Raw genomic sequence first — 43614 nt, 5'->3', positions numbered from 1 at the left:
TTACGCTGGCCTGAAGGCCAAGGGCAAAGCGAGCAAGGTGGCGCTCGTGGCGGTCATGCGCAAAATGCTGGTGATCCTAAACGCCCGTAAGCGGGACGCCGAGGTGGCCCTCGGCTGCCCCTGACAAGACAGTTGCTACTGGGTGCTGCTTCTGCCTTTGACGTTGGGTCCGCCTTTTAGCGAGCCGAGCATCGCAGGGGAATCAGGGGCGTAGAGGCGCCGGTGTCTGAGCGCAGCGAGTTCGGCGCCGTCCCCTGATTCGCCGAGAAGCGCAGGGAACCGTCGCGTAGCGACGGCTCGCGCTCTGGCGGCGTGTTTCTTTGGTTACTTTCTTTGCACGAGCAAAGAAAGTGACACCTCTCCACGGTCGCGGAAATGATCCGCCGGGCAGCGCCCGGCGCTACCCGTGCGTCGGCGCACGCCGCTACAGCCACCCCTTCTGCCGCGCCAGCCGGTACGCCTCGATCCGGTTGGCCACGCCCAGCTTGCCGATGCACTCGGACAGGTAATTGCGCACCGTACCGTGCGACAAGCCCAGCTGCTCGGCGATCTCGCTGGCGGTACGGCCCTCGCCCGCCAGCCGCAGCACACGGCGCTCGCGGTCGGTCAGCGGATCGGCCTGTGACCATGCATCCAGCGCCAGCTGCGGGTCGATCGCACGGATGCCCTGCTTCACCTTGCGCAGTGCATCGGCCAGGTTCTCGGCCGGTGCATCCTTCAGCAGGTAGCCCAGCACGCCGGCTTCCAGCGCGCGGCGCAGGAAGCCGGCGCGGGCGAAGGTGGTCACGATCACCACCTTGATCGGCAGCTCGTGGCGCGCGATGCGCTGGGCAAGCTCCAGCCCGGACAGGCCGGGCATCTCGATGTCGGTCACCAAGATGTCCGGCTGCAACTGCTGCAGCATGCGCCACGCGGTTTCGCCGTCGGCGGCGCTGCCCAGCACTTCGATATCCGGCTCCAGGCCCAGCAGCGCCGACAGTGCGCCGCGTACCATCGCCTGGTCCTCGGCCAGCAGGATGCGGATCATGCGGCACCGTCCTGTGCCAGCGACGGCGGCGTTCCCGGCGGCAACGGTGTGGTCGCGGCAGCCAGTGGCACGCGCACGGTCAGTCGCGTGCCCTCGCCCCTTGCGGACTGTACCTGCAGGCTGCCCCCCAGGGCGGCCACGCGTTCGCGCATGCCGCTCAGCCCGTTGCCCTCGGCCTGCACACCGCCACGGCCATCGTCGCGGATCTGCATCGCCAGCATGCGTCCCTCCAGCATGAACTCCACCCGTGCCTGTGTCGCCTGTGCATGGCGCACGATATTGGTTGCGGCCTCGCGCAGCACCAGCGCCAGACCGCGTTCGACATCCACCGGCATCGCCGGTGGTGGTGCGTATTGAAGGTGGACCTGCTGGCATTCCAGCAGCAGCCGCGCCGACGCCAGCTCACCGGCCAGGTCGCTGGCGCGGATGCCGGTGACCGCGCTGCGGACCTGTGCCAGCGCTTCGCGGGCGATGGCCTCGGCCTCGCCGATCTCCAGCCGCGCGCGCGCGTCGCCGCGGTCGTGCAGCTTGCGTGCCAGCTCCAGCTTCAACGTGATCAGCGACAGGGTGTGGCCGAGCAGGTCATGCAGGTCGCGGCCGATGCGTTCGCGCTCGGCCGTGGCCGCCAGCCGCCGCACCTCGTCCTGCGACAGCTGCAGTGCCGCATCCTTCTGCTGGTTGAGCGCTTCCACGTTCACGACCAGCCCCACGATATAGGACACGGCCGGGATCCAGACCAGGCTCTGCCATGGGTACTGGAACAGCAGCGCGAGGCTGCAGAACAGCAGATTCAGGCCAGTGAGCTGCAGCAGATACTGCCACCAGCCACCGCGTCCGCTCACCCGCAGCAGCACGCAGCCGAACACGAAGTAGGTCAGCCCGGACGGGTACCAGGGCAGCAGCACCAGCGACATCGCGATCAGGCCCAGTGCATAGCGCGGAGCGTGATGGCGCGGCGCCACCATCACCTTGGCGTACAGCAGCAGGAACACCGGATAGCTGGCCAGCGTCAGCAGCAGCCAGCGCAGGGTGAAGCCGTGGCCAAGCAAGGGCGTCAGGAAGATCCACACCGACCACAGCAGGTGGATTGCCTCGCTCCAGGGCGATTTTCCCCGGCGCAGCGTATCGGCCACCGCCGAGTCCGGCGCGGGGCGCAGCAGCGAGGCAAGCCATGTCGAGGGCACGGGCGGTTCCAGGCGGGGACGATCGCCGCCGATCATGCCAGTTCAGCTGCCTGCGCGCAGGCGCCGGTGCCGGCCGGGCGGCACCGGCGCAACCGGGCGCAGATCACGGTACGCTTGGCGGCGCCGCTGCGGCGGGCCGGCAATGGGGCGATCGGATCCATGGGCAGTACCGGTAGCGGGAACGTTGCCATCCTGTACCGCCGTGGTCACATTTCGCAGTTGCCGCCGTCAGTGTCATCGGGTGACAGCTGTCACTGCCGTCATCGCTGTGCCTGCCGTCATGCTGTGCCGCACGCTCCACCGCCGGAACCGCCGCCGTCCGCCCTTCCGGCCACACCCGCCCGAACGCCTGTGATGGAACGAATGAACGCTTCTGCCGAGCTGTTGAAGGAACTCCGTATCGACCGCAAGTCGCCGCCGCCGGCCTCCGGGGGCAATGGTGGTGGCCGCCGCTGGCTGTGGATCGCGATCATCGTGGTCGTGCTGCTGCTTGCTGCCGCAGTGGCCTTCGTGTTCGGCCGCGCGCCGGCCGTGGAGGTGGAAACCGCGCCGGCGGTGGCCATCCAGCAGGGCAGCGCCAGCAGCTCGGTGCTCGACGCCAGTGGCTACGTGGTCGCCCGGCGCATGGCCACGGTATCGGCCAAGATCACCGGCAAGGTGCGCGAGGTGATGATCGAAGAAGGCATGCGGGTCGAGGCTGGCCAGGTGATGGCGACGCTGGACCCGATCGATGCCGACGCGCAGCGCAGCCTGTACGCCTCGCAGCTGCAGGCCGCACGCAGCCAGGTCGCCGGGCTGCAGGCGCAGCAGAGGCAGGCCGCCGCCGAAGCCAGCCGCCTGCAGGCGCTGGTCGGCCAGCAGCTGGTGTCACGCTCGCAGTACGACCAGGCCGTGGCCCAGCGCGACAGCCTGCGCGCGCAGCTGGATACCGCGCAGCGCAACGTCAAGGTCGCCCAGGACCAGCTGGCCATCGCCGACCTTGGCGTGGACAACAACGTGGTACGCGCGCCGTTCTCCGGCGTGGTCACCGCCAAGGCGGCGCAGCCGGGTGAAATCGTCTCGCCGCTGTCGGCGGGCGGTGGTTTCACCCGCACCGGCATCGGCACCATCGTCGACATGGACTCGCTGGAGATCGAAGTCGAGGTCGGCGAGGCCTTCATCGGCCGCGTGCAGCCGAAGATGCCGGTGGAAGCCATCCTCAACGCCTACCCGGAATGGAAGATTCCCGGCGAGGTGATCGCCATCATCCCCACCGCCGACCGCGGCAAGGCCACGGTGAAGGTCCGCGTGGCGCTGAAGGTGAAGGACCCGCGCATCGTGCCGGAGATGGGCGTGCGCGTCAGCTTCCTGGAACAGGCGCAGCCGCAGGCCGCGGCCAAGCCGCAGGGCGTGCGCGTGCCGGGCGGCGCCGTGGTGCAGCGCGACGGCGCCTCGGTGGCGTTCGTGCTGGGTGACGAGAACCGCGTGCAGCAGCGCACGGTCGAGGCTGGCCAGGCGATGGGCAAGGACCGCCAGATCCTCAAGGGCGTGAGCGCCGGCGAATCGGTGGTGGTGAACCCGCCGGACACCCTGCGCGATGGCGCCAAGGTGCAACAGAAACAAGCGCAGTAACGGCCTGGCGCCCGTGGGCGCCGCCGGCAGCACCGCTCGACGCTCGCCCGCGGCCATCGCGGGTGCGCTTCCCCGTTTCCCGCCTTCCGTGGAGAACCACCCATGTCGACCCTGGTTTCACTGCGCAACATCACCAAGACCTACCAGCGTGGCCCCGAGAAAGTGCAGGTGCTGCACGGCATCGACCTGGACATCGCCAGCGGCGACTTCGTCGCGCTGATGGGCCCGTCCGGCTCGGGCAAGACCACCCTGCTCAACCTGATCGGCGGCCTGGACAACCCCAGTGGCGGCGAGATCAGCATCGAGGGCGAGCGCATCGACCAGATGAGCGGCGGCCAGCTGTCGACCTGGCGCAGCCACCATGTCGGCTTCGTGTTCCAGTTCTACAACCTGATGCCGATGCTGACCGCGCAGAAGAACGTGGAACTGCCGCTGCTGCTGACCCACCTCAATGCCGCTCAGCGCCGCCGCAATGCCGAGATCGCGCTGACCCTGGTCGGCCTGGCCGACCGCCGCAGCCACCGCCCGAATGAGCTGTCCGGCGGCCAGCAGCAGCGCGTGGCGATCGCCCGCGCGATCGTCTCCGACCCGACCTTCCTGATCTGCGACGAACCCACCGGCGACCTCGACCGCCAGTCCGCCGAGGAGATCCTCGGCCTGCTGCAGCAGCTCAACCGCGAGCACGGCAAGACCATTATCATGGTCACCCATGACCCGAAGGCTGCCGAGTACGCCACCCACACGGTGCACCTGGACAAGGGCGAGCTGGCCGACGCGCCGCTGGCCCACTGACGGAGGGCACGGCGATGAAATACTTCTCGTTGGTGTGGGCACAGCTGTTCCGCAGCCGCACCCGTACCCTGCTGACCCTGCTTTCGGTGGTGGCCGCGTTCCTGCTGTTCGGCATGCTCGATTCAGTGCGCGTGGCGTTCTCGTCCGGTGGCAGCGTGGAAGGGGCCAACCGCCTGGTGGTCGCTTCTCGGCTGTCGATCACCCAGTCGCTGCCGATCCGCCTGGAAACCCAGGTGCGCCAGGTCGCCGGCGTGCGCGACGTGGCCTATGGCATGTGGTTCGGCGGCATCTACCAGGACCCGAAGAACTTCTTCCCGAATTTCTCGGTGTCGCCCAACTACTTCGACGTCTACCGCGAACTGCAGATCGACCCGGCGCAGCTGGAAGACTGGAAGCAGACCCGTACCGGCGCCATCGTGGGCGAGACCCTGGCCAAGCAGTTCGGCTGGAAGATCGGCGATACCATCCCGCTGCAGGCCACGATCTTCCCGCGCGGCGGCAGCAACGACTGGCCGTTGGTGCTGAAGGGCATCTACCGCTCCAAGGACCGTGCGCTGGCCGCCAACGAAGAGCGCCAGCTGATGATGAACTGGAAGTACTTCGATGAATCCAACGACTACATCAAGAACCAGGTGAGCTGGTACACGGTGACGCTGGACAACCCGGACCACTCTTCGCGGGTGGCTCAGGCCATCGATGCGATCTCGGCCAACTCCGACCACGAGACCAAGACCCAGACCGAATCGGCGTTCCAGCAGGCCTTCGTCAAGCAGTTCGCGGACATCGGCATGATCGTCACGTCGATCATGGGCGCGGTGTTCTTCACCCTGCTGCTGCTGACCGGCAACACCATGGCGCAGGCGGTGCGCGAGCGCGTGCCGGAGCTGGCCACGCTGAAGACGCTGGGCTTCAAGGACAGCACCGTGCTGACCCTGGTGATGGTGGAGTCGGTGCTGTTGATCGGCCTGGGCGGCCTGATCGGCATGGGCCTGGCCGCGCTGATCCTGCCGGCGATCGGGCCGAAGAGCATGGGCATGCTGCCGCCGCACGTACCGACGCCGACCTGGCTGATGGGGCTGGGCCTGATCGTGGTGATCGGCATCATCGTCGGCCTGTTGCCGGCGCTGCGTGCCAAGCGCCTGAAGATCGTCGACGCACTGGCCGGCCGCTGAGGAGGACACCGACATGTTCAAGAGCAAACTCAAGAAGTGGCTGGGCAACGGCGTGACGGTGCTGCTGCTGGCGGTCGGCCTGGTGCTGTGGATCGGCCTGCCGTGGATCGGCGTGCTGGCCGTGGCCGTGCTGGTGGCGCTGTGGCTGCTGCTGACCCGCGGTGGACGGCTGGCGCTGGCCGCCACCCGCATCGGCGTGGCCAGCCTGCCGCAGCGCTGGGGCGCGTCCTCGGTGATCGTGGTCGGCATCGCCGGCGTGGTCGGCGTACTGGTGGCGATGCTGGCGATGGGCGAAGGCTTCCAGGCCACGCTCAACAACACCGGCGATGACACCACCGCCATCGTGCTGCGCGGGGGCTCGCAGGCCGAGACCAACTCGGTGATCACCCGCGAGCAGGTGCCGATGCTGTCCACCCTGCCCGGCATCAGCCGCGATGCGCAGGGCCGGCCGTTGCTGTCGCCCGAATTGTCGCAGGTGGTCAATCTGGTGTCGAAGTCCGATGGCACCGACGTCAACGCGCAGTTCCGCGGCGTCGGCCCGCAGGCGTGGGCGGTGCATGACAAGGTCAAGATCGTTGAGGGCCGCAAGTTCGCCACTGGCCTGCGCGAGATCGTGGTCGGCCAGGGCGCCAAGGGCCAGTTCCGCGACATGGAGGTCGGCAGGACGCTGACGCTGGGCAATCAGACCTGGACCGTGGTCGGCACATTCGCCACCGGCGATGCGCATGATTCGGAACTGTGGACCGACGCCGATACGCTGGCCACCACCTACCAGCGCAGCGCCTGGCAGTCGATCAGCGTGCGCACCGAGGGCAAGGCTGGCTTCGAGCAGTTCAAGGCCGCCGTCGCCGCCGACCCGCGCCTGAAACTGGACGTGGAAACCACCCGCGTCTACTACAGCAAGCAGGGCGGCGGGCTGACCAAGCTGATCGACATCCTCGGCAAGGTGATCGGCACGATCATGGCGGTGGGTGCGGTGTTCGGCGCGCTCAACACCATGTATGCGGCCGTGGCCACGCGCGCCCGCGAAATCGCCACCATGCGTGCGATCGGCTTCCGCGGCCTGCCGGTGGTGACGGCAGTGATGCTGGAGACGATGCTGCTGGCGCTGCTCGGTGGCCTGCTCGGCTGTGCGGTGGCGTGGCTGCTGTTCAACGGCTACAGCGTGTCCACCATCGGCAGCAACTTCAGCGCAGTGGTGTTCAAGTTCCACGTGTCGCCGGAACTGCTGTGGACCGGCCTGAAATGGGCACTGGGCATCGGCCTGGTCGGCGGCCTGTTCCCGGCACTGCGCGCGGCACGTTTGCCGATCACCACGGCGCTGCGCGAAACCTGAGCCCCCGGCTTCCCAGCGGCACACCCGCAAGGACGGAGCGAAGGCTCCGTCCTTTTTTCTGTCATGCGTCTGTGGATTGTTGGACGCGATTCATCTTGGCGGCACGCTGCCGGACCATCGCCCATGGAAACCCTCTAGAATCGCGCGCCCATCATCTGTATCCGCGTTCCCACCACGGTCATCTCTCTCCTGGCCATGGCTGGAAGCAGAACGGCGCCTTTCGGGGCGCCGTTCTTTTTGCGCGAAGGCGGGGTCAGAGCCCTCCACGTTGCGGAGGGATCCGACCCCGTAGCTGCGCCTGCGCTACCGCTTGGCGCGCATCGTGCGGATGTTGTCGCCGACGAACAGGATCAGGCCGGCCCAGATCGCGGCAAAGCCGATCGCCTTGGCGCTATCGAACGCTTCGTGAAAGAAGAATACGCCCAGCAGCAGCTGCAGGCTCGGTGCGATGTACTGGAGGATGCCGACCAGTGACAGCGGAATGCGCTTCACACCGTAGGCAAAGCCGATCAATGGAACAGCAGTCACTACGCCACCGAAGATCAGCAGCAGGTCGTTGCGCCAGCCCCAGCCATGGAAGAACGCGCCGCCATGGCCGTTCTCGGCCCAGATCGCAAAGGCCAGCGCCGGCAGGAACAGGTACATGCTCTCCACGCCCAGCCCCGCCACCGGGTCGACCGAGACCAGCTTGCGCAGCAGCCCATACAGGCCGAACGAACAGGCCAGGCCCAACGCGATCCACGGCGGCGTGCCGGCGTCGATGGTCAGCCACGCCACGCCCACCGCCGCCATCGCCACCGCCACCCACTGCAGGCGGCGCAGCCGCTCCTTCAGTACCAGCACGCCCAGCAGCACGTTCACCAGCGGGTTGATGAAATAGCCCAGGCTGGTCTCGATCACATGGCCGGCGTTGACCGCCCAGATGTACAGGCCCCAGTTGAACGCGATGGTCAGGCTCGAAACCAGCAGGATCGGCAGCGCGCGCGGCTGCGCGGCGATCTTCCGCCACCAGCCCAGGCGTGCGCTGAGCAGCAGCCAGCCCAGCACCAGCACCGTGCTCCAGATGATGCGGTGGGCGATGATCTGGAACGACGGCACCTCATTGAGCAGGTGCCAGTACACCGGCACCAGGCCCCAGATGACGAAGGTGGAGGCCGTGACCAGCAGGCCCCGGCGCTGTTCTTTCTCGTCCATGCTCATTTCTTGCGCGTCCTTGCCATCGTCAGTACCACCACACCCAGGAGAATCACCGCCATCGCCAGCAGGTCGCGCCAGCCGAAGCGCTCACCGTTGAGCAGCGCGCCCAGCAGCACCGCGATCACCGGATTGACGTACGCATAGCTGCCGGCCAGCGCCGGGCGCACGTTCTGCAGCAGCCACACGTAGGCGGTGAACGCGACGATGGAGCCGAACACGCACAGGTAGGCCATCGCCAGCAGGCCACCGGTATCGGGCAGCGTGGTCGGGCGCTCGCCGACCGCCAGGCCGATCAGCACCAGCAGCACGCCACCGCAGATCATCTGCCCGGCCGCCGTCATGAACGGGCCCGGCAGGTCCAGCCCGCGTGCCCACACCGAACCGAAGGCCCAGCCGATCGGCGCGATCAGCAGCAGCACCAGCCCGGTCGGCGAGGCGGTCAGGCTGCTGCCTGCATTGAGCCAGACCACACCGAGGAAGCCGATGGCAATGCCCAGCCATTCACCGCGGCTGGCGTGCTGGCCGCGCAACGCCGAGAACAGTGCCATCCACAGCGGCACCGAGGCCACCGCGGTGGCGGCCAGGCCCGAGGACACCTCACGCTCGGCCAGCACCACCATGCCGTTGCCCAGCACCAGCATGGTCACGCCCATGATGACCAGGTTGCGCCACTGCCGCAGGGTCGGGTTGGGCAGCTTCCAGAACAGGCGCAGCGCCAGGAACATCAGGCCGCCCGCAACGATGAAGCGGCTGCCGGACACCATCGTCAGCGGCAGCGCGCCGCCATGCAGGGCCTTGGCGATGCCCAGGTAGGTCGAACCCCACACCACATAGACCAGCAGCAGCGCCAGCGCGACAAGGCCACCCCGGGGGGCAGCCGCAGACGAAGAGGGGGGAGCCGACATGACACACCAGGGAGCCGGGGGAAGGCGGATTCTAGGACGTTTTGAGTATGGTCCGGCACCCCGTACGGTGGCACGCTGTCATCCATCCATGCACCCTGCGCTGGTCTGCTACCCCGTGTTGACGGCCGATGCAGTACCAAGAAGGCTGCCCGGTCGCGCCGTCCCGATGACCGTGCGCCGTTTTCCCTGCGCACGGACGCGCCGCATCGAGGATTTCCACCCAGATGAGCACCACGTCCCAACCCGCCGTCCCCGCCAACGACCGCGCCGCCCTGCGCCGGTCGATCTCCAACACACTCAAAGGCTCCGCCGGCAACCTGGTGGAGTGGTACGACGTCTACGTGTACTCGGTGTTCGCCGTGTACTTCGAATCGCAGTTCTTCTCGCCGGACGACAAGAACTCCACGATGTACGTGTGGGCGATCTTCGCAGCGACCTTCCTGATGCGCCCGATCGGCGCCTGGTTCTTCGGCCGCTTCGCCGACCGTCACGGCCGCCGCCTGGCGCTGACCGTCTCGGTCACGCTGATGGCGCTGTGTTCGTTCCTGATCGCCGTCACCCCCACCGCCGCCAGCATCGGCATCTGGGCGGCCGTGATCCTGCTGTTCGCGCGCCTGCTGCAGGGCTTCGCCACCGGTGGCGAGTACGGCGCCAGCGCCACCTACATGTCCGAGGCTGCCATTCCCGGCCGACGCGGCTTCCTGTCCTCCTTCCACTACGTCACCCTGGTCGGCGGCCATGTGCTGGCCCAGCTGACCCTGCTGCTGATGCTGACCTTCTGGGGCAAGCAGGAGATCTCCGAGTGGGGCTGGCGCATCGCCTTCGGCATCGGCGGCATCGCCGCGGTGGTGGTGTTCTGGCTGCGCCGGGGCATGGACGAGTCGCTGTCGGAGTCGTCGATCGAGGCCGCTCGCGAGGGCAAGGCGCAGAAGTCCGGCTCCATGTACGAACTGTTCGTGCACCAGTGGCGGCCGCTGCTGCTGTGCTTCCTGATCACCGCCGGCGGCACCGTGGCCTTCTACACCTACTCGGTGAACGGCCCGAAGATGATCCAGAGTGCCTTCGCCGGCAACGATCCGATGACCGGCACCCTGATCAACCTGGGCGTGCTGGCGTTCCTGATGGTGCTGCAGCCGGTCGGTGGCTGGCTGTCGGACATCATCGGCCGCAAGACCCTGCTGGTGTTCTTCGGCGTCGGCGGCGTGCTGTACAGCTGGTACCTGATCACCCAGCTGCCGCACCAGCATGACGCCACCCTGGCCTTCCTGACCCTGGCGCTGGCCTTTGTCATCCTCACCGGCTACACCTCGATCAACGCGGTGGTGAAGGCCGAGCTGTTCCCCACCCACGTGCGTGCACTGGGCGTGGGCCTGGGCTATGCGCTGGCCAACTCGCTGTTCGGCGGCACCGCCCCGCTGCTGTACCAGGGCGCGCTGAAGACCGGCCACGTCGACTGGTTCGCAATCTACGTGACTGCCACGATCGCGGTATCGTTGGTGGTCTATGTGTTCTTCCTCACCAACAAGGGCCCGAACTGGCTCGACGGCACCCGCAAGTAAGCGCGCTGCCGTGATCGCGGCCACCGGTGCACTGCCGGTGGCCGCGGCTTCTCCCGCCGTTCCGTTGATGTGGATCGCGGCGACGCTGGTCGCAGCCACGGCACTGGCCTGGCTGCTGCGCCGCCCCAGCGCACAGGCCACGTGGCCACGCATCGGTTTCGGGATTGCCCTGCTGGTGTTCTGCGTCGCGCTGGCGCTGCAGCTGGCAGTGGACCTGGGCAGCGGCCACAGCTCGCTGCAGTTGCGCCTGCATCGCGGCGTCAACGGCGGATCGCTGGTCGGCCTGCGTACGATGGTGGCGTGCTATCTGGCAGCGCTCGCCGCCAGTGGCTGGGGCGCCTGGAAGCTGCTGCGCCGGCGCTGACGAACACCCGATCGTGCCAGCCGCTGGCCGGCAACGCCACCTTCTTTCGGTAGTGCCGGCCGCTGGCCGGCAACGCCACCTTCTTTCGGTAGTGCCGGCCGCTGGCCGGCAACCTCATGAACCTCCGGGAAGAGCAGCGAGTTGCCGGCCAGCGGCCGGCACTACCTCAGCGGCGAGCCGCTTCGCTCTTGTCACGCGCGCTGCGGAACTCCGATTCCTTTTCCCACGTGGGCCAGCGGCGGCTGTTGGCCAGCTCCGCACCCAGGTCGTAGACCAGCAGGGTGTCGGCGGCGTGGCCGCTCGGGTCCCAGCTCGGCGTCCAGGCATCGCAGGCCTGGTGGTAGCAGTCGGCGAAGTACTTCTCGCGCAGCGCGCGGCCGGCTTCAACCCCACCGTCCAGCTTGTCCAGGCCCGGGCCGATGGTGATCGCCGGCACGCCCAGGCGGGCGAAGGCGAAGTGGTCGGCGCGGTAGAAGAAGCCGGCTTCCAGGTTCGGGTCCGGGCTGTAGCTGCGGCCGCGGGCCTTGGCCACGCGTTCCAGGTCGCCTTCCAGCGACACCCGGCCCTTGCCCCACGACGCGATGTCGCGGGTCGGGCCATCCGGACTGAACATCTCGATGTTCAGCACCGCGGCGGTCTTGTCCAGCGGCGCCAGCGGGTGCGCAGCATAGTAGCTGGCTCCCAGCAGGCCCTTCTCCTCAGCGGTCAGCGCCACGAAGTACAGCGTGCGCTGCGGCTGCGGGCCGGCGGCGAACACACGGCCCAGCTCCAGCACCGTGGCCACGCCGGTGGCGTTGTCGATCGCACCGCGGCGGATGCGGTCCCCCTTGGCGTCGGGCTGGCCGATGCCGAAGGCATCCCAGTGCGCGGAGAAGATCACCGCCTCGTCGCCATGCTCGCCACCGGGCAGCTTGGCCACCACGTTGCGGGTGACCACCTGCTCGCGCTTCAGCGCGAAATCCACGCTCAGCTTTGCGTTGTCCAGTGCCACCGGGCGGAAGTCGGCGCGCATCGCCTTGCGCTTCTCCGCGTCGAAGTCGAGGCCGGCGTCGGCGAAGATCGCCTCAGCCAGCTCGCGCTGCATCCAGCCACGCAGCGGCGTGTGCTGCGCCATCGCTTCGGCCTGGCCGCGCTCGATGTCGAACAGCGGCGAGGTCCCCGAGCTCTTCACCGTGGCCCAGCCATACGCGGCCGGCGCGGTCTCGTGCACGATCAGCACGCCTTCGGCGCCACGGCGTGCGGCTTCCTCGAACTTATAGGTCCAGCGGCCGTAGTAGGTCACCGCCTTGCCGTCGAACGCGCCCGGCGCATCGGCCTCGAAATCAGCATCGTTGATCAGCACCACGGCGATCTTGCCGTGCAGGTCCACGTCCTTGTAGTCGTTCCAGTGGCGTTCCGGCGCATCGATGCCGTAGCCGACGAACACCAGCGGTGCCTCCTTGATCTGCACGCGCTTGCGCGGCTGCAGGCTCTGCAGGGTCACGTCCACGCCGTTGGTCAGCGCGCGGCGGCCCTGCTTCAGCGCCAGGCTGGCCTTGGCCGGGCCGTCCAGCTGCGCGCGCACCAACGGGACCGGCTGCACCCAGCTGCCATCCACGCCGCCCGGTTGCAGCCCGTAGCTGCGGAACTGCTCGATCAGGTACTGCACCGTGCGCTCTTCGCCCTCGGTGGCCGGCGCGCGGCCCTCGAATTCATCCGACGCCAGCACCTGCACATGGCGAGACAGCGCCTGCGGATCGATGCCGCCACCTGGCAGGTCATTGGCCGCATGGGCCAGGCCACCGACAAACAGGCAGGACGACAGCAGCAACACGCGCATCGGATTCACGGCAATACCACGGCTAGCTTGGAAGTCACCAGAGTGTAACGTGGACGTGACATCACGGCGCAGCGTTGGCCCGCCTCATCCACGCATGGCCGGGCTCTACGGGCGGATGCGGTCCAGCCAGCAGGCCAGGCCCTGCGCATTGAGTTCGATGTCCATCGCCAGCACCGCAGTCACCGCCGCATCGTCCAGCGCACAACCATGCAGCTGTGCGCGTTCCAGGTACAGCGCCTGCAGTGCCGCCAGCAGGCAGCGGTGGCGGTCAGGCCGGCCATCGCACTGGCGGCCGATGGCCGCCATCGCATCGATCTGCTCGAACAGGTCCTCGGCCAGTTTCTCCACCTGCTGCACCCGCCCGTAGTGGGTCAGGTACATCGCCTGCGGCGCGTAGCCCAGCATGCGCCGGATCGAGGCCTTCATCGCCTCCGGGTCGAACTGCACCGGCGAGGAGGTGGGGAAGATGAAAGCGCCCTGCGCGCTGTCCAGCTCGCGGTAGGAGATGCCAAACGTATCGCCGGTGAACCAGCTGCGGCTGCGCGCATCCCATACGCAGTAGTGGTGCAGCGCGTGCCCCGGCGTGTGCAGCAGCACCAGCTCGCGGCCGGCCAGGTCGATGCGGTGGCCGTCTTCGGCCACCACCACCCGCTGTTCGGGAATCGGTTCGATGCGGCCATAGCTGCGCGCGATCTCTTCGGCGCCATACACCGCCGTGGCACCGGCGATCAGCCGGGTCGGGTCGATCATGTGCGGAGCACCGCGCGGGTGCAGCACCGCTTTCGCGTTCGGCAGCTGCTGCATCAGCAGGCCCGCACCGCCGGCGTGGTCCAGGTGCACGTGCGTGAGCAGCAGCCAGTCCACCGCATCCACGCCCAGGCCGGCGTCGGCCAGCGCCTGCAGCATGGCCGGCACCGACAGGCCGGTGCCGCAGTCGACGAACGCGGCGCGGCCGTTTTCAACGATCAGGTAGGCCGCGTCGAAGTCGGGGCGCTGGAAGCCGGTATCGATGGTGTGGATGCTGGGGTCGGCGGTCATCGGCACGCACCTGGCAGGGTCGGGAACAGACACCCATGGTAGGCGCGCGGGTGGCCCGGGTTCGATGCGGCTTTGGTCGGGTAATGCCGGCCGCTGGCCGGCAACGGGGTAGCCCATTGACTGCCGTTGCCGGCCAGCGGCCGGCACTACCGGTGCAGCCAGCGCGGCCGCAACAGCAGGGCCAGCACCAGCACCGCCAGGAACGCGCCGTAGGCGTACAGCACCGCCAGCACCTGCGGCCAGATCGGGCCGGCACCGGGTTGCACCACGCCGATACGGTAGCCCCACAGCATCGACACGATGCTCAGCGCGAAAGCCAGTACCAAGGTAGTACCGTCGAACAGGCGCCGCCGCACGCTGCGCGGCTGGCGCGGGAACAGCCAGTACAGGCCGCCCAGCAGCAGGAACCAGGGCAGGAACAGCAGCAGCGACAACCAGGCCATCGCAGACTCCATGTCATCGCGCCGGCGGCGCGCGGACATCATGCCATGACCTTCGTTGGCGGGTAGTGCCGGCCGCTGGCCGGCATTTCCTATGCAAATACCGTGGTAGTGCCGGGCGCTGGCCGGCGTTTCCCATACAATTGCCGGCCAGCGGCCGGCACGACCTTTAGTCTTCGCGCAGCACGGCCAGCGCGGCCAGCACCGCGTCCACCTCGGCGTCCAGCTTGAACAGCTCGCTCTGCAGCTGGTCGCCCTGCTCGGCCTGCTTGATCACGGCAATCAGCTGGCCGGCATCACGCGGCGAATCGAAGCCTTCGCTCTGGATCAGCAGCGTGCCGTCGCCGGCGGTCAGCTTGAAGTAGAACCGGCCGTCCTTCTCACGGTACTGCTTGAACTGCGGCGGCGCCACCCGGGCCACGCCGGCATCTTCGCTGGCGATGTCGCCCGCCGTGGACAGGTCGCGCAGGCCCACGGCGTGGCGCAGTTCTTCCAGCAGCGGTGCCGCCAACTGCTCGCGCAGCTGCTGGCCACGGCGCTTGAGCAGCGCTTCGATCTTCTCCGGCTCGGCCATCAGCGCGTTGTAGCGCTCGCGCAGCGGCGACAGTTCGCTGTCGATGCGCTCGAACAGCTGCTGCTTCGCATCGCCCCAGCTGATGCCCGCAGCGAACGCCTTGGCGAATTCCGCGGTCTGTTCCGGCGTGGCGAACGCCTGGTACATCTGGAACAGCGCCGAGCCTTCGGTGTCCTTCGGCTCACCCGGCGCGCGCGAGTCGGTCAGGATCGAGAACACCAGCTTCTTCAGCTCCTCGCGCGGCACGAACAGCGGAATGGTGTTGTGGTAGCTCTTGCTCATCTTGCGGCCATCCAGGCCGGCCAGCGTCGCCACCTGCTCGTCGATCACCACGTCCGGCAGCGGGAAGTACTCCTTGCCATACACGTGGTTGAAGCGCTGGGCGAAATCCCGCGCCATCTCGATGTGCTGGATCTGGTCACGGCCCACCGGTACCTGGTTGGCCTTGAAGATCAGGATGTCGGCAGCCATCAGCACCGGGTACATGAACAGGCCGGCGCTGACGCCTGCGTCCTCGTCCAGGCCTTCCTCGCGGTTCTTGTCCACCGCCGCCTTGTAGGCATGCGCGCGGTTGAGGATGCCCTTGCTGGCGATGGCGGTCAGGAACCACATCAGCTCCGTCGTCTCGCGGATGTCGCTCTGGCGGTAGAACCACACGTGCTCCGGGTCCAGGCCGCAGGCCAGCCAGCTGGCTGCGATCTCCAGGGTCGCGCGCTGGGTGCGCTGCGGGTCCTGCGACTTGATCAGGCTGTGCAGGTCGGCCAGGAAGAAGAAGCTCTCGATCCCCGGCGCGCGGCTGGCCGCGATGGCCGGACGGATGGCGCCAACGTAGTTGCCCAGGTGGGGCGTGCCGGAGGGGGTGATGCCGGTAAGGACTCGGGTCGTCATGACTGCGTGGGGAAACCTTCGATGAACGGGGCCAGTTTACCGTGCCGGCGGCCAACCCCGTCAGGGCCGGCGGCGCGTTCATTCACCCAACCCCGCTGGAGACGCCCGATGAAACGCCTGCTGCCCCTGCTGCTGATCCTGCCCCTGGCCGGCTTCCGCCCGGCACCGCCGCCGCCGGCCTACGAGGGCGGCCCGGTGCGCATGACCCTGGTCGACCGCGACCGCGGCACCGAACTGCGCAGCTACCCCGCCGACGGCCAGCGCTGGGTAGCCGGCGAGCGCGGCCACCGCTACGCCGTGCGGCTGTACAACGACAGCCCGCGCCGAGTGCTGGTGGTGCTGTCGGTGGACGGCATCAACGCCATCTCCGGCGAGGATGCCGATCCCTCGCAGACCGGCTACGTGCTCAATCCCGGCCAGCGCGCCGACATCACCGGCTGGCGCAAGAGCCAGGACGAAGTTGCGCAGTTCGTATTCAGCAGCCCCAGCGGCAGCTATGCCAGCCGCACCGGCCGCCCGGACAACATCGGCGTGGTCGGCGTGGCGGTGTTCGAAGAGGCACGTCGCTGGCGCCCCGACCCCATCCTGCGCCGTGGCCTGCCATTGCCGGCGCCGGCCGCTCAGGCCGAAGCGGCCGCCGATGCCAGTGCCAGCCGCATCGACGGCCATGCCAGCAGATCGCAGGCCCCGGCGCTGGGTACCGGCCACGGTGCGCGCGAACAGTCCTCGGTGCGCGACACCGACTTCGAGCGCGCCAGCCGCAGCCCGGCCCAGGTGCTGCAGCTGCGCTACGACAGCGCCCGCAACCTGCGTGCGCGCGGCATCCTGGTGGACTCGCCCTCGCGCCTGCCGCGCGAACCGCAGGCCTTCCCCAACCGCTACGTCCCGGACCCGCCGGCGCGCTGATCGCCCGGCCCAGACAGCACAACGCCCGCAACCTGATGGTGCGGGCGTCGTGCTGTGGGGGTAAGCGGTCAGCGCTTACTTGTAGTCCGGATAGTCCTTGCTCACTGCGTCCTGGAACTCACGGACTTCCTTCTCAGCGCGGTCCTTGGCCCAGCCATAACGTTCCTGCAGGCGGCCGGCCAGATACTCGGCATTGCCTTCGGCCACGTCGAAGTCGTCGTTGGTCAGATCGCCCCACTTGGCCTGCGCCTTGCCCTTCAGCTGCGACCACTTGCCGGAAATGATGTCTTTGTTCATTGCTGGGAGTCCTTGGTTGCAACGGCGTTCTTACCGTGGTTGCAGCTTCCCGCAGTGGCTGTTGAGCAGCGGTCAACCCGCAATGAAATGCATGCTCACCTGCTTGAATGGTTCACTCCGCTTCGACACTCGTGCAGCGGACGCCGCGCAGAAAAAAAGGCCGGGGAAATCCCCGGCCTTCTCGTTTTCCAACCCGCGCCGGGCTCACTTGCCCTTGGCGGCGTCCTCAACCTTTTCACCGGCCTTCTGCACGTCCTTGCCGGCACCGGCAACGGTATTGCAACCGGCCAGCAGGGCCACCGAGAACATCGACAACAGCATCAGGGCAACTACGCGCTTCATGGGCTTCTCCTTGGGTTCGCCGCTACACCGCTTCATTCGCGGATGGGGTTCTGTCGCTCGGCGGGAGGGCGCACTGCCACCACCGCCGCGTGACGTGCAATCTGGCGGCAGCGGCGTGGAGCGGGTGTGAACGGACCAGCGATCCGTTCAGCCCAGGCCCTCAGTCGCGCATCAGGGTGGACTTGCCGAACAGGCTTTCGACCAGGTCCACGGCCAGTTCGGCGGTGGCATTCTGCTTGTCCAGCAAGGGGTTGAGCTCGACGATGTCCAGCGATCCCATCCGCCCGGTGTCGGCGATCATCTCCATCACCAGCTGCGCCTCGCGGTAGTTCACCCCGCCCGGCACCGTGGTGCCCACGCCCGGTGCGATGCTGGGGTCGAGGAAGTCGACGTCGAAGCTGACATGCAGGTGGGTGTTCTCATCGATGCCGGCCAGCGCCGCTTCCACCGCGCGCTTCATGCCGTTTTCGTCGATGTAGCGCATGTCGTACACATCGACCTTGTGGGTCTTGATCAGGCGCTTTTCCTCCGGGTCCACCGAGCGGATGCCGATCTGGTGCATCTGCGCCGGGGTGATCGCCGGGGCGCTGCCGCCCAGGTGGGTCAGCGCCTCCGGGCCGAGCCCGCACAGGCAGGCCACCGGCATGCCGTGGATGTTGCCCGACGGGGTGACATCGCTGGTATTGAAGTCCGAATGCGCATCCAGCCACAGCACGCGCAGGTTCTTCCCCTGCTCGCGGCACCACCGCGCGACGGCGGTGATCGAACCGATGCCCAGGCAGTGGTCGCCGCCGAGCATGATGGGCATGCGGCCGGCCTGCAGTTCGGCGTAGCTGGCTTCCATCAATGCGTGGTTCCAGGCCACCACCTCATCAAGGTGGCGGTAGCCTTGCACCGGCGCAGTCCACGGGTTGCGCGGGCCATCCAGGTTGCCCACGTCACGGACGTCCACACCGCGCGCCTCCAGCGCCTCCGGCAGGCCCGCCACGCGCAGCGCCTCCGGCCCCAGCCGTGCACCGCGATGGCCCGCACCGACATCGGTGGGAACACCAATCAGGGATACGGAAATGGGATGAGCCATGGGTGCCTCCTGCGGTGCGGAAAAAGAAGCACAGTCTAGCCAGAGCTGTGTGACACCACTCGCGGCGGTGCAGCAGGGCATGGGCCAGATCGCCGCGGCCTGGCAGCCGTATCCGGTCAGGCATTCCAGCGCTGGGTCGTCAGGAATTGGACCTTCCGCGATCCACCTCACATCCCGGTCGGATTCGCCTCTTACGCTAGGCTGCCGTTGTCTCCACCCTGCGCAGGCACCCTGAAGGTGCCGCCTCACTTCCTCGATCAAGGAGCACCACGCGCATGAAGCATGCACTCAATGGACTCGCGGTACTGGCAATTGCCCTGGGCGGACTGATTCCGGCAGCGGCCAGTGCCTCCTCGCAACGCATCACGCATACGGTGACCACCGACGCGTATCCCATGCAGACGGCGGGCGCACGCGAAGTGCTCGACTGGGTGGCGCAGCGGGTAAAGCCGACGTTCGCCCCGCAGGGCTACGGCAACGTACAGGTGGAACGGCGGGCGTTCTCCGTAGGGCGCGCGTCTGCACGCGCGGACGGATCGATTCCGGGAAAGCTGCCGGAGCAGGGCATTCCCGGTGAGATCTACCGGGTGGAGAACCTGCTTCCCGATGGCTCCATCCAGACGTGGGAATTCACCTGGGTGGAACCCTCATCCGGCCATGGCGGCGGCTGGGATGTCACCGGGTACTCCTACAAGAAGGGCAATGACCCGGTGAATCAGCAATAGCGGGACAGGGGCAATGCGTGCTGCGTTGCCCCGTTCCGGACATACGCCAACGCCAAATGTGCCGTTGCGCGTCAACCGCCGCGGTGGCGAACCGGCGTCAGGCTTTGTACCTGGCCGCTGTTGCGCATCATGCACAGGAAACGGCCATCGGGATAATCGATGATCAGTTCCTGTTAATCGCTGCCCACCGGCATATGGGTGACCAGTGCGCCCTGAGCGCCCTTGCGCATATTGCAGGCGCCCAGCGCGGTATCGCCCGCCGGCGCCGGGGTGGTCACCGAAGACACGTTGCGGAACACCGCGCGGCATCCACCATTGACCCACACCGAGTGCCGCGACAGGCCCCAGTTCTTGCCTTCCTCGCAGCGGGTGCGGCTGAGCTGGCGCACGATTTCCACATTGCCGCGAGTATTCAGATCGCACGACACCTGCTGCTCGTCAGTGGATTCGCATGTGACTTCGCGCGGTAGCGCGGCATCGCCACCGGCGGCGTCGTGAGATTGCGCGCCACTTGCGGCGGGCGCGGGTGTGCCGCGAGTACTGACCTGGCAGATGCCATTGGCGCCGCCACGGCTGGTATAGCTGATCTGCGGCGTGCCGTCATCGCTGCGGCTGATCGACAACGTGATGCCGCTATTGGCATCGCGTGCTTCGACGTAGCGGTCGTTGAAGCGCTTGAGCGCCGCCTCGCGGCCCTGCACGTAGACCGGACCGCCTTCGTCGGCGTGCACGTCGATGCCGCCCGGGCAGCTGGCGTTGAAGAACGGCACCGCGGCCATGGCTGGGGCCACGAAAGCGGTGGACAACAGTAAGGCGGCGAGCGGCAGGGCGTGGCGACGCATGATCGGATCCCTAAGGGGCCCGGGGTGGGCCTGTGGCGGCAGTATGCGATGGGCAGTGGCGGACTTTCCGTGAGGGATAGCAAGAACCGGTGGCGCGCGTGGGGATTCAGGTCTGCTAGGGTGTCCTTGGAGGCCTGCCGGGGCGGTTAAGCCAGCTTTACGTCGTGAGCCGCGATGGGCGGTGCGACAGCGATGGCACAGCCGGATGTATCGTGGGCTGCGGCACCGCACGAACTGTCGTTTCTGGCTTTGCACTGCTCGAAACAGGCCAAACGCGATAATTCATTTTTCCTTTCAGATCGCCCGATGCCATCGAAACAAACGACTGGCAGGCGGGGATTTCGCCTGCGCATGATGAATCGCCGCCTTCAGCGAGGTGGCCGGGATTTCCAACCCGAAGACTGAAAGCTGTATACGCTTGCCAGCCGGCGTCGTCCTTCCCAGGTGCGACGCCGGCTGGCAATCCGTTCGCCGATCGACGGCGGGCGGTGCGTGGGGGCCTCGTGCCCACCGGCTCATTCAGTCCCGGGATTGGAAACCACGTATCGCCCGCCACCCTTCTCCGGTGGCATCTCTGTTCCTGCCGAGGATGCCCGCATGTCCAGACCCTACCACCCGTACCTGACCGCCACCCTCGGCGAGGCCGCCCTGCGCCTGCCGCCCGAACTGGCGCAGCCATTGGAAGCCGCTTTCGCCGCTGCGAACGAAGCGCCTGCGTCCATCAACCTGCCCAGCTGCCTGCAGCGCATCCGCGCCGGTGATGCCGCCGATGGACAGCCGTGGGCGGGGCCCGCCAGCACACCCGGCCAGGCGGTGGCCGCCGCCCGCCGGGATCGCGCTGCGGTGGGTTTGGTGTCGCTGTTGGAGCTGTACCACGCCGCCGAGCGCGTGCGCGTGGACGGGGAAGAGAAGGACGATATCGGCGATGGCACGCGCGAAGGGCTGATGCTGGCCTGCCGGGGGCTGGCGGAGTATGTAGCGTTGCAGGTGGGCGGGGCTCAATAATGCGCAACGTTGGCATCCCCAACGCACAGGTTCAACACGTCGCAACCCCGGCCAACGAATCAGGCAGACCCGCTGCTGGGATGAGCACACCCTACCTAAACCTGAAACCTGTCCTCGTTGAACTGCGGCTGGACGAAGTGGATTCGCGCGGCGGCGCTGTTGCCGAGATGATCGCCTCCACCGCACGCCCCATGGCGCTCTCGATAAGCCCTGAACTCATGTGGTACAGCTTCGCCTTGAATGACAGAGCCATCACCCGCATCATGCCTGGAACGAGGGCACACTGCACAATCTCCTTCATCAACCATGACGGTGCGAAAGAGGCATTTCCCTGTGGCACGGTGGCTGCCTTCGGAGACGGATCGTCAACAAGAGGGTTGATCCGCATCATTCGGATTGATTGAGGCTGATCGCACCGGACTTCTTGGAGCGACGGAAGTGGAGCTCAGCGCCTTGATGCCTCACACGGCACTGGCATGCAGGCGCACACCCAAGGCACGGGTCACCTTCAGGATGGTGGCGAAATCGGGGCTGCGTTCGCCGGACAGTGCGCGGTAAAGACTCTCGCGCGACAGGCCCGCCGCGCGCGCAACCTTGCTCATACCCTGAGCGCGCGCGATGTCGCCGAGCGCCTTGGCGATGAACGCGGAATCGCCGTCGCTTTCGTCGATGCAGGCGTCGAGATAGGCGGCCATTTCTTCGGGTGTCCGAAGATGTTCGGCCACATCAAATGCTTTGAGTTCGACTTTTTTCTTAGTGGCCATGATGGAACAGCTCCAGTACTTCGGTATTGATTCGTTTCGACTACAGCCGGTTCGACGCTCACAGGGCACGCGCAATCTCCCTGGCCTTTTCGATATCGCGTTGCTGTGAGCTTTTGTCACCTCCGACCAAAAGAATCAGCAACTGCCTGCCCCGCTGGGTGTAGTACAGGCGGTAGCCCGGCCCTGCATCGATACGCAGTTCGGAAATACCGTCCCCCAGATAGCGGTGATCACCCGGATGGCCTTCGGCGAGCCGACCGATGCGGGCCAGGATGCGAGCGCGTGCAGTTACGTCCTTGAGAGCGTCAATCCATGTCGCGAACTGACGGGTACGCTGGATCTTCATGGAGGACTGTAGCCTAAAGGCTACAGTCTTTCAACTATCGGATTGCCCGCATGGAGGTGTGCTCGGCCTTCCGTCTGATGTTCCCTCCCTCGCAGCTGACGCCCCGTTTTTTAAACTGGAAAGTGGAACCGGGTGCGTTTTCAGTAGCTCATTTTTCACGGGAACCCGATCCGTACTCACAAAACGCTGTGCTAGATTCAAGAGCGTGACATTGGCGCGAGAGATGCTTTCATGGATGCGTGGGTCGAGGAATGCGATTCTTCATCAAAACGCGGACGTCGGCGCCGCCTCTGGATCGCAGCGCGCCGTCGCCTCGCGATCGTTATTCCGGCGCTTGTGCTGGCAGCATGTTCGAGCGCCGCGACGTCGCCCCCATCAGATCATGTGAATCAAAGACAGACCATCAAATCAGGGAGTGAAGCTGGTATGGAGCGATTCAAGAACAGCATCGAGCGATTGTCCAATGTGCGGTTTGGCGATATCGATGCATTGAACGAACAGCTTCACACGCATCTTGGAAAACCGGCTCGGCAGGGCCTGAGAGACGAGCGAACCGCAGAACGTGGAATGTTGGGCGGCCTTGAAGTTCGGAACATCACACTGAGAAGTGCTGTCGATAATCCTGCGCAGGCGAAGTTGACCTTCGATGTCGCGCCACCGAGCGTCGCGCTCAAAGAAGTCATCTGGGAGGGAACGGCGCAGTATCCACCTCGGCCTGATGCCCCTGACTCCCTCCCCTACTGGACCGCGCCAGTCAACGGTGCTGAGGTTGTACTCACTCTGGCCCCTGACAATGCGACATTGACCCACGTATTGATCAGTCAGCGTTGACCCCCTGGGCAGGAGCTCGAACATGGAACGTACTGAAGACTCTGAACTGCCGCAGCCGCAGGACGGGCCTCGCCCAGGACCCGTACGTCGGCCGGAGTCCCCGTTGGCTGACCCTTCGTTGGCGCCGCTTCTGGCGAAATCCCCAACACTTCGAGCGGGTCTCGCACAGGCCGAGCGCGACGATCTGGATGTTGTCTGGGGACAAGCCGGTAGGGGCACCTATCTTGTTCCGGGTGAGAAGATCGTTATTGACGAGAACGCGGTTGGGCAAGGCCCCAGAATCGCGCGCTCTCTTTCCCATGAAGTGGGGCACCATCTCTTCACTGAACGTCCCGATCCGACGTCCAAGCAATCCTATGTAAACACCCTGCTACGCGGAGAAGCAGCTGCGACGCTCAGTAATGTCCAGGTCCAGCGTGAACTCATTGCAGCTGGTGGGCCGGACATTGGTGTGTCCGGCACGGGTAATCGTCCACAACAGTATGGAGCTATTGCCGTTGAACTCCAGGCCGGGCGGATCAATCGAAACCAAGCGCTTGGGCAGATCGCTGAAGTGTTCAAAACAGAGGCTCCTTCTGTTGGTCCTCATGCGACATACGAGCTTTACTATGGCGCGCACTATGATCAGCACATAGCACCCACGCAGCGTCGACGTAGGCCCGAGCCAGAGCTTGACGCCGAGCGCACTTCGGCTGCGGAAAGAGTCGCCGTGGTCGGCGATGACTCACTTTCGCTGCAACGAGCGGCTTTCTCAGTAGCTGAACTCTGCGATGCTGACCGTTCTCTCTATAAGCAGATAAGAGCGGGTGTGGAACGCCTGGATGCCGAGAGCGGGAAGCAGTGGGATGAGTCGAGCCAACGCATGTCCGCGAGTTTGCTGGTGCTCGCGAAGGAGCAAGGGCTTTCAAGAGTTGACCACGTCGTAGTGAACAACCCGACAGAGTCCCTTGCACGTGGCGAGAGAGTATTCATCGTCGAGGGAGCGATGGACGATCCTGCCCAACGCCGTGGAACCATGAATACGATGGACGCGCTTCGCGCGCCTGAAGCGGAGTCACTTCATCGCGCTGATTCATTGGCAGCAAATCTTGAACAGCAGCCAGCGCAGCAGGTCCATGCGCAGGACGGACCATCATTCTCAAGGTAAGACTGCCGAGGCACCGGGTGTACCGCCTTTCGAATCACTGGGCGAGTACCTGGAGCAGCGCAAAGAGGCGCTGACTCATGGGGTGGTGCCGCTTATCCGAATCGAACGGATGACCTACTGTTTACAAGACAGTTGCTCTACCAACTGAGCTAAAGCGGCATGGGTGGTGCACCGGCGGCAGCGCCGCGGTCCGGGGATTCTAGCGCAACCGCGTGCATTCCAGCGACCGGCTCTGTGCCGCTCCGCTGCGCTGCTGGGCCTGGGCCGGCTGCGTGCCCGCCGCCAGTTGCCCTTCCAGCCACCACTGGCCGGCGTCGCCGCTGGCGACCAGGCGCGGCTGGAAGCCGGCGGCCTGCACCGCTGCCATGCGGCGCTCGGCGCCCTCGCGGTTACGGTACTGGCCCAGCGCCACGGCGTTGGCGTCCTCGCCCTGGCTGATGATGTAGTAGTCGCTCAGGCCGGCGGCGACGATGCGCTTCACGGTGGCCTGCGCTTCGTCGCGGTTGGCGGCGGCCGGCAGCATCACCCGATAACGGGCACTGCCGCTGGCAGCGGGCTGTTCGCGCAGGCGGACCTGGCTGAGCAGCGTGCCGGCCTTGCCCTGCGCGCTGCTCGCGGCGGCGCGGTCGGCGAACGGGCCCAGCGCGACGCAGCGCGGCGGCTCAGCGGCTGCGGGCGGGGTTACGGGCGTTTCCGGTACCGGACCGGGTGCAGGCGGTGGTGCCGGCTTGGCAGCGGCAGTAACCGGCGCAGCCTCAGGCACCTGCGGCTTGGAAACTTCCGGCTGGGCCGGCACGGCCGGCGCGGGCGCAGGCGTCGCAGCCACCGCGGTCTTCGCAGCCGGTTCGCGCTCCATCAGCGGTGCTGTCGGAGCGGCGGCGGTGGCCTCGGCTGCGGCAGTGGCATCCACGCCACCGGGCACCCAGCGCAGCTCGGCCACGCCAGCGGGTTGCGGTGGCGGCGCAGGCTTCTGTGGTGCATCGCGCAGCAGCCACCAGCAGGCGACGCCAAGGTTGAGGATGGCCAGTACGACGGTCAGGGCACGGGTCAGCATGCGCGGATACTAGCCTGCGGGCTGGTGCACCGCCCAGCGGGCGAGGCCATCCAGCACCAGCGAGGGGTGGTAGTCGGCACCGGGCAGCAACGGCATCAGCGCCGGTGCGCCGCCACCGTGCACCAGCAGCGACGGTGCCACACCCAGCAGCGTGTGCGCCTGCTGTGCGCTGCGTTCAATCAGCGCCACCGCGGCGCCATCGCAGCCGGAGGCCAACGCATCGGCGGTGTCGTTGGCGAACTCGCTGTAGTCGCCGCCAGTGGCCGGCAGCTGCACCGCACGCGCGTGCAATGCCTCGCGCATGGTGGTGGGCGATGCGGAGATGCGGCCACCGTGGTGCTGGCCGTCGGCGTCGAGCAGGTCAATCGTCAGTGCGGTGCCCACGCCGACCACCAGCACCGGGCGCTGCGCCTTGGCTGCGGCCAGCAGGGCCAGGAAGCGGTCGACGCCGAACTTTTCCGGCTTGGCATAGGCAATGCGCACGCCGGCGCATTCGGCGCTGGTTCGCACCACCTGCACATGCTCGAAGCGGCGCTGCAGCTGGTCCAGCATGGCGCTGGTCAGCGACGGTGCGGCCACGCTGGCCACGAACGCGGTGCGGCCGCTGGGCAGGCTATGCGGTGGCTGCCCGGCCATGCCTTCGGCACCATGCGCCCAGGCCTGCACGTCACCGGCACGGTCACCCTGCAACGGCGCGAACTTGAAGCGCGAGTTGCCGAGGTCGAACAACCAATCGCTCATGCCGCCCTCACGCTGACTTCGCCGGCGTGCAGCAGGCGCTCACGGCCATCGATGCGCACGCGCAGCGCGCCGTCATCGGCCAGGCCGAGTGCGGTGCCATGCTGCCACTGCCCATCCAGTTCCACCCGCACCTCGCGGCCGGCCAGCATGTCGAAGGCGGCGTAGCGCGGCAGGAACGGAGCAAGACCTTCACGATCGAATTCCTCCAGCGCCGGCAGCAGGCGCGCCAGCACGGCGGCAACGACCACGTTTCGATCCACTGGCTTGCCAGCCAGCGTGTCCAGGTCCACCCACGGCTGGCTGATCTGCTCGGCGAACGAGGGCGGCATGTGCGTGTTGATGCCGATGCCGATCACCGCGCGCGCCGGGCCGGCGTACTCACCGCCGCCTTCTGCGAGCAGGCCAACCAGCTTGCGGCCATCGACCAGCAGATCGTTCGGCCACTTCAGCTGCGCCTCGGTGTAGCCCAGATCGTGCAGCGCTTCGGCCACGGCGATGCCGGCCACCAGGCTCAGGCCGGCCAGGCGGCCGAGGCCTCCGGAGAACAGCCGCAGCACCGACAGGTAGACATGGGCGGCCAGCGGCGAGGCCCAGGTACGGCCACGACGGCCGCGGCCACCGGTCTGGCGTTCGGCCAGCAGCACGCTGACCCCGCGCTGGGGCGCGCTGCACCGCAGCAATTCGGCATTGGTCGAGTCCACCGTCCAGGCCACTTGCAGGTCGTGCAGCAGCGCCTGGGCGTCGGCGGGCAGGCCAGCGCGGATCGCCGCCGGGTCCAGCAGGTCAACCGGGCGGGTCAGGCCATAGCCCTCGCCGGCACGGCCCTCGACATCCACACCGGCGGCCCTAAGCCCTTGAATACGCTTCCAAATAGCTGCCCGGGTCTGGCCCAGCTCACGGGCCAGGGCGTCGCCGGACAGGCGACCGGCAGCGAGTTTGGCCAGCAATTGGCGATCGTCCACGGCAGCTTCCACGAAGTCAGGCAGGAATTATGCGGGAAAGCCGCCAGCGACGCCCGCCACGCTGGGTTCTGCGGGGGCTTCCAACGGGGCGCCGGGTTCGGGCTAGAATCGGGAACTCACCCTCCCTTAACGTGGATGTCGTCAATGCGCCGTTATGCCCATTGCCTGATCCTGCTGATGATGCCCTTCGCGGCGTCTGCGACGGCAGCGCTGGACGACAGCCGCGGCGCTTGCGTGTCCTCCAACGGTGATGCCGCCTCGCAGCGCGCGCCGACCGCGACCGCCTCGGCTGCGACCACCAAGCCGGCACCGGTACGCCCTGCGGCCAGCAGTGCCACCAGCACCGGGGGCGGCGGCAGCGACGACGACGTGCTGCAGCGCATCCGTGCGCCGAAGTGGCACAGCTACCTGCCGGGAATGTTCCGCTGATCAAGTCGTTGCTGCAGTGGCTGCGGCCTGCGCCGCGGCCGATCGACGATGCACTGTGGGAACACGCCTGCCGCCGTGCGGCCTGGCTGCACGGACTGGACGACGAACGCCGTGCGCGCTTGCGCGTGTTGGTCACGCGCTTCCTGCATGAGAAGACCATTACCCCGATCGGTGAGCTGCAGTTGCAGGCCGACGACGGCGTGCTGCTGGCCGCGCTGTGCTGCCTGCCGCTGCTGGAGTTCGGCGCGGTGGGGCTGGAGGGCTGGTCGCAGCTGATCGTCTACCCCGACGCGTTCCGCGTGCACCGCAGCCACATGGATGCGGCCGGCGTGCTGCACGAGTGGGATGACGAGCTGATCGGCGAGTCGTGGGACAGCGGTCCGTTGATCCTGTCCTGGGCCGATGTGCAGGCCGACCTGGCGGCGCCGCACGAGGGCTACTGCGTGGCGGTGCACGAGATGGTGCACAAGCTGGATGCGCTTGATGGGGCGATGGATGGCACGCCGCCGCTGCCGCGTGCGTGGCAGCGCGAGTGGGCGGCCACGTTCCAGCGCGCCTACGATGCCTTCTGCGCGCAGGTGGACGCTGGCCAAGAGACCCTGATCGATCCGTATGCGGCCGAGGCGCCGGAGGAGTTCTTCGCGGTGGCCAGCGAGTACCACTTCTCGGCACCGGATCTGCTGCAGCAGGCGTTGCCGGAGGTGGCCGCGCAGCTGCGGCGGTTCTACGGCGAGCCGCCCAGGATCACAGTACGGTAGTTCCGGCCGCTGGCCGGCACCCTCATGCTCTTCGATGGCATGGCTTGATTGCCGGCCCGCGGCCGGCACTACCGATCAACGCGGTTTACGGCCCTGTGGGCAAGCGCACTTCGAAGCGGGCGCCGCCCAGTTCGGCCGAACGGCCCACGGCCAGTTCGCCGCGGTAATCCTTGATCAGGTCCTGCACGATCGACAGCCCGATGCCGTGGCCCTGCACGCGCTCGTCGCCACGCACGCCGCGCTGCAGTACCTTGCCGATGTCATCCGGGGCGATGCCCGGGCCATCATCGTCCACCGCCAGCAGCAGGCCGGCGCGGCGCGCGTTCGGTGCCGGCAGTGGCTGCGCGGTCAGCAGCACACGGCGGTTGGCCCACTTGAAGGCGTTCTCCAGCAGGTTGCCGAGCAGTTCCTGCAGGTCGCCCGGTTCGCCGTGGAAGCGTGCGGCCGGATCGATATCGAATTCGCACAGCACACCCTTGGAGGCATAGACCTTCTCCAGGCCACGCACGATTTCCTCGGCGTTGGACTCGATCGGCAGCGGCGCGGAGAACAGCTTGTGGCCCGACGAGGCCGCGCGCGCCAGCTGGTACGAAACCAGGTTGTTCATGCGCTGCAACTGCACGTCCAGTTCTTCGCGCAGCGCGCCGTCGCCGGCACCGCTGTCCATCTGCGTGCGCAACACCGCAATCGGCGTTTTCAGGCTGTGCGCCAGGTCGGCCAGGGTGTTGCGCTGGCGCTCGAGGTTCTCGCGCTCGCTTTCGATGAAAGCGTTGATGCTGTCGGTCAGCGGTTCCAGCTCGCGCGGGTGGCGCTCGCTCATGCGCTCGGTCTCACCGCGCTGCACCTTGGTCAGCTCGGTGATCACCCGGCGCAACGGGCGCAGGCTCCACTGCAGGATGACGGTCTGCAGCAGCAGCAGGATCAGGCCGATGCCGCCCAGGTAGAACCAGACGCGGCCACGGAACACGCGCAGCTGGGCCCCCAGCGCGCGCGAGTCTTCCATCACATAGATGGTGTACGGGAATTCGGTGGCAGGATCGGCGTCGGCGCCCCACACCAGGCCCAGGCCGTAGCGGTACACCGAGCCCTGGCTGCCATCGATCTGGATCATCGGCAGCGGCCCTTCGAACACCTCCTGGCGCGGTGCCAGCAGGCCGCCGCCGACGGTGGGCAGCATCGGGCCTTCGGCGGACATCGAATTGCCCTTGCCGTGCGGCATCACTACCTGCAGGTACAGGCCACTGCCGGGCACGTCGAAGCGGGAATCCGGCGGCTGCTCGCGGATGTACAGCGAGCGGTCGCGGGTGAAGTCGATGCCGGCCGCGTAGGAGGTGGCGTAGTTCTTCAGGCGCTCACGCAGGTTCGCCTTCGCCGTGTCGGCGAAGGCGGCGTCGAGCGCGTAACCGGCCAGGGCCAGGAACGCCACCAGGCCCACGGACGCGGCGAGCATCTGGCGCGCCTGCAGTGAGCGCGGCCGCCAGCGTCGGAAGAACCACAGACGGCCGGACATCGTGTAAGCGCCAGGGCGAGCCGGCTCAGCCCTCGTTGCGCGGAATCGCGAAACGGTAGCCGCGACCGCGCACGGTCTCGATCGGCTTCAGTTCGCCATCCGGGTCCAGCTTCTTGCGCAGGCGGCCGATGAACACTTCCAGCACGTTCGAGTCGCGGTCGAAGTCCTGCTGGTAGATGTGCTCGGTGAGGTCGGCCTTGGAGACCAGTTCGCCGGCATGCATCATCAGGTACTCCAGCACCTTGTACTCGTAGCTGGTCAGGTCGACATTGCTGCCGGCCACGCTGACGGTCTGGGCGGCGAGGTCCAAGGCGACCGGGCCGCATTCCAGGGTCGGCTTGCTCCAGCCAGCGGCGCGGCGCAGCAGCGCGTTGACGCGGGCCAGCAGCTCTTCGACGTGGAACGGCTTGACCAGGTAATCGTCGGCGCCCTGCTTCAGGCCCTCGACCTTGTCCTGCCAGCTCGAACGCGCGGTCAGGATCAGCACCGGGAACTTCTTGCCTTCGTCACGCAGGGCCTTGATCAGCTCCATGCCCGACATCTTGGGCAGGCCGAGGTCGATGATGCCGACATCGAACGGAACTTCGCGCCCCATGTAGAGGCCTTCCTCGCCGTCCTGCGCAGCATCGACGGCAAAGCCTTCGCGCTTGAGCCGGGCTGCCAGGGTCTCACGCAGCGGGGCTTCGTCTTCGACCAGAAGGATACGCATGAACTCTCCCTAGTGTCCTGGGTGTGGCCCGGAGGCCAGTGGGGTACGGGTTGATAGCGACGACTATCCCTGTTCAGGGGTTATCGCCGCGTAGTGATGACATATCCGACCGCGGCGTGCGCGGCTGTGAACGCGACGGGGCGGGGTCGTCCATGTAGCGGACCCGGCCCCGGTCGTCCATGTATTTCACCCGGTTGATGTCACGACCATCGAACGGCACGCGCTCGGCACCGAGGATGTGGCCACCGGTGGTGCGCTGCACGCGGCGCACGGCATCGGACAGCGAACGTTCGTCGCCACGGTTGCCGCGCTCGCCCCGCTCCATCATCTCTGCACGCCCCTGCTCGCCACGCGTCGGCTGCTGCGCCAGCGCCGACGACAGCGGCGCGGCCGCCAGCACCACGCACGTGGCCAGGGCAATGCGGCAATGAAGGGGAGCGGAAGACATCGATGCGATCCTAGCCGAGCACGGCGATTCGTTCAAAAGTCGTGAATCCGGATGCCGGGTTCGGGACCCGGCCTTTTACAAATCCTTTGCAAATTCTTGGTTTGAGGCAGTGAATCCGGTCTGAACTTTTCCGGTCCCGACCTCATGATGTTCAGCTAGGTGAACATTCGGGACCAATTGCCGCGCGGTGTCAAGTCAGGAATGTGACTGCGGTCACGCTGCGGCACGATCCGCGTCACGCTCCGTGACCGCCAGCGCCTGCTCGACCAGGCCCCAGTCGGCACCCGGACGGTGCGCGCCTTCGCTCAGCACCTGGCGGAATGCGCGGCCACCGGGCTGGCCGTGGAACAGGCCGAGCAGATGGCGGGTGATGTGCTTCAGCGCCAGGCCTTCGTCCAGGCGCGCTTCCACGTAGGGACGCAGCGCGCGCAGCAGATCGCCGCGAGGCTGCAGCGGAGCGCCGGTCTGCAGCGCCTCCAGCTGATGCAGCAGGTAGGGGTCGTGGTAGGCCGCGCGGCCCAGCATCACGCCATCGACGTGCGCAGCCTGCGCCTGTACCGCCTCGATGCTGGCCAGGCCCCCATTGAGGACCACCGGCAGCGCCGGGCGCTCCTGCTTCAGGCGGTAGGCCCAGTCGTACTTCAGCGGCGGAACCTCGCGGTTCTCCTTCGGCGACAGGCCCTTCAGCCACGCGTTGCGCGCGTGCACCACCACCATCGCCGCGCCGGCGGCGACCTGGCGGTCGACGAAGGCGGCGAACACGTCGTAATCGTTGTCCTCGTCCACGCCCAGGCGGCACTTTACCGTCACCGGGATCTGAACGGCATCGACCATTGCCGCCACGCACTCGGCCACCAGCACCGGTTCGCGCATCAGGCAGGCGCCGAAGCGGCCGGCCTGCACGCGGTCGGACGGGCAGCCGCAGTTGAGATTGATCTCGTCGTAGCCCCACTCCGCCGCGATGCGCGCAGCCTGCGCCAGCAGCGCCGGGTCGCTGCCGCCCAGCTGCAGCGCCAGCGGCAGTTCGCTGCGGTCGAAGCCGAGCAGGCGTTCGCGATCACCGTGGATGACTGCGTTGGCGTGCACCATCTCCGTGTACAGGCGCACGCCGGGCGCCAACACGCGGTGGAATACGCGGCAATGGCGGTCCGTCCAGTCCATCATCGGGGCAACGGACAGGCGCAGGGAATCGGCGTAACGGGCGGCGGCGGACGTCATCGGGCTAGTGATCGCAGAGACTGGCATTGCCAGTGAGATCAATAGTTTACACCGACCGACTGAATGGCGGCGGGTGGCCGTGGGACCGGTCGACCGGCCCCAGGGACGCGCAGGGCTTACAGCCCGCGGTTGCGCACCTGTTCCTGCTGCTGTTCCTGCGCACGCGGGTTGAACTGGCTGTCCAACGCCTCGCTCTGCCGGCTGCTGGCCTCGACCGAGTGCGATACCGCCTGCTGGCGGTCGACGAAGGTCCGCTGCGCGGCCGGATCGCCCAGCTCGCCCTGCACGGCGAACAGGCCGGTGCCATCGGGGCGGGCCACGACGTGGTCGATCTGGCGCATGCCGGACACCTTGCTCTCGTAGGCCAACTGGCCGGCCGCACGCTCGGCCTCCTGCGGGTTGGCGAACAGCGGCTTCAATCCGGCCTGGGCGCGCTGCTGCTCCAGCGCCTGCAGCTTGTCCAGGGCCTGGCCGAAGCGCGCGTGGTCGGCATGCCCGGGGTCGCGCATGCTGGCCGGCGCCGCCGGTTCGGCCCGACCCGGTGCTGCCGGCTGGGTGCTGGCCTTGACCGCGTTGGGGGCATCGACCTGCGCCAGGGTCTTCCGGCCGGCCTTGCCATCGTCGTCGAGGCCGTTGTTGGCCTGGAACTGCTTCACCGCTGCGACCGTGTCCTTGCCATACACGCCATCGGCATGCAGCGGCTTGCCGTCGGCCCCCGCGTAGCCCAGCGCCGCCAGCTTGCCCTGCAGGGCCTTGACCTCATCACCACGTTCGCCCTGCTTGAGCACGCCATCGGCCATCGGTGCCTGTTGCGTGCTGCGCGCGGCCTGCGCCGCTTCGGGGCCCTGCGCGTGGACCTTGCCGCCCAGGGTGATGCGGTCGTTGAGCATGTCGCCCAGGAACCTGCGGTACTGATCGGGCTCGAGCTCGATATGTGCATGCACGGCACCCGGGGTACCGGCATCGGACTGGCGGATCAACGGCGCACCGTACTCGACGAAATCACCGGTCTTGTAGGGCGTGGTGCCACGCGCACCGTGCAGCACCTGCCCGACCAGTTCGCGCTGCGGATGCCCGGCCGGATGGCTCCAGATGCTGATCGAATTCCACTTGTCATTGTTGACCTGGACATACCCGGCGACCGGATTGGGAATCATCACCTCCCGGTCGCCGCGCGCATTGCTCAGGATCAGATCCTTGTGCACCAGCGGGATGCCGTTGCGATCACCGCGGGTCCGCACGGTTTCCAGTTCGCCCTCGACCATGGCCGACGGCCGGTCAGCCTTGGCGGCATTGCCGGTGCGCACGGCCTCGGCATTGGTGTTGGGGTGATGAATCTTCAACTCGCGATAAGCGTCCTCGCCACTGGTGCCATGACGCAGTGTGCGGTTGCTGCTGCCGTTGCCAAAGGGTTCGACCACGACGATGCGCTGGCCACCGGGCGCAGGGGCGGTATCGGGCTCACGCGCGGTTGCGGGTGCAGGCGTCGCAGTGCCTGCCGGGGCGGTCGGCGCTGCGGGCTGCACCGGCGTGTGCCCGCGTACTGCGGTATCCAGGGCCTGCAGGGTCTCCCGGCCGGCCTTGCCGTCGACGGTCAGCCCGTGGGCCTGCTGGAACGCGCGCACCGCATGCTCGGTATTGGCACCGTAGTGGCTATCGGCCGCCAGCGGTTGCCCGTCGTGGCCGGTATGGCCCGCCTGGATCAGCTTGGCCTGCAGGGCCTGGACCTCGGCCCCACGCTCGCCTGGGGTCAGCACGCCGTCGGCCATCGCCGCTACCGCCGCACGCTGGCCACGCTGTCCGGGTTCGGGCTCACCGAACGCCTGCTGGTAATCCTTGCCCTGGTAGGCCTCGGGATTGCGGTTGACCTGGTCGTAGCGCGCCAACCCGACCAGCGCGGTCTTCTCGGTGAGCGCGCGGTCACGCAGCGAATCCCACAGGGTCGGCGAGCTCTGGAAGTGCGACTGCACGTTGGCGTGCTTGTAGTCCTGCACCGCGCGGACAATCTGCTCGTCACTCAGCTCAGCCAGCTTGAAGTCTTCGCCGTAGGCGTGCTGGAGACCCTTCTGGAACACCGAGCGGGTCATGCCGCGGTACTGCACCGAGGTACTCCACAGCGCATCCTGCACGGCCGCACCGCGGCCGGAAAGATCGATGCCCACATCCTTCAGGCGCCCCATCTGCACGTCATAGTATTTGTGCTGGATGAAGTCGTGCTGGTCCCTGGCAAAGCCTGCCGGGTCGGCAGCCGCCACCTCCTTCCAGCGTTCGGTGAAAGCCGGGGTCCCCGCCTGCAGGCCATGGAAGCGGTTGCCGTAACGCGATGCAGCGATGTACTCGTCCACGCCGCCCACATTGGTCGCGTACTGGTAACTGCCATACGACACGCCACCGTGGTCGCCCCTGCCGGTGGACACGTGGCCGGGGCCGCGACCGCCGGTTTCGAAATGCGCCGACGTCTGGCCGCGATGCCAGCGGTCCATCGCCTGCTTTGCCTGGGTCACAACATCCATCGTCCTGCACTCCTTGGCGGGGGAATTACTTCGAGGTCAGTGCCTGCAGCACATCGGCACGGTTGGCCGTGCGATTGATCCGGCAGGACTGCGCGTCCAGCATCTGTCCCTGCCCGTCTTCGGCAGGGTTCCAGCTGCAGTAGCGATTGGTATCGGACATGTAGGCCGCCTGCTCGTCCATCAGCCTGTCCTTGTCCTTGCCATCGGGGCCGTCGACGATCTTCATGAAGGCCTGCTCGAGCCGCTGCTCCTGCCAGGCAAGCTCCTCATCGCCACACGCCTGCAGTACGGGGGTCTCGCCGCCGCTGGAGTTCACGCACGTGGCGTACTGCGGCCGCAACGTGGCCTTGTTGTAGGAATCATCCGGGCGCCGGGGTGGCATGTCTTCGTCATCGGCGTCCGTCGCTGTCGTGGCAGGTGCGGCACGTGCAGGCTCTGCAGTGGTCGGCGCCGATGCAGTGGCAGGCGCGGCCGCAGCAGGCGCATGCGTCGTATCCGCCTGCGGGTTCTTCGCCTGGCATGCTGCCAGGCTGAGGCTCAGTGCCAACGCAAACGCGATGGCTGCGGCCTTACCGAACGTTTCGCGGGGGGCCGCTGAAAGGTGATTCGTTCCCTGCATTGCTTGCATCTCCTTGGCATCCAGGCACGTGGCCCGACAACGCGGGGCCGTCCATCGGCCCCATCGGGAACTGCATGCTACGTCGGCGCGGATTTCAGATGCCTGACTGGATTCAGAATGTGTGCACCCGATCGCAGCCGCTTTGGCCCGGTCCCGCGCGGGGCGCGGCGGCGCTCTACAATCGCTCCATGGCCGCCGATCGTCCGCAATTCTTCGACTCCACCACCGAACAGGGCGTACTGCGCCTGTCCATCGCCGCCTCGCTGCTGCTGGCTGCCGCTGCGGTGGTATTCGGTCTTCTGGCCAATTCCTCGCTGATCATCTTCGATGGCATCTACGGCCTGATCGATGTGGTGATGACCTGGCTGTCGCTGCTGGTCGCGCGTCTGATCGCGCTTTCAACCAGCACCGACGCGCTGCAGTCGCGGCTCAACCAGCGCTTCACCATGGGCTTCTGGCACCTGGAGCCGATCGTGCTGGGGGTGAGCGGCACGCTGATGATCGGTGCGGCGCTGTATGCGCTGGTCAACGCGGTGGATGCGCTGATGTCCGGCGGCCGCCACATCGCGCTCGGCCCGGCCATCGCCTTCGCCGGCTTGTCGATCGTTGGCGAAGGTGCGCTCGCCGGGTTCATCCTGCGCGCCAACCGCCGCATCGGTTCGGAGTTCATCGCGCTGGACGCGAAGAACTGGGTGATCGCCGCCAGCATGTCGGCCTGCTATCTGCTGGCCTTCCTCGGCGGCGTGCTGGTGCGCGGCACCTCGCTGGCCTGGGTCGGGCCGTACATCGACCCGGCCATCCTTGCCTTCGTCTGCGTGCTGGTGATGATCGCCCCGCTCGGTACCGTGCGCCGGGCGCTGGCCGGCATCCTGCTGGTCACTCCGCCGGAACTGCAGGCGCACGTGGACGCGGTGGCACGCGCGATCGTGGCCAAGCATGGCTTCGTCGAGCACCGCAGCTACGTGGCCCAGGTGGGGCGTGGCGAACAGATCGAACTGTTCTTCGTGGTGCGCGAGGACGACCCGCCGCGGCCGCTGGTGGAATGGGACAGGCTGCGCGACGAGATCGGCGATGCGCTGGGCGAAGCCTCGCCCGACCGCTGGCTGACCATCATGTTCACCACCGACCGCGAATGGACGATCTAGGCCAACAGGACGATCGATCAAGTTTTTCGTACGCGTTGCAACCCACCGTACGCGGAAAGCGGGCAAAGTAGGCTCCAACGCAACACCCACCCACCCACTGACCAGGAGCATCCCGATGTCCATCGAAAAGGTTCTGTACACCGCCCAGGCAACCTCCACCGGCGGCCGCGAAGGCCGTTCCGTCTCCTCCGACAACGTGCTGGACATCCAGCTGTCGACCCCGCGCGAGCTGGGCGGCGCCGGTGGCCCGGGCACCAACCCGGAACAGCTGTTCGCCGCTGGCTACTCGGCCTGCTTCCTGGGTGCGCTGAAGTTCGTGGCCGGCCAGGCCAAGGTCGCGCTGCCGGCCGACACCACCGTCACTGGCAAGGTCGGCATCGGCCAGATCCCGACCGGCTTCGGCATCGAGGCCGAGCTGACCATCAACGTGCCGGGCGTGCCGCGCGAGCAGGTGGAAGAACTGGTGCAGAAGGCGCACATCGTGTGCCCGTACTCCAACGCCACCCGCGGCAACATCGACGTGACGCTGGTCGTGGCCTGATGCAACGGGGTCAGAGCCCTTTCGCGTTGCGAGAGGGATCCGATCCCCGGGGAACCCACCCCAAAAAAATGGGCGGATGCCGGTCGAAACCGAACATCCGCCCATCCCACCTTCGTTGTCCCACAGGGGGGCATGAGGTTGCCGGCCAGCGGCCGGCACTACCAGGTCACTTTTCGCTGGTGATGAGCTGCACGACGCTGGAGAAATCCAGCTTGCCGCGGCCGGCCTGGTGGTTCATCGAGTACAGGTTGCGCGCCACTTCGCCCAGCGGGATCGAGGCGCCGACGCTCATCGCCGCTTCCACCGCCAGGCCCATGTCCTTCAGCATCAGATCACTGCCGAAGCCACCGCTGTAGCCACGCGAGGCCGGCGCATTCTCCAGCACGCCCGGCCACGGGTTGCACACCTCGGTGGCCCAGCTGCGGCCGGTGCTGACCGCCATCATCTGCGACAGTACCTTCGGGTCCAGGCCGTGCGCCACGCCCAGTGCGATGGCTTCACCGGTCACCGCCATGATCACGCCCAGCGCCATGTTGTTGCACAGCTTGGCGACCTGGCCGGCACCGCTGGCGCCAACGTGGAAGATGTTCTTGCCCATCGCCTGCAGCACCGGGCGGGCGCGCTCCAGCGCGTCCTCCTCGCCACCGACGATGAAGGTCAGGGTGCCCGCCTGTGCCCCTGCGGTACCACCGGACACCGGTGCGTCGATCATCTGCAGGCCACGCGCGGCGGCCGCTTCCGAGACCTTGCGGGCGCTGGCCGGTGCGATCGTGCTGCAGTCGATGACCAGTGCACCGGCGGGGATCGCGGCAAGAATGCCGTCGTCGCCCAGGTACACGCCTTCGACATGACGGCTGGCCGGCAGCATCGAGATCACCACTTCGGCATCGGCCAGGGTGTCGCGCGCCGACGCGGCGGCACTGGCGCCGGCATCGACGGCGGCCTGCACCGCGGCCGGGACCAGATCGAACACGCGCACGCTGTGGCCGTTCTTGACCAGATTGGCGGCCATCGGGCCACCCATGTTGCCCAACCCGATGAATGCAATGCGGCTCATGCAAGGCTCCTTTCAACAAGGGGAGTGCCCAGGTCAGCCAGCGGTTGCGCGGCGTCGGCCCAGGGGGAAGCGAAGAAGGTGTCGGCCCACGCGCCGGTGGCCTCGGCCAGGGTGGCCGGGTTCCACTGCGGATTGCGGTCCTTGTCGATCAGCAGCGCGCGGATGCCTTCGGCGAAATCACCGTGGGCGGCGCAATGCAGGGCGACGATGTACTCCAGGCGATAGATCGCGGCCAGGTCCTGGCCGGCACTGCGGCGCTGCAGTTCGTACGCCAACCGTGCCGAACCCGGTGCGCCGGCCGCAAGGGTCTTCTGAGCCGCCTGCAACCAGGCGTCATCGGTCTGCAGGCTGGCAATACGCGCAACGACGGCTTCAAGGTCATCGCCTTCGCACAACGCATCGACCTGCGCCGCGTGGGCCAGCAGTGGACCGGTGGCGGCATCACTGGCATGCGACTGCAGCAGATGGGTCAGGCGTTCGTGGTTGTGCGCGGTGTCATTGGACCAGGCCACCTGCAGCAGCGCATCGAACACTGCACTTCGGCGTTCTTCGGCCACGTGCACGTCGGCCAGGCCGGCATAGATGGCATCGCCCGGGTTGAGCAGCGCGCCGGTCAACGCCAGGAACAGGCCCCCCTTTCCGGGTACACGCGGCAGCAGCCAGCTGCCACCGACATCGGGGAACAGGCCGACGGTGATTTCCGGGAAGGCCAGCTTGGAGCGCTCGCTGACCACGCGGTGGCTGGCGCCGGACATCAGGCCGATGCCACCGCCCATCACGATGCCATGGCCCCAGCACAGGATCGGCTTGGCATAGGTGTGGATGAGGTAATCGACGCGGTATTCGACGTCGAAGAACTCGGCGGCGTAGTCGTTCCCTCGGATGTCGCTGCGGCCGGCCTCGCGGAAGGCGACCATGCTCTTGTACAGGCTGTGCAGGTCGCCGCCGGCGCAGAACGCCTTTTCACCGGCGCCCTGCAGCACCACCATGGCGATGCCGTCATCATCGGCCCAGGCATTCAACTGCTTCAGCAGCAGATGCGCCATCGGCAGCGAGAAGCCGTTGAGCGTGCGCGGCGCGTTGAGCGTGGCGATGCCGATGCGCGTGCCATTGCCGGCCACGCGCGCTTCGAACAGCACCGGTGCGTCGTCGGCAGCGGTGTCGGTGCTCATGCGTTCTTCCACTGCGCGGCGCGCTTTTCCAGGAAGGCCGTGACGCCCTCGACCTGGTCGGCAGTGTCGAACAGGTCGACGAAGGCTTCGCGCTCGGCCACCAGCGCCGAGGCGTGGGTGCCGGTGCGGGTGGCCTGCACCAGGGTCTTGCAGGCGGCGATGCTGGTCGGGCTCTGCTTGCCGGCCTTCTTCGCCCATTCCAGCGCCAGTGCCTTGGCTTCGCCCTTGCCGACCTTTTCTTCGGCCAGGCCAATGCGCAGCGCGGTCTCGGCATTGATGCGCTCGCCCAGCAGGATCATGCGCTTGGCCCAGCCCTCGCCGACCAGGCGCGGCAGGTTCTGGGTGCCGCCAGCACACGGCAGCAGGCCGACGGTGGCCTCCGGCAGCGCGACCTGGGCGTGGTCTTCGATGATGCGCAGGTCGCAGGCCAGCGCGCATTCCAGTCCACCGCCCATGGCGTAGCCGTTGATCGCGGCGATCGACACGCCACGGAAACCGGACAGCGCCTCGAAGGCTTCACCGAAGCGGCGCGCTGCCTCACGTGCGGCAGCCTTGTCGCCAGAGGCGAACTGGTTGAGATCGGCACCGGCGGAGAAGAACTTCTCGCCCTCGCCAGTGATCACCAGCGCGTAGATGTCGCGGTCTGCGTTGAGCGCGCCGACCAGGTCGCGCAGCGCCGACAGGCTGTGCACGGTCCAGGTATGCGCCGGCGGGTTGTTCAGGGTGACCACGGCGGTGTGGCCATCGACCTCGACCTTCAGGCCCACGTGCTCCTGGGTACGCCAATCCTTCATCGCAGTTCCTCTTCGGTGTTGAGCAGGTGACGGGCAACGATCACCCGCATGATCTCGTTGGTGCCTTCCAGGATCTGGTGCACGCGGCAGTCACGCAGCAGGCGCTCGATCGGGTACTCGCGGATGTAGCCGTAGCCACCATGGATCTGCAGCGCTTCGTTGCAGACGTTGAAACCCGCATCGGTAGCAAAACGCTTGGCCATCGCGCACCACACGTTGGCATCGCTGGCACCGGCATCAAGCTTGCGCGCGGCGGTGTGCACCATCTGCCGCGCGGCCACCAGCTGGGTGACCATGTCGGCCAGCTTGAACTGCAGCGCCTGGAACTCGGCCAGCGCCTTGCCGAACTGGCGGCGCTCGCCCATGTAGCGGCGCGCGGCATCCAGCGCACCCTGCGCGGCGCCCAGCGAGCAGGCGGCGATGTTGATGCGGCCGCCGTCGAGCCCCTTCATCGCCAGCTTGAAGCCGCCGCCTTCCTCTCCCAGAAGGTGGCTGACCGGCACGCGGACGTTTTCGAAGGTGATGCCGCGGGTGGGCTGGCTGTTCCAGCCCATCTTCTCTTCCTTGCGGCCGAAGCTGATGCCTGGCAGGTCCGACGGCACCGCGATCGCGCTGACACCGCCGGCACCGGCACCGCCGGTACGCGCCATCACCACCAGCAGTTCGGTGGCCCCGGCGCCGGAAATGAAGGCCTTCGAGCCGTTCAGCACGAAATGGTCGCCCTCACGCACGGCGGTGGTCTTCAGCGAGGCCGCATCGGAACCGGCGCCCGGCTCGGTCAGGCAGTACGAGGCCAGCTTGTTGCCCGAAGACAGGTCGCTGCCCCAGGCGTCGCGCAGGGCCGGCTGGCCCCACGTGGACACCATCCACGAGGCCATGTTGTGGATGCTGATGTAGGCCGCAGTCGACGGATCGACGTTGGCGAGCTCCTCGATGACGACGGCGGCGTCCAGTCGGCTCAGGCCGCTGCCGCCCACTTCCGGGTCCATGTACAGACCGCAGAAGCCCAGTTCCCCGGCCTTGGCGATCGCCTCGCGCGGAAAGATGCCCTCCGCATCCCATCGCGCGGCGTGCGGCGCCAGTTCGGCCAGTGCGAAGTCGCGCGCAGCCTCGCGGTACGCCTGCTGTGCTTCGTCCAGTTCCGTCGTCATCGAGTGGCTCATGGCTGCTCCTGCGCTTACTTCAGGCTGATCGTGGTGTTGACGCCGTGGCTCAGCGTCTCGTCGTCGAACCAGCGCGCGGTGACCGTCTTGGTCTGGGTGTAGAACAGCACCACCTGCTTGCCGTACGGGCCCAGGTCGCCCAGCTTGGACGCGCGCGAACCGGTGAAGGAGAACAGCGGCACCGGCACCGGGATCGGCACGTTGATGCCGACCTGTCCGACGTCGATGTCTTCCTGGAACTTGCGCGCGGCGGCGCCGGACTGGGTGAACAGTGCGGTGCCGTTGCCGTTCGGATTGCTGTTGACCATCGCGATGGCGTCTTCCAGCGTGTCCGCTTCGAGGATGACCAGCACCGGCCCGAAGATCTCTTCCTGGTAGATGCGCATGTCGGTGGTGACGCCGGCAAAGATGGTCGGGCCGACGAAGTTGCCCTTCTCGAAGCCATCCACCTGCGGCTTGCGGCCGTCGAGCACCAGCTTGGCGCCCTGCTCCACACCCGAGGCGATCAGGCCTTCCACGCGCTCGCGGGCGCTGCAGGAAATGACCGGGCCGACGTCGGTGCCGGACACGGTGCCGGCGCTGACCTTCAGCGTCTTGGCCTTTTCGACCAGGTCCTGCACCCAGCTGCGCGCTTCGCCCACCAGCACCAGGGTGGAAGCGGCCATGCAGCGCTGGCCGGCGGCGCCGAAGGCGGCACCGACCATCGCGTTGAGGGTCTGTTCCTTGTTGGCGTCCGGCAGCACCACGGCGTGGTTCTTGGCGCCCATCATGCACTGCACGCGCTTGCCGGCCAGCGAGGCGCGGTTGTAGACGTGGGTACCGACGCGGGTGGAACCGACGAACGACACGGCCTTGATGTCCGGGTGGTCGCAGATCGCGTTGACCACTTCTTCGCCACCGTGGACGACGTTCAGCACGCCCTTGGGAATGCCGGCTTCCAGCGCCAGTTCAACCAGGCGCATGGTGACCATCGGGTCCTGTTCGGACGGCTTGAGGATGAAGGTGTTGCCGGTGGCAATGGCCATCGGGAACATCCACAGCGGGATCATCGCCGGGAAGTTGAACGGGGTGATGCCGGCGCATACGCCCAGCGGCTGCATGATCGTGTAGGTGTCCACGCCATTGGCCACGTTGTTGGCCAGCTCGCCCAGCTGCAGGTTGCCGATGGCGGCGGCGTGCTCGACCACTTCCAGGCCGCGGAACACATCGCCTTCGGCGTCCGGCAGGGTCTTGCCCTGTTCGGCGGTGAGGATGTGGGCAAGCTCGCTCATGTTTTCGCGGATCAGCTGCTGGTACTTCAGGAAGATGCGTGCACGGGTGCCGATCGGGGTCTTGCGCCAGGTCTTGAAGGCTTCCTTGGCGGCGGCGACGGCGGCGTCCACTTCGCTGGCGGTGGCGAACGGCACCTGGGCCAGCACGTCCTGGGTGGCCGGATTGATCACGTCCTGCCAGTGGGAGGTGGCCGATTCAACGAACTGGCCATCGATCAGCATGCGGATACGGGGCGCTGCAACAGTCATGACGACAATCCCACGGGGTGCGAAAGATGCTTGGCATTATTCACAGCACCCACCTCGATTTCCGGCCTGAATCCGCTTAATCTGGCCAATGCGCCCCACGATTCCTGTTAATTCTGTGAATTATTCAGCCCCCCAACGGCAACTTGGCCTGCGCCTGCTGCGGCTGCGCGAGCAGCGCGGCTACAGCCAGGCCGATCTGGCGCGCGCGCTGGGGCTGTCGGCCAGCTACCTGAACCAGATCGAGCGCAACAAGCGCCCATTGACACCGGCGGTGCAGAAGAAGCTGGGAGAGGTGTTGGGCGACGTTTCCTCGCTGTTCGATGACGATGAGCCCGCCGCCCTGCAGGAAGCACTGGGCGAAACCCTGCGCGACCTGGGCCTGGCCGAGGTCAGTGCGACCGAACTGCGCGCGCTGGCCGGCAACCTGCCGCAGGTCAGCCGCGCGCTGCTGGACCTGCACCGCCGCCACCTGGCGCTGCGCGAGCACGCCGCCGCACTGGAGTTCCAGCTGGGCGAGCCCGGCGCCGGCAGCACCCTGCCGGCCGGCGACCAGGTGCGCGAGTTCTTCAACCGCATGCACAACCACATTCCCGAACTGGACGAACTGGCCGAACGCCTGTTCGCCGAGTGGGGGCTGTCGCCCGGGCATGTGGCACCACGCCTGCGCCAGCTGCTGGCCGACCGCCACGGCGTGCTGGTGGAAGTGGCCGCGCTGCAGGCCGGGCGCGAGAAGCGCCAGTACGATGCGGGCACGCGACGGCTGTGGCTGCCGGACTACCTGGAGCCGGGCCAGCAGGCGTTCCAGATGGCCGCCGAACTGGCCCTGCACGGCTACCTGCCGCAGATCGATGCGGTGGTGGCGCGTGCCGGCTTTACCGATGAGGCACGCATCGCGCAGGCGCGGATTGGCTTGTCGAATTACTTCGCCGGTGCGCTGGTGATGCCGTACATGCGTTTCCTGCGTGCGGCCGAAGCCAGCAGCTACGACATCGAGCTGCTGGCGCACCAGTTCGGCGTCGGGTTCGAGGCGGTCTGCCACCGGCTGAGCACGCTGGCACGGCGCAGCGCA

45 protein-coding genes, 1 tRNA gene and 1 pseudogene (1 of these 47 cut by a window edge) are annotated in these 43614 nt (G+C 67.2%); 18 read left to right on the top strand and 29 right to left on the bottom strand.

Features of this window, described 5'->3' with window-relative positions; all coding sequences use genetic code 11:
• A pseudogene (locus AC5P9C_RS15205) lies at positions 1 to 124 on the top strand (IS110 family transposase); the annotation flags it as partial.
• A gap of 300 nt (positions 125 to 424) precedes the next feature.
• On the opposite strand, the gene AC5P9C_RS15200 reads toward AC5P9C_RS15205, so the two are convergent.
• Together AC5P9C_RS15200 and AC5P9C_RS15195 are read right to left on the bottom strand one after the other, a co-directional pair.
• On the bottom strand, positions 425 to 1027 hold the full coding sequence (locus AC5P9C_RS15200; RefSeq protein ID WP_014645643.1) for a response regulator transcription factor: 603 nt from the start codon (positions 1025 to 1027) through the stop codon (positions 425 to 427).
• The gene (locus tag AC5P9C_RS15195; RefSeq protein ID WP_154329902.1) at positions 1024 to 2247 is read right to left on the bottom strand and encodes a sensor histidine kinase; all 1224 of its coding nucleotides are present in this window, start codon (positions 2245 to 2247) and stop codon (positions 1024 to 1026) included. The genes AC5P9C_RS15200 and AC5P9C_RS15195 overlap by 4 nt, the downstream gene beginning before the upstream one ends.
• A 327-nt stretch (positions 2248 to 2574) precedes the next feature.
• Between AC5P9C_RS15195 and AC5P9C_RS15190 the strand changes: the two genes are divergently transcribed.
• The 4 genes from AC5P9C_RS15190 to AC5P9C_RS15175 all read left to right on the top strand — a co-directional run bounded on the left by AC5P9C_RS15190 (position 2575) and on the right by AC5P9C_RS15175 (position 7122).
• Complete coding sequence (locus AC5P9C_RS15190) at positions 2575 to 3822, top strand: efflux RND transporter periplasmic adaptor subunit (RefSeq protein ID WP_103283161.1); 1248 nt, start codon at positions 2575 to 2577, stop codon at positions 3820 to 3822.
• A gap of 102 nt (positions 3823 to 3924) precedes the next feature.
• Complete coding sequence (locus tag AC5P9C_RS15185) at positions 3925 to 4614, top strand: ABC transporter ATP-binding protein (protein ID WP_004137569.1); 690 nt, start codon at positions 3925 to 3927, stop codon at positions 4612 to 4614.
• Between the two features lie 14 nt (positions 4615 to 4628).
• Positions 4629 to 5786, top strand: coding sequence for an ABC transporter permease (locus tag AC5P9C_RS15180; RefSeq protein ID WP_053506795.1), 1158 nt, complete (start codon positions 4629 to 4631; stop codon positions 5784 to 5786).
• Positions 5787 to 5799: 13 nt separating this feature from the next.
• Positions 5800 to 7122, top strand: coding sequence for an ABC transporter permease (locus tag AC5P9C_RS15175; protein ID WP_064237484.1), 1323 nt, complete (start codon positions 5800 to 5802; stop codon positions 7120 to 7122).
• A gap of 303 nt (positions 7123 to 7425) precedes the next feature.
• Here the strand turns inward: AC5P9C_RS15175 and rarD are convergent, their stop codons facing one another.
• Positions 7426 to 8322: an EamA family transporter RarD gene (rarD, locus tag AC5P9C_RS15170; RefSeq protein ID WP_088476108.1), complete on the bottom strand. Its 897-nt coding sequence runs from the start codon at positions 8320 to 8322 to the stop codon at positions 7426 to 7428.
• Positions 8319 to 9224 carry a drug/metabolite exporter YedA gene (yedA, locus tag AC5P9C_RS15165; protein ID WP_049468675.1) on the bottom strand — a complete coding sequence of 302 codons (906 nt, stop codon included), beginning with the start codon at positions 9222 to 9224 and terminating at the stop codon, positions 8319 to 8321. Before yedA ends, rarD begins: the two co-directional genes overlap by 4 nt.
• Before the next feature lie 224 nt (positions 9225 to 9448).
• On the opposite strand from yedA, the gene AC5P9C_RS15160 reads away from it, so the two are divergent.
• Both AC5P9C_RS15160 and AC5P9C_RS15155 read left to right on the top strand, forming a co-directional pair.
• On the top strand, positions 9449 to 10783 hold the full coding sequence (locus AC5P9C_RS15160; protein ID WP_343541248.1) for an MFS transporter: 1335 nt from the start codon (positions 9449 to 9451) through the stop codon (positions 10781 to 10783).
• A gap of 67 nt (positions 10784 to 10850) precedes the next feature.
• The gene (locus tag AC5P9C_RS15155) at positions 10851 to 11147 is read left to right on the top strand and encodes a hypothetical protein (protein WP_329851924.1); all 297 of its coding nucleotides are present in this window, start codon (positions 10851 to 10853) and stop codon (positions 11145 to 11147) included.
• Positions 11148 to 11313: 166 nt separating this feature from the next.
• Here the strand turns inward: AC5P9C_RS15155 and AC5P9C_RS15150 are convergent, their stop codons facing one another.
• From AC5P9C_RS15150 to AC5P9C_RS15135, 4 genes are all read right to left on the bottom strand, one after another.
• On the bottom strand, positions 11314 to 12966 hold the full coding sequence (locus AC5P9C_RS15150; RefSeq protein ID WP_053461932.1) for a M28 family metallopeptidase: 1653 nt from the start codon (positions 12964 to 12966) through the stop codon (positions 11314 to 11316).
• A 105-nt stretch (positions 12967 to 13071) separates the two neighbouring features.
• Entirely contained in the window at positions 13072 to 14004 is a 933-nt protein-coding gene (locus AC5P9C_RS15145; RefSeq protein ID WP_343541249.1) for an MBL fold metallo-hydrolase, read from the bottom strand.
• Between the two features lie 146 nt (positions 14005 to 14150).
• The gene (locus AC5P9C_RS15140; RefSeq protein ID WP_053461930.1) at positions 14151 to 14447 is read right to left on the bottom strand and encodes a hypothetical protein; all 297 of its coding nucleotides are present in this window, start codon (positions 14445 to 14447) and stop codon (positions 14151 to 14153) included.
• A gap of 166 nt (positions 14448 to 14613) precedes the next feature.
• The gene (locus AC5P9C_RS15135; protein WP_057494453.1) at positions 14614 to 15906 is read right to left on the bottom strand and encodes a tryptophan--tRNA ligase; all 1293 of its coding nucleotides are present in this window, start codon (positions 15904 to 15906) and stop codon (positions 14614 to 14616) included.
• 108 nt (positions 15907 to 16014) lie between these two features.
• On the opposite strand from AC5P9C_RS15135, the gene AC5P9C_RS15130 reads away from it, so the two are divergent.
• Entirely contained in the window at positions 16015 to 16812 is a 798-nt protein-coding gene (locus AC5P9C_RS15130; RefSeq protein WP_312558329.1) for a hypothetical protein, read from the top strand.
• Between the two features lie 75 nt (positions 16813 to 16887).
• Here the strand turns inward: AC5P9C_RS15130 and AC5P9C_RS15125 are convergent, their stop codons facing one another.
• The 3 genes from AC5P9C_RS15125 to rocF form a co-directional block, all read right to left on the bottom strand.
• The gene (locus tag AC5P9C_RS15125; RefSeq protein WP_004153772.1) at positions 16888 to 17109 is read right to left on the bottom strand and encodes a CsbD family protein; all 222 of its coding nucleotides are present in this window, start codon (positions 17107 to 17109) and stop codon (positions 16888 to 16890) included.
• Between the two features lie 204 nt (positions 17110 to 17313).
• A complete protein-coding gene (locus AC5P9C_RS15120; RefSeq protein ID WP_014035659.1) occupies positions 17314 to 17451 on the bottom strand; it encodes an entericidin A/B family lipoprotein in 138 nt (45 codons plus the stop codon).
• A 160-nt stretch (positions 17452 to 17611) separates the two neighbouring features.
• On the bottom strand, positions 17612 to 18532 hold the full coding sequence (rocF, locus tag AC5P9C_RS15115; protein WP_053461927.1) for an arginase: 921 nt from the start codon (positions 18530 to 18532) through the stop codon (positions 17612 to 17614).
• Between the two features lie 275 nt (positions 18533 to 18807).
• On the opposite strand from rocF, the gene AC5P9C_RS15110 reads away from it, so the two are divergent.
• On the top strand, positions 18808 to 19257 hold the full coding sequence (locus AC5P9C_RS15110; protein ID WP_049466211.1) for a hypothetical protein: 450 nt from the start codon (positions 18808 to 18810) through the stop codon (positions 19255 to 19257).
• Positions 19258 to 19430: 173 nt separating this feature from the next.
• Here AC5P9C_RS15110 and AC5P9C_RS15105 read toward each other — a convergent pair whose 3' ends face one another.
• On the bottom strand, positions 19431 to 20099 hold the full coding sequence (locus tag AC5P9C_RS15105) for a DUF3011 domain-containing protein (protein WP_414615261.1): 669 nt from the start codon (positions 20097 to 20099) through the stop codon (positions 19431 to 19433).
• Between the two features lie 597 nt (positions 20100 to 20696).
• Here AC5P9C_RS15105 and AC5P9C_RS15100 point away from each other — a divergent pair.
• Positions 20697 to 21104: a hypothetical protein gene (locus AC5P9C_RS15100; protein ID WP_495205208.1), complete on the top strand. Its 408-nt coding sequence runs from the start codon at positions 20697 to 20699 to the stop codon at positions 21102 to 21104.
• Positions 21105 to 21184: 80 nt separating this feature from the next.
• The gene (locus tag AC5P9C_RS15095) at positions 21185 to 21508 is read left to right on the top strand and encodes a hypothetical protein (RefSeq protein ID WP_414615259.1); all 324 of its coding nucleotides are present in this window, start codon (positions 21185 to 21187) and stop codon (positions 21506 to 21508) included.
• A 57-nt stretch (positions 21509 to 21565) separates the two neighbouring features.
• Here AC5P9C_RS15095 and AC5P9C_RS15090 read toward each other — a convergent pair whose 3' ends face one another.
• Together AC5P9C_RS15090 and AC5P9C_RS15085 are read right to left on the bottom strand one after the other, a co-directional pair.
• Entirely contained in the window at positions 21566 to 21868 is a 303-nt protein-coding gene (locus tag AC5P9C_RS15090; RefSeq protein ID WP_064237476.1) for an addiction module antidote protein, read from the bottom strand.
• 58 nt (positions 21869 to 21926) lie between these two features.
• Positions 21927 to 22214 carry a type II toxin-antitoxin system RelE/ParE family toxin gene (locus tag AC5P9C_RS15085; protein ID WP_012478870.1) on the bottom strand — a complete coding sequence of 96 codons (288 nt, stop codon included), beginning with the start codon at positions 22212 to 22214 and terminating at the stop codon, positions 21927 to 21929.
• Positions 22215 to 22445: 231 nt separating this feature from the next.
• On the opposite strand from AC5P9C_RS15085, the gene AC5P9C_RS15080 reads away from it, so the two are divergent.
• Entirely contained in the window at positions 22446 to 23045 is a 600-nt protein-coding gene (locus AC5P9C_RS15080) for a hypothetical protein (protein WP_149901828.1), read from the top strand.
• Positions 23046 to 23067: 22 nt separating this feature from the next.
• Positions 23068 to 24192 carry an XVIPCD domain-containing protein gene (locus AC5P9C_RS15075; protein WP_164082503.1) on the top strand — a complete coding sequence of 375 codons (1125 nt, stop codon included), beginning with the start codon at positions 23068 to 23070 and terminating at the stop codon, positions 24190 to 24192.
• An 83-nt stretch (positions 24193 to 24275) separates the two neighbouring features.
• On the opposite strand, the gene AC5P9C_RS15070 is transcribed toward AC5P9C_RS15075, so the two are convergent.
• From AC5P9C_RS15070 to birA, 4 genes are all read right to left on the bottom strand, one after another.
• Positions 24276 to 24351, bottom strand: a tRNA-Thr gene (locus tag AC5P9C_RS15070).
• Positions 24352 to 24391: 40 nt separating this feature from the next.
• The gene (locus tag AC5P9C_RS15065) at positions 24392 to 25246 is read right to left on the bottom strand and encodes an SPOR domain-containing protein (protein WP_414615258.1); all 855 of its coding nucleotides are present in this window, start codon (positions 25244 to 25246) and stop codon (positions 24392 to 24394) included.
• Positions 25247 to 25255: 9 nt separating this feature from the next.
• Positions 25256 to 25987: a type III pantothenate kinase gene (locus AC5P9C_RS15060; protein WP_312558332.1), complete on the bottom strand. Its 732-nt coding sequence runs from the start codon at positions 25985 to 25987 to the stop codon at positions 25256 to 25258.
• Positions 25984 to 26949, bottom strand: coding sequence for a bifunctional biotin--[acetyl-CoA-carboxylase] ligase/biotin operon repressor BirA (gene birA / locus AC5P9C_RS15055; RefSeq protein WP_074726508.1), 966 nt, complete (start codon positions 26947 to 26949; stop codon positions 25984 to 25986). Before birA ends, AC5P9C_RS15060 begins: the two co-directional genes overlap by 4 nt.
• A 144-nt stretch (positions 26950 to 27093) precedes the next feature.
• Between birA and AC5P9C_RS15050 the strand changes: the two genes are divergently transcribed.
• Both AC5P9C_RS15050 and AC5P9C_RS15045 read left to right on the top strand, forming a co-directional pair.
• Positions 27094 to 27378 carry a hypothetical protein gene (locus tag AC5P9C_RS15050; RefSeq protein ID WP_014645622.1) on the top strand — a complete coding sequence of 95 codons (285 nt, stop codon included), beginning with the start codon at positions 27094 to 27096 and terminating at the stop codon, positions 27376 to 27378.
• A complete protein-coding gene (locus tag AC5P9C_RS15045; RefSeq protein WP_167357717.1) occupies positions 27345 to 28136 on the top strand; it encodes a M90 family metallopeptidase in 792 nt (263 codons plus the stop codon). The genes AC5P9C_RS15050 and AC5P9C_RS15045 overlap by 34 nt, the downstream gene beginning before the upstream one ends.
• An 85-nt stretch (positions 28137 to 28221) precedes the next feature.
• Here AC5P9C_RS15045 and AC5P9C_RS15040 read toward each other — a convergent pair whose 3' ends face one another.
• From AC5P9C_RS15040 to AC5P9C_RS15015, 6 genes are all read right to left on the bottom strand, one after another.
• On the bottom strand, positions 28222 to 29646 hold the full coding sequence (locus tag AC5P9C_RS15040) for an ATP-binding protein (RefSeq protein WP_049466224.1): 1425 nt from the start codon (positions 29644 to 29646) through the stop codon (positions 28222 to 28224).
• 25 nt (positions 29647 to 29671) lie between these two features.
• Positions 29672 to 30355 (bottom strand): response regulator transcription factor, encoded by a 684-nt coding sequence (locus AC5P9C_RS15035; protein ID WP_004136763.1) that lies wholly within the window; start codon positions 30353 to 30355, stop codon positions 29672 to 29674.
• 73 nt (positions 30356 to 30428) lie between these two features.
• Entirely contained in the window at positions 30429 to 30803 is a 375-nt protein-coding gene (locus tag AC5P9C_RS15030) for a hypothetical protein (RefSeq protein WP_053504938.1), read from the bottom strand.
• Positions 30804 to 31016: 213 nt separating this feature from the next.
• Positions 31017 to 32048 carry a tRNA dihydrouridine(20/20a) synthase DusA gene (dusA, locus tag AC5P9C_RS15025; protein WP_074726510.1) on the bottom strand — a complete coding sequence of 344 codons (1032 nt, stop codon included), beginning with the start codon at positions 32046 to 32048 and terminating at the stop codon, positions 31017 to 31019.
• An 89-nt stretch (positions 32049 to 32137) separates the two neighbouring features.
• Positions 32138 to 34534: a peptidoglycan-binding domain-containing protein gene (locus AC5P9C_RS15020; RefSeq protein WP_074726511.1), complete on the bottom strand. Its 2397-nt coding sequence runs from the start codon at positions 34532 to 34534 to the stop codon at positions 32138 to 32140.
• 25 nt (positions 34535 to 34559) lie between these two features.
• Positions 34560 to 34916 carry a lysozyme inhibitor LprI family protein gene (locus AC5P9C_RS15015; protein WP_240908362.1) on the bottom strand — a complete coding sequence of 119 codons (357 nt, stop codon included), beginning with the start codon at positions 34914 to 34916 and terminating at the stop codon, positions 34560 to 34562.
• 425 nt (positions 34917 to 35341) lie between these two features.
• On the opposite strand from AC5P9C_RS15015, the gene AC5P9C_RS15010 reads away from it, so the two are divergent.
• Entirely contained in the window at positions 35342 to 36298 is a 957-nt protein-coding gene (locus AC5P9C_RS15010) for a cation diffusion facilitator family transporter (protein ID WP_049466253.1), read from the top strand.
• A gap of 115 nt (positions 36299 to 36413) precedes the next feature.
• On the top strand, positions 36414 to 36839 hold the full coding sequence (locus tag AC5P9C_RS15005; RefSeq protein ID WP_005411948.1) for an organic hydroperoxide resistance protein: 426 nt from the start codon (positions 36414 to 36416) through the stop codon (positions 36837 to 36839).
• Between the two features lie 166 nt (positions 36840 to 37005).
• On the opposite strand, the gene mmsB is transcribed toward AC5P9C_RS15005, so the two are convergent.
• Genes mmsB through AC5P9C_RS14980 form a run of 5 tightly spaced genes read right to left on the bottom strand, consistent with a single transcriptional unit; the run spans position 37006 to position 42545 of the window.
• Positions 37006 to 37896: a 3-hydroxyisobutyrate dehydrogenase gene (gene mmsB / locus AC5P9C_RS15000; RefSeq protein WP_049449384.1), complete on the bottom strand. Its 891-nt coding sequence runs from the start codon at positions 37894 to 37896 to the stop codon at positions 37006 to 37008.
• Positions 37893 to 39068, bottom strand: coding sequence for an enoyl-CoA hydratase/isomerase family protein (locus AC5P9C_RS14995; protein WP_343541235.1), 1176 nt, complete (start codon positions 39066 to 39068; stop codon positions 37893 to 37895). Before AC5P9C_RS14995 ends, mmsB begins: the two co-directional genes overlap by 4 nt.
• Positions 39065 to 39862 (bottom strand): enoyl-CoA hydratase, encoded by a 798-nt coding sequence (locus AC5P9C_RS14990; protein WP_053504943.1) that lies wholly within the window; start codon positions 39860 to 39862, stop codon positions 39065 to 39067. The genes AC5P9C_RS14995 and AC5P9C_RS14990 overlap by 4 nt, the downstream gene beginning before the upstream one ends.
• Positions 39859 to 41025, bottom strand: coding sequence for an acyl-CoA dehydrogenase family protein (locus AC5P9C_RS14985; protein WP_049466245.1), 1167 nt, complete (start codon positions 41023 to 41025; stop codon positions 39859 to 39861). Before AC5P9C_RS14985 ends, AC5P9C_RS14990 begins: the two co-directional genes overlap by 4 nt.
• Before the next feature lie 14 nt (positions 41026 to 41039).
• Positions 41040 to 42545, bottom strand: coding sequence for a CoA-acylating methylmalonate-semialdehyde dehydrogenase (locus tag AC5P9C_RS14980; RefSeq protein WP_053461878.1), 1506 nt, complete (start codon positions 42543 to 42545; stop codon positions 41040 to 41042).
• A 115-nt stretch (positions 42546 to 42660) separates the two neighbouring features.
• Here AC5P9C_RS14980 and AC5P9C_RS14975 point away from each other — a divergent pair, with 115 nt between their 5' ends.
• Positions 42661 to 43614: the 5' portion of a helix-turn-helix domain-containing protein gene (locus tag AC5P9C_RS14975; protein ID WP_049466250.1), read on the top strand. It continues 414 nt past the right edge of the window; the window shows 954 of its 1368 coding nt (coding positions 1–954); the start codon lies at positions 42661 to 42663; its stop codon lies off the right edge, out of view.

The organism is Stenotrophomonas sp. YJH_SMC_10, from assembly GCF_059371555.1.
The sequence above is the reverse complement of the archived record's forward strand: the minus strand, read 5'-3'. Positions and strand labels throughout refer to the sequence as shown.

Excerpts from the sequence above, each read along its gene's own strand:
- AC5P9C_RS15175 (WP_064237484.1), top strand. The coding sequence starts at position 5,800 with ATGTTCAAGAGCAAACTCAAGAAGTGGCTGGGCAACGGCGTGACGGTG.
- AC5P9C_RS15090 (WP_064237476.1), bottom strand. The coding sequence starts at position 21,868 with ATGGCCACTAAGAAAAAAGTCGAACTCAAAGCATTTGATGTGGCCGAA.
- AC5P9C_RS14995 (WP_343541235.1), bottom strand. The coding sequence starts at position 39,068 with ATGAGCACCGACACCGCTGCCGACGACGCACCGGTGCTGTTCGAAGCG.
- AC5P9C_RS15155 (WP_329851924.1), top strand. The coding sequence starts at position 10,851 with ATGTGGATCGCGGCGACGCTGGTCGCAGCCACGGCACTGGCCTGGCTG.
- AC5P9C_RS15190 (WP_103283161.1), top strand. The coding sequence starts at position 2,575 with ATGAACGCTTCTGCCGAGCTGTTGAAGGAACTCCGTATCGACCGCAAG.
- AC5P9C_RS15060 (WP_312558332.1), bottom strand. The coding sequence starts at position 25,987 with ATGAGCGATTGGTTGTTCGACCTCGGCAACTCGCGCTTCAAGTTCGCG.
- yedA (WP_049468675.1), bottom strand. The coding sequence starts at position 9,224 with ATGTCGGCTCCCCCCTCTTCGTCTGCGGCTGCCCCCCGGGGTGGCCTT.
- AC5P9C_RS15185 (WP_004137569.1), top strand. The coding sequence starts at position 3,925 with ATGTCGACCCTGGTTTCACTGCGCAACATCACCAAGACCTACCAGCGT.
- AC5P9C_RS14985 (WP_049466245.1), bottom strand. The coding sequence starts at position 41,025 with ATGAGCCACTCGATGACGACGGAACTGGACGAAGCACAGCAGGCGTAC.
- AC5P9C_RS15005 (WP_005411948.1), top strand. The coding sequence starts at position 36,414 with ATGTCCATCGAAAAGGTTCTGTACACCGCCCAGGCAACCTCCACCGGC.
- AC5P9C_RS15130 (WP_312558329.1), top strand. The coding sequence starts at position 16,015 with ATGAAACGCCTGCTGCCCCTGCTGCTGATCCTGCCCCTGGCCGGCTTC.
- AC5P9C_RS15150 (WP_053461932.1), bottom strand. The coding sequence starts at position 12,966 with ATGCGCGTGTTGCTGCTGTCGTCCTGCCTGTTTGTCGGTGGCCTGGCC.
- AC5P9C_RS15030 (WP_053504938.1), bottom strand. The coding sequence starts at position 30,803 with ATGTCTTCCGCTCCCCTTCATTGCCGCATTGCCCTGGCCACGTGCGTG.
- AC5P9C_RS15135 (WP_057494453.1), bottom strand. The coding sequence starts at position 15,906 with ATGACGACCCGAGTCCTTACCGGCATCACCCCCTCCGGCACGCCCCAC.
- AC5P9C_RS15085 (WP_012478870.1), bottom strand. The coding sequence starts at position 22,214 with ATGAAGATCCAGCGTACCCGTCAGTTCGCGACATGGATTGACGCTCTC.
- AC5P9C_RS15075 (WP_164082503.1), top strand. The coding sequence starts at position 23,068 with ATGGAACGTACTGAAGACTCTGAACTGCCGCAGCCGCAGGACGGGCCT.
- AC5P9C_RS15105 (WP_414615261.1), bottom strand. The coding sequence starts at position 20,099 with ATGCGTCGCCACGCCCTGCCGCTCGCCGCCTTACTGTTGTCCACCGCT.
- dusA (WP_074726510.1), bottom strand. The coding sequence starts at position 32,048 with ATGCCAGTCTCTGCGATCACTAGCCCGATGACGTCCGCCGCCGCCCGT.
- AC5P9C_RS15080 (WP_149901828.1), top strand. The coding sequence starts at position 22,446 with ATGGATGCGTGGGTCGAGGAATGCGATTCTTCATCAAAACGCGGACGT.
- AC5P9C_RS15195 (WP_154329902.1), bottom strand. The coding sequence starts at position 2,247 with ATGATCGGCGGCGATCGTCCCCGCCTGGAACCGCCCGTGCCCTCGACA.
- rarD (WP_088476108.1), bottom strand. The coding sequence starts at position 8,322 with ATGAGCATGGACGAGAAAGAACAGCGCCGGGGCCTGCTGGTCACGGCC.
- AC5P9C_RS15010 (WP_049466253.1), top strand. The coding sequence starts at position 35,342 with ATGGCCGCCGATCGTCCGCAATTCTTCGACTCCACCACCGAACAGGGC.
- AC5P9C_RS15050 (WP_014645622.1), top strand. The coding sequence starts at position 27,094 with ATGCGCCGTTATGCCCATTGCCTGATCCTGCTGATGATGCCCTTCGCG.
- AC5P9C_RS15180 (WP_053506795.1), top strand. The coding sequence starts at position 4,629 with ATGAAATACTTCTCGTTGGTGTGGGCACAGCTGTTCCGCAGCCGCACC.
- AC5P9C_RS15020 (WP_074726511.1), bottom strand. The coding sequence starts at position 34,534 with ATGGATGTTGTGACCCAGGCAAAGCAGGCGATGGACCGCTGGCATCGC.
- AC5P9C_RS15140 (WP_053461930.1), bottom strand. The coding sequence starts at position 14,447 with ATGGCCTGGTTGTCGCTGCTGCTGTTCCTGCCCTGGTTCCTGCTGCTG.
- AC5P9C_RS14990 (WP_053504943.1), bottom strand. The coding sequence starts at position 39,862 with ATGAAGGATTGGCGTACCCAGGAGCACGTGGGCCTGAAGGTCGAGGTC.
- AC5P9C_RS15035 (WP_004136763.1), bottom strand. The coding sequence starts at position 30,355 with ATGCGTATCCTTCTGGTCGAAGACGAAGCCCCGCTGCGTGAGACCCTG.
- AC5P9C_RS15040 (WP_049466224.1), bottom strand. The coding sequence starts at position 29,646 with ATGTCCGGCCGTCTGTGGTTCTTCCGACGCTGGCGGCCGCGCTCACTG.
- AC5P9C_RS15015 (WP_240908362.1), bottom strand. The coding sequence starts at position 34,916 with ATGCCACCCCGGCGCCCGGATGATTCCTACAACAAGGCCACGTTGCGG.
- AC5P9C_RS14980 (WP_053461878.1), bottom strand. The coding sequence starts at position 42,545 with ATGACTGTTGCAGCGCCCCGTATCCGCATGCTGATCGATGGCCAGTTC.
- AC5P9C_RS15120 (WP_014035659.1), bottom strand. The coding sequence starts at position 17,451 with ATGAAGCGCGTAGTTGCCCTGATGCTGTTGTCGATGTTCTCGGTGGCC.
- rocF (WP_053461927.1), bottom strand. The coding sequence starts at position 18,532 with ATGGCTCATCCCATTTCCGTATCCCTGATTGGTGTTCCCACCGATGTC.
- AC5P9C_RS15145 (WP_343541249.1), bottom strand. The coding sequence starts at position 14,004 with ATGACCGCCGACCCCAGCATCCACACCATCGATACCGGCTTCCAGCGC.
- AC5P9C_RS15200 (WP_014645643.1), bottom strand. The coding sequence starts at position 1,027 with ATGATCCGCATCCTGCTGGCCGAGGACCAGGCGATGGTACGCGGCGCA.
- AC5P9C_RS15100 (WP_495205208.1), top strand. The coding sequence starts at position 20,697 with ATGTCCAGACCCTACCACCCGTACCTGACCGCCACCCTCGGCGAGGCC.
- AC5P9C_RS15160 (WP_343541248.1), top strand. The coding sequence starts at position 9,449 with ATGAGCACCACGTCCCAACCCGCCGTCCCCGCCAACGACCGCGCCGCC.
- AC5P9C_RS15125 (WP_004153772.1), bottom strand. The coding sequence starts at position 17,109 with ATGAACAAAGACATCATTTCCGGCAAGTGGTCGCAGCTGAAGGGCAAG.
- mmsB (WP_049449384.1), bottom strand. The coding sequence starts at position 37,896 with ATGAGCCGCATTGCATTCATCGGGTTGGGCAACATGGGTGGCCCGATG.
- AC5P9C_RS15110 (WP_049466211.1), top strand. The coding sequence starts at position 18,808 with ATGAAGCATGCACTCAATGGACTCGCGGTACTGGCAATTGCCCTGGGC.
- AC5P9C_RS15065 (WP_414615258.1), bottom strand. The coding sequence starts at position 25,246 with ATGCTGACCCGTGCCCTGACCGTCGTACTGGCCATCCTCAACCTTGGC.
- AC5P9C_RS15095 (WP_414615259.1), top strand. The coding sequence starts at position 21,185 with ATGAGCACACCCTACCTAAACCTGAAACCTGTCCTCGTTGAACTGCGG.